The sequence below is a fragment of the Bacteriovorax sp. As-1 genome, from assembly GCF_058446905.1.
On record NZ_CP184341.1, the window covers coordinates 3528967 to 3584911 of the forward strand.

The following is a 55945-nucleotide window of genomic DNA, read 5'->3' on the forward strand; positions in this document are numbered from 1 at the left end:
GCTGTCTGTTGGGATTTGAGAATCATTTTCAATCATGGCCAGGAAATAAAGAGAGAATTTCCATTCGTTAAAGTCAATTTTTCTTAAAAGCTTCATGCCCAGGATGCGCGAGTAAAAATCCAGTGAAACTTCGGGATCGCGCACGCGAAGCATAGTGTGGTTAAAAACATATTTTTGAGTAACTGGATCGGGATTAGTGCAAAGGCCTTTGATATTTTCCATGTGAATTCCTTGATAGTGAGTCTGTTTTTTTCTCTCAACATCCTAGCACTTTCATAGAGGAATTTCACCGGATTTCTACTTTTCGCAGAGGACGTATCAGTGACCTATGGACTCATCGTTTTAGTGACCAACTCCCTTCTTTGTGCCCTAGTCACCAAGTCCTGGATGCTCTATGCGGGCACGTCACTTCTTCTCTTCACCAGCATCGTTATGCCTTCGCTTCAGTCAATGATCACTAAAGGTACGCCGTCTGAAGAGCAAGGTGAACTGCAAGGAACACTGGTGGCAATTACCAGCCTGACGTCTATTATTGGCCCATTGATGTATACGGGATTGTTATCTTTCTTCACGAAAAAAGACCATTAACCACTACCTGGCGCTCCTTATATTGCAGCAGCGGGATTAACCTTAGTGTGTCTCTTTTTAGTTTTAAAAGGCCGCCATAAAATCCGTGAGCAGTCGACTAAGTAGCTTAAAGACTTCCAGCGATTCTAAAGGCCAGGATAACTCCCATGGCAATAAGAACTATCCAACTTAACCCATAAGCCGCCATTCGAGGCATGATCTTATTATAAGTTAAATGAATAATAGAATGCACATAACGAAGGGCCACATAAATCCACGCCAGACATAGAAACAATCCATCTACTTGTTGCGTGATCAGCGAGAAGGCACACACCATATAAAAGAGTGTCGGCACTTCAAAAAGGTTGGTGAAATTGCGAGAAGCTTGAGTCATCTGTGTAGGTAGATCTTTTTCAGCATGGTTATAGGTTTTAAAATACCTGAAGTCGACCTGGCCGCTTTTAATCCCTTGAACACGGGTTAAAAACATCCGCACTAGCACCATTGCCGAAAGAAGTAATAAAGCAAAACACGGGTAGTAGATAAGATTTGGATTCATGGGAAAAGTATCTCTCTAAACAAGATAAACGCAAGATATTTTGGCATCTCTAAATGATCTTTTTTAGCTTCTAAGCTTATAATGGCTCGAATATACATCCCTTGTAAAAGAAATTTATTCTTGATCGATTTTTTCATTAAGATGATTTAATCCCGGTTTTAACCTGCGAGGTGACCTTGAAACTAAAACTGGAAAATGCTCTTGATCACTGTATAAGACTCTCTCAAAGCTCCTATGAAAGCATGCCTTGGGACAATAAGGCCTTCTACGCTAATTACATGGCCCAGACTTTTTACTACGTAAAACACTCTACTCGCATCCTGGCCTTGAGTGCGGGACGACTCAATTATGAAGAGCAACAAAAAATTCACCTGCGTTTTTTAAAGCACCTTGGTGAAGAGGCCAACCATGAAAAGCTTGCACTCAACGACTTAAATTTTCTAGGACACAAGCTGGAGGATTTTCCCGAACTCAACTCTACTCGTTTTTTTTATGAGCCCCAATATTATAAAATTGAACATCAGCACCCGCTCTCTCTCATGGGATACATTCTTTTTCTTGAAGTGCTCGCCCAAAAAGTTTGCCCTCCACTCTCGGCCAAACTAAGCAATCTCTACGGAAAAAAATCCGCAACTTTTCTTCTCGTTCACGGTGAAGAAGACCCGGGGCATGTTGAAGAGGCCAAAAAACTTCTCAGCGAATTTGATCCTGTCGCTTTAGAATTCATCATTATCAACCTGAAACAATCTGCTTATGCCTTTGACAATATGATGAGGGAGATCGCCGAAGCCACTCATGACAGTAGATTGACAAACGTGGCCTGATGCCACAAATTCGGAGTTAAAAATGAATAATGAGAATGTTGAAGTCGTCGACTTTGATAAGCTTGACGTATACTTGATTAAAGGCAATTTTGCTTACAATCCTCATCACCTACAGAAAATTCATCAAAAGAGTTTTCAATGTTGGAATGATGTCTGGAGTGACTATTACACTTCAGAGCACCCTAGCGGTCATCGCCTGAACTCTGATGAGTTTACAAGACAAGATGAGGTGCTCGCTCTTTTTTACAAAGGAGAATGTTTCGGGATTACATTTTTTAAAGAAGTCCACTGGGGTGACTTAAGTGCCCCGCTTGATTCTTATTTTGAACTCTGGCCCCAGGAGGCCATCGACAAACTCACTTCCAGAGGAAAGAAAATTTTGATCTGCAGCCAGTTTACCGTTGCTAAAAACTTTCGTGGAAAAACCACCGACATCCAATGGAAATATGTGCTCTTTGGCTTTATTATGAAGCGCCTTTTAGAAAGCAATGTGGATGGCATGACCGGGACAATGAGAGTTAAAAGAGGAATGGGACGAGTCTCTTTTGAAGCTGGGGCCGTGCCCTTGATGACCGATGTAATTTATAAAGACCATGAATCCGAATCGGTAGACCTCGTTGCTTTTTTTCACAAAGAAGTTGGTGAGAAGTATGCAACAAACCCCTACAGCGATAAATTCAACGCCTGTTGGGAGCGCTTAAACGGACGACTGTACTCTCAATTAAAAATTGCAGCATGATTTGATTCAATGGCCGGAAGAGCTACTGTAATTTTTGTCCCCGGGTGCTCTGAGGTGACAGAAGAAGCGGTAACTTTTCCGCCAAAGATCTCGGTGTAACTCTTAACCAATGGCATTCCCAGGCCCGACCCACGCTCGCCAGAGGTCCCCGGAAGGGTCAGCGTAATATCGTGGTCAAAAAGAGTTGAAAGCATCTTTTCGCTCATTCCAATTCCATAATCCTGAACATTAAAATAAACCTTTCCCTGATGTTCATGGGCGGTAATGATAACTTCAGAACCTGGATTCGAAAACTTAAGAGCATTAGAAACAATATTAGAAACTACCGAGTGAATAAAAGTCACACGGTCAACGTTGATCTGAATATGAGGCGGAACTTTATTAATGATATCCAGTCTAATATTTTTCTTGGCATAACGATCGGCAAAAAGATCTCTCACTTCATCAAGGCATTCCTGAATATCTACCGGTGAGAGTTTAATCTTCTTTGACTGAGATCTCTCCATATCTTTTACGTGCTGAGTGATATCAGAAATCGAATCAATATTTTTCATCATACGCGCGGCCACATGGGCAACTTCTGGAGAGCTAGAAATAATAAGCCTATTGTTTTGGAAAATCAGTGCCTGAAGAGCATTTGAAATATCGTGAACAACCACTCGTAAAAGTTTTTCTTTTTGCATTTTGGAAGCAAGTAACTCATCTGTTCGCTCCCTTACCAGCTGTTCAAGCCTTTGTGTTTTTTCACGGTTAATTTCCTGAATAGTGAAAACCGGAAGAATAATTGAGGCCGTAATATAAGTTAAAAACCCCGTACCAAAACCAATCAACTCAGTTCCTGGGGTCATGCGGTTAACAGCGTAATTTAAACAGCAAAACACTCCCGAAGTAAAAACCACTCCGGCCATAAACTTCTGAGTGAAGTTGGCCTCATTCTTTTTAGTGACAAAGGTTGCATAGATGGCCTCAACAAAAGGAAAAGAGGCCACTATCGCAATCGGCATCGCCAGCGTTGTAAATGGTAAATTAAGAGAGTTATTAAAAATCGCCAGAATCACCACTGCGCTTGAAGCGATAATATAGCGGGAAGGCTTAAGCTTCATATTATATGAGTGAAGTAAAAAATTAGAGATAATATAAATTGGTGCGATGTTGATAATGAAAACTAAACTCAGCGCTAGTTTCCCCTGTTGAACGGCCCCTTCAATGATGTAAACCAGAAGAACCAAAAGCCAGTAGACCGCCAGCTGACGAAATAATTTTTCCTTCATCTTCAATTGAAGAAAAAAATAGGTGGCGAGATTAATTAATACAAACGCCGCAAAAAATCCGAACAGAATAGCTATCTCTTTAGGCATGCTTAACATATACCTCAACTTTGCATTAAAGAATAGTCCATTGACCAGTTGAGCCAAAAGAATAGTATTAAGAGCTTGGGAGTTTTTTTTAGCAATTTCAAGACTTTAGATTTGACCCTTTATCAGGGCCTAAATTTTCGTAATACAAATTGAATATTTGAAGCCCACTCTCCACATAAGGCCGCTTACTTGAAGACCAAAGTCCAGAATGATCTGGAGGTTTTTGCGGTAGATATTTGCATGAGTGGAAAAAGACTTATACCAAAAGAGCTTAATCCAAGCATTTAATGAGTCTAATTTTTATCGAGAATATAAAGCGGGCGGTGTTTTTTACCATCTAAAAGCATCAATCTCTCTTTGATTGAATAAAATCTTTTAAAATCATCACTCAAAATATAAGCACTCATGAGCGCCTCATCAGTATGAGGTGACAATAACAGACGCTCTGCTTTTAACGTATCTTTTTTAAGAGAGGCAGAAAGAATATTCTTTATCGTCATTCCTCCGACTCCAGCAATAAGAAATGTCCCATTAATCTCTTCTTCTATCGACTCTCCAGAAAGAGTGTGCAAACTATAAGGAAATTCCTCATCAAATTCAGGTGATTGTTTAATCAGTTGATCCAGCCTGTGCATGATGTGCGGCACTTGATCGACAAAATGCACGTGAGAAAAACGCTTGGTATAAAGAGCACCGATTCCCACATAGCCGTGATCACAACAAACATCCCAGAAAGGTTGATGATCTAGGCCTTTCTCAATAAAAGTTTGCATTCTTAATGTTAATTTTGGACGGCCTAGTTTCAAATGAATTACCAGTTGAGTTCAATAAATGTGCTTTGAGCACTTTTGACCGGCACAATCACTGTGCGGTCTTTAAATCCAGGAGCACTAATAATCATCTCCACTCTTCCAACTGTCGATGTGGTCTTTTTAGAATCTATGTAGCCCGTATGATAAAGACGGAAATCCCCTTCATCGCTCCAGCGGCTGACTTTATTGTAAAGCTCAATATCTTTTCCAATCTTAAGTCCAGTCGAAAGCCCTTTAAAAGCAATCGACATTTTTTTGCGATCGATACTCTTTCCTTTTAAATTAATCTTTAAATCAATTGCAAAACTTGTCAGGTCGCGGACAAAGGCCGGCCCTCGCTGCAATTTAAAAAGATGCTCTACTAGCATTGGGTATGTCGGATGATCACAGTCTCTGTAGCTGATATTGGCGCAACGATCTGGGACCTTTGCAATCCCCGGATATTTCGAGTTTTGAGGAAAAGGCGAAGCATGAAATGCATTCACTACAATATTGTTTTCCGCTTCTACCATATGAGTTTCATTAAACTCGTTGGCCGAGACATAATCATTGTAAAATTCCGGGTCTTTGTAATAAATGAAATCTAACTTTGAAGAAGGAATCGGCACGGCCGTATCATCTTCGTAACGGTTTTTTCCCGTTACAAAAGGGGCCAGTAAATTAAGTCGTTCTGTCACTCCCGCAAAAACCAAAAAACGACCTTGAGTCGTAATCTCTCTGACCACTTCCTGATTTTTAGGGTCGATTAGAGTCTCACGCATTTGAGCGGTAAAATCAGAAGCAAGCTCCATATCTTTTAATTCTTCAACTCCAAATTTCTCCGAGAGTGGGATGCGCAGGTAAGAGAGAATCGGCATCATACGATTAGCAAAAATAGCAATCTTTGCTCCCCAATAAGGAGTCCCCATAGTTACAAATGCATCCAAGTGATATTTTAATTCCGGGTGATAATGACTCTCTCCCATAAAAGATTTAAGAAGAAAGTTAAGCCCGATTAATCCTCCCTGCGAGTGCATCACCAGAGAAAATTTATCCTCAGGATTCAGGCCTCCGGCATTTTTAAAAGACTCTGCAATATAATCGCTCAGCTCCCTAGAAAAGATGGCCACATCTTTAGTGGTACTTCCAGTCTGATAAGCAAAGTTGATAAATTGCCAATCCGTGTGTGGGTCAAATCCCTGCGATTCACTTTTTAAAGTTTCAGTCATCTTTCCAAAAGTCGAAGGACTTGCACCAATTCCATGGACTAAAAACACAAAGTGCTTTGGTGTCTGGGACCAGGCATATGAAGAAAGGAAAAATGAAAGACAGATGGTTGTAAGGATTTTTGATAGCACGACGGCCTCCCTTAGGAGCCTTAACGGCACTTCAACAATAATGTTAAATCAAAGAGTTTTAGTCGGTTATACAAGTATTAATCTGCATAAAATGTTGGCATAAATGATCTCTCTTTACGGTGGCAAACTTTGCAATATTATTAGACTAAGAATAAGCAAAATAGAATTTTTCTCTTAATCCCAATGGCCATTTTATAATGGAGTACCTATGGAAATACTTAATCGATACGCTCAGTACAGTATCCTTTTGGTTGATGACGATGAGGAGATCTGTGATTTAATCAAGGCCTATATAGGACGAATGGAATCCATAAAAAATATGATAGTTGTTCACGATGGTCAAAGTGCAGTGACCAAACTTAGAAACCAAAAATTTGATCTGATTCTTCTGGATATGTTTATGCCCAGAAAAACAGGTTACGACCTGTTGACCGAGTTTGAGGCCGATAAACTCAACATCAATAGCGTTGATAAAGTGATCGCGATGTCCGGTTCAATGGATAAAGACATCTTCACTATTGCCACTCATCATGGCGTAAGAAACTTTTTGATTAAGCCTTTTGACGAAGACATCTTTTTACAGAAAATTTCCAAGATCTTGCCTGTTAAAGCATCCTAGTCTTTGTTAGAATAAATCCATGCATGACTCTAATCAGAAGATAGAACGTATCCTCGCACGCACCTTTATGGTGCTCATCTCTGCTGTCTTATGTCTGACGAGTGCAGAAATCATCTATCGGACTTTTGTGCGTGAGAAGGTTTTAAAAGACGCCTGGATGCTAACCGACGACAACCATGTCCCTCGTCCCTATGTCATGGCCACAGGCCGACCTGGGTCTCCTATCTACGATGATGTTCATAATGAACTTGGATACCGCGGGCATTTGCCAGCGCTGCCAAAACCCTCTGATGAATTCAGGGTGATCGTTCTTGGAGGATCGACAGTTCATTTCAATAAAGTCGATATCCCCAGATACATTGAAGAGGCCGCTCATAAAGAATCTATCGGTAAAAGTCTTAAGGCCTACAATTTTGGAATTGCTTCATCAGTCAGCCAACAGGACTTAGTCAGGCTCGTCACTGATGTGATCGAGTATGATCCAGATCTCGTCATTCATTATGGCGGAGGCAATGATGTCTTTGCTGTCGTTGACCCAAGAGTGAATTACCCTCACCGCTTTTCTCTTTATGAGAAAAAAGTGTGGGAAGGACAAAGCGTAAGAGAGTACCCTTTTTTCCATAACATTCTTCTTGGCAGTCAGATTTACCGCGACCTTTTTACTGAAGACATAAAAAAAAGAGATTTCGCAGATAGTGGCTTTGCCAGTCCTCCTGCCAATCAAACCGAAGAGCTTCGCCTCTGGGCCTATACCCAAAATATGGAGATCATGAATCACATCTCCCAATCCTTCGGAATAAACTTTCTAAGCGTCGTGCAACCGATGGTTTACTTTAAAAAGAATGCTGGGAGTGAGTTAGAAAAAAGCTTTCTTCAAAATTCAGAACAAGTTAATGCTCAAGAGGAAAGACGTAAAAATATTCTTTTTACTTTCTCCCACAAAAAATTTCCCTACGTCGATTGCACTGGAATTTACGATGAATCCAAAGAAGAAGTTTTCCGGGACTACATTCATTTAGTAGACGGGAAGGACTCACTTCCCGGTCAGTGCATCTGGAAGGCCATCAAGGAGAAAAACCTGATGGCAAAAGTCCATAAAGAGAGACCTTTGAACTTACTGCCTTCTCACCTCTTTTTCACTGGTAATCAGGGCCAATAACCTTTTAGAAGTGTCTAAAGTTTTGACGGCCTTGTAGGAATTCCCCTGAGAGGTGTTCTCCAAACAAAAAATGTCATTAAATAGATCCTATAAACTATAAAAAAGGATTACCTATGAAGGCAACTCTCCTGGCATTTATGATGTCTTTAACTCTAAATTCAGCTTATGCCGCTGGTGATGACATTAACGTCCTTGTTTGTGGTGGTATTCCGGCCCGGATAGAATTTATCGTAAAAAATGAAAGCGCACTTCTTCGTTTTTATAATACTGAAACAGGCAAGCTCGTTGTTACAAGGCTCACAGAAGATGTTATTGAGTCAGGACACCTGACTGGTCAGTTTCGTGATGAGGTTTTTGAGTTCGCAGCAATGGAATATGGAGCGACGGCAAGTTTGATGTACAAAATTTCTACTGGAAATAAAAAAGCAAAAAAGATTAACAATACCTACATCCTTCTCGCCACAGATCTTGGTACTTATCTGTTAATGAGTGATAAAGATGGTCTTTCAACTCTTGGAAGTAAACAAGAGTGTAAAAGAGAACCAAGCGACCCAAGATACATTAGAAAAGAGCTAAGTTAATCTAGCCCAAAACTTGCACATTATCTTCATGAGGTTTATATCAAGGAGATAATAATGAAAAATAATCTACAAACCAGAAATTTTGCCCTGATTGCAGGAATGGTGATGATGGTGATGGGGCTAATTGCCTTTGTCCCTACATTAAATATAACAGAGGGTCTTCCTCTGATAAAAGTCAACACCAGCTACGGAATGTTCCTTGATGTATTCCCGCTTAATATTTTCAATAAAGTTGCCCTGATTCTCTTTGGGGTTGCCGGTATTGCCTGTTATTTCTCAAAAAGTAGCAGCACTCACTACTCGATTATTTATGCCAAAGTTGTTTTCTGGGTTATGGGTGCTCTCGCCATCCTGGGGATAATCCCCATGACTAATACCCTTTTTGGTTACTGGCCATTATTTGGCTTTGAAATCTTTGCCCATGGAATCTTTGCCATCGCCGGTGGTTATTACGGTTATGTCATTCACCGCGAAGACAGCTACCAACATCACCCACACAAAATCCATAGGGTATAAATCAATAACTTACCGGGCATTTTCTCTGCCCGGTAAAAAAAATTAATATTATCTTAATTTCAAAATCTCTACTTATGCCGAAAAGAATTGCATATGACTGAAATAAAAGATGAAAAGACAAGACTTAAGAGTCTCCATGAACTAGAAATCCTGGATACTGAAAAAGAAGAGTGTTACGACGATATCACTTTTCTTGCGGCATCAATTTGTAATGCTCCTATTTCCCTTATTAGTTTCGTCGATAATGACCGTCAGTGGTTCAAATCCAAGATCGGTCTTGAAGTGAACCAAACCCCCAGAGAGGTGGCCTTTTGCGATCATGCTATAAGGCAAGATAATCTTTTTCTTGTCGAAAACCCTCTACTTGATGAGAGGTTCAAAAATAATCCTTTAGTTACAGGTGGAATAAAAATCCGCTTCTATGCTGGTGTTCCATTAAAAGCAAAAAACGGCTGTAACTTAGGCACTCTTTGTATTATCGACACTCAACCAAAAAAGTTAAGTGATGATCAAAAGCAGGCCCTTTTAAGACTTGCCCGCCAATCAGAGCATCTCCTTAGCTTAAGGCTTGAAAGTAAACTTCTGCATAAGACTCAAGAGGAATTAAAAACTTCAGAAGAATGGGCCCACATATTTTTTAACGACTCCACCGACATGATGGGAATCGTACGAGTTGATCAAGAGAGAAGATGGCCTCTAGAAGCTGTCAATCCGGCCTTTTGCCAAAAGGTCAATATCGACGCTCAACAGATCATTGGAAGGCCGGTTGAAAAAATTATCTCGACTTCACTTATTCCGGTGACTTTTGAAAATTTTCTTAGAGTTATCGCTCAAAAAAGAAGCGTAAAATTTGAATCAACATCTCATTTAAATGGCGTGGAAGCTCATTATGAATCAGTTATTTCTCCCAAACTAAATAGCGATGGCGAAGTTTCTCACTTTTTAATCATGGCCCGTGATATTACAGAAAGAAAACGTAATGAAGCACTTATCTTCCAGCAAAACCTGACCATTGCTAAGAGTTCAAAATTCTCTGAACTCGGAGAGCTTGCCGGTAACATGGCCCATGAGATTAACAATCCGTTAACTGTCATTATGTCTCGATCGAGTAAATTAAAAAACCAAATCTTAGCAAATGAGTATAACCAACCTGCTTTTTTAAAGAGCATCACTCAGATCAATGAGACTGCCGAGAGAATTGCAAAAATCATCAAGGGTTTAAAAAATATTTCCCGCAATGCGGACTTAGACCCTATGAACCAGATTAGTCTGGCCAGTATTATAGAAGATGCACAATTTCTCTGTGAAGAAAGACTCAGAACTTCAGATATTAAGTTCAGTATCGAATGCCCTGAAAATTTATCACTTGAACTTGAGGCCCGAGGTCCTCAGCTAACTCAGGTTCTCATTAATCTTATCAATAATTCTGTTCATGCTATTTCATCGCTGGATGAAAAATGGATAAAAATGAATATCTCAGAATCCAAGGATAAGGAATATATCATCATCCGTACCTCAGACAGTGGATTTGGGATTTCATCTGATATTCAAATGAAGATTATGGAACCATTTTTCACAACTAAAGAATTTGGAAAAGGCACAGGGCTTGGGCTCTCTATTTCCCGCGGGATTATAGAAAGCCATCAAGGCAAGTTCTACTACGATCCATCATGTAAGAATACAACATTCACAATTGAGATTCCAAGAAAGCAAAAAAAAGATATTAAGCATTCAGCATAAAAAAAGGCCGGTTGCCCGGCCATTTTATTTTACCAGCTAACTTTTTTTAGCTCATCAACATTAAGACCGTTATCCGGGATGGCCACAAGACATTTTTGTTCAATGAGTTCAATATCTTTTTTAGTCAGTTCATAGGTCTGATTAAAATTTGGACGCGCTCTTTCATCCGGAGCTTTCCTTAAAAGACGTTTCTCACCCAGTAGTGTCTCACTTGAGACAATAGTCGCTGAACCAGATTCTTCAGTATGATACTCATTGACCGATGTCGTGCCAACTTGATGAAAATCACTGTGAGTCAACTTAACTTTCTCTCCTGCTTTAGGCAAAGTCATCTCGCGCATTTTAACCATTTTTACATTGCGATCTGTATCAGTTCTAAAGCGTTCATAAACTTCAACGATTCCACCTTTCTTAATTTGATTAAAATCCTGACAGATTAAGAGTTTTCCACTTGGCAGAATTTCTGAAACCGCATGAAAAGAATAAACATTAAAAGAGAGACCAAGTCCTAGTACTGCAAAAATCATTTTTTTAGACATCATATTTTTCTCCTTGAATCATTAAATAAAAGGTACGAGGTTACACCTCGTACCCCGCTGTTTCCCCCACCGCAGATGACGAGGAGTGCTCGCGGTGAGAAGGTTTAAGTTTTAAAATAAAAGCACCATATAAAGACGGAACAACGACTAAAGTTAGAAGTGTTGAAGAGATGATTCCTCCAATAACGACACTGGCCAGTGGTCTTTGCACTTCTGCTCCAACTCCACTTGAAAGCATCATTGGAAGAAATCCAAAAACGGCAACCATCGCAGTCATTAATACCGGGCGAAGCCTGACCATGGCACCAGTGCGCAGGATTTCAATTCCCACCAGACCTTCTTTTTTAAGCTGATTGAAAAAGTTCACCAGAACAACTCCGTTTAAAACAGCGATCCCTGACAGAGCGATAAAACCGACACCGGCAGAGATACTAAACGGCAATGAATTGGCAATAAGTCCAATCACTCCTCCAACGAGGGCCATAGGCACACAAGAGAAAACAAGAAAAGTTTCTTTCACATTTCCAAAGGCCGCATAAATCATCATGAGCACTAAACCCAGTGCTAATGGAGTCAGAACCAAAAGGCGCGATTTTGCCACTTGTAGGTTTTCAAAGTTTCCACCCCACTTGAAGAAATAACCTTCTGGAAGTTTAATTTTTTCGTCTACTAGAGCACGGGCCTCATGAACAAAACTCTCCGTGTCTCGTCCACGCAGGTTAACTAAAACGGCCGAACGGCGGTTGGAGTCTTCGCGAGTAATGCTCCCATACGTTTCCGCAAACTCCGTCCTTGCCACCTGGTTAAGTGGAACTGTCAGGGATTCAGAAATCCCCACCGGGATTTTTTTAATGACATCCAGGTCACTGCGCTCATCTTCAGCAAGTCTGACGATAATAGGAAATTTTTTATTGTCTTCGTAAATGACACCAACTTCTTTTCCACCTAAGGCAATCTCGATTGAATCAAGAACATCCCCAGTTGAAGCACCAATTGAGGCCAGGACATCATTGCGTGGATGCACGCGAAGAACCGGAGATGTCCCAGCTAAATCCTCTTCTACGTCACCTGCACCACGAACCTGCTCTACGATTTCCTTTGTCTCTTTAGCAAAGGCCATTAATTGTTTCATATCAGGCCCAAAGATTTTTACGGCAACATCGGCCCTCGTCCCTTCAAGAAGCTCGTTAAAGCGCATCTGGATAGGTTGAGAGGCCAGGTAATTTTGACCTGGAAGCTCATCTTGAAGCCTGGCGATGATTCGTTTAACAAGTGTTTCATAAGTCTGTTTTTTATTATCAACTAAAGGCCAGGTCTTAATGTCTTTTAAAATGATATAAGTATCAGAAACATTCACCCCCATAGGGTCTGTGGCCACTTCACTGGTTCCAATACGGGCAAACACATGATCCACTTCCGGGAACTCTTTAATAATCTCTTCGGCCTTCTCTTGAAACTTAATCGACTGGTCAAGGCCGATATTTACAGGTCTAATCATGTGAAAGGCAAATGAGCCCTCACTCAATTGAGGAAGAAACTCTGATCCTCTTGTCATAAATAATCCCACTCCAAGGGCCACGCTGAGAGCGCCAATGGCCATAATCTTTTTTGGATTATAAATAGAGAAATCCAGTACCGGTTGATAGATCTTTTTTAGAAGCTCCATAAACTTTGGTTCTTTTTCTTCCGCATCTCCACTTAGAATGATCGAAGCAAGAGCTGGGGCCATGGTAAAAGAAAAAATAAGGGCACAAAAAACAGCAATGGCAAAAGTTAAGGCCATTGGAAGAAACATTTTTCCTTCAATTCCTGTCAAACCAAACACCGGAATAAAAACCGCTACAACAACTAACTCTCCAAATCCAGCAGCAAGCCTGATTTCAACAGTCGCATCGTAGATGGCCTTCATCGTTTCTTCCCGGGTCAGTTTTCGGCCATACTTCTTTTTGAGTTCATGAATGTAGCGGACGCAGTTATCTAAAACAATAACTGTCCCATCGACGATAATCCCGAAATCCAGGGCCCCTAAACTCATCAAGTTTCCGGAAAGACCCAGAGGCTTCATAATTAAAAAAGTGGCAAGTAAAGTCAGAGGGATCGTCACTGCCGTAATGATAGCGGCCCTAACATTACCTAAAAGAACAAAAAGAACCACAATAACCAGGACGGCCCCAAACATCAGGTTGTGCTCAACCGTTCCCAGAGTGGCGTTAACTAAAACTGAGCGGTCATAAACCGTTGTCAGCTTCACCCCTTTAGGCAGGGCCTTTTTAATTTCTTCGATTTTGTCATCGACTCGCAAAGAAACTGTACGGCTGTTTTCTCCAATGAGCATCATAACCGTTCCTAAAACGGCCTCTTTTCCATTGTAAGTCGCACTTCCTGTTCTGATTTCCTTTCCTAAGCTCACGCGGGCAAAATCTTTAATGCGAATAACTTTTAATGACTCCAGTTTTTTTACCGGAACATTTAAAATCGCCGCTTCATCTTTTAAAAGACCGATCCCCTGGATAAGGAATTGCTCGGCCGTCTGCTCAACACTTCCTCCCCCCACGTTGCGGTTTACTTTTTCCAGGGCCCCAGTGATGTCATCGAAGTGAATATTGTAAGAGGCCATCTTTGCAGTATCGGGGATAATATGAAATTGTTTTTCAAATCCACCGCTGGTATTGATCTCGGCCACACCGGCAACACTTAAGAGTCTAGGCTTAATAGTCCACTCTTGAATGGACTTAAGTTCCATTAACTGCTTAAGCCTTCCTTCTTTAGTTAAATCTGCTTTTTCATAATCAATGACGTATTGATAAATCTCACCAAGCCCTGAAGAGATTGGCCCGATCTCTGGAGTGATATTAGCAGGCAAAGATGCAGTGATCCCCTGAAGCCTTTCAGAAACCAACTGTCTGGCACGGTAGATATCAACCTTGTCCTTAAAAACAATCGTTACCTGTGAAAGACCAAAACGAGTGATTGATCTGATTTGCTCAACATCGGCAATCCCTCTTAAAGAAGCTTCTACGGGTTGAGTGATCGTGCGCTCAATTTCTTCGGGGGCCAGTCCATCAACCGGAGTGTTAACCTGAACCTGGTTATTAGTAATATCGGGAACAGCATCAATAGGAAGTTTTTGAAAAGCAAAAACACCAGCAATAGCGACAATCAAAGTTAAGGCCAAGACGCTATAGCGGTTAAAAACCGAAAAATGAATAATTTTATTTAACATGGTTTATCCTTTAGTGTGAGTGAGAGTCACTGATCCCACCGCTTGCTGCAATTTCAGCAATGCGCAGGAAACCGACTCCTCCAACAACCACTCTATCGCCCGTCTTTAATTCAGCTGAACTGATTTTGAGGGTCTCTTTTTTGGTTTCTATTGTTTTAAAGTCCACGCGTTTATAGAGGCCTTCGCGCAAACGATAAACATTCACTTCACTTAGTCCTTTAAAAATTGCTTCGCGCGGGACTTCGAGCGTTGTGTCCTTTACTTCGAGAGTTTGAATCCCGAATTTTTTTGTGCTCTTTTCATTGAGCTTAAAACCATCAGCGCTGGCCTCTTCATTATGTTCGCCATGTTCGTCGCCGTGATCATCGTGCTCATCTTTATGAGCTGTTTTGTGATCTTCTTTACGATCTTGTTTATGATCTTCTTTATGATTTTCTTTATGCCCATGCCCTTCACCACCCCAAAGGCCTAGTGAAGACAGAAGCAAACTAAAAAAGAGAACTGTTTTCATAGAAACCTCTCAACTTTAAATCGCTCTCAAAAATTTGATTGCGGGCGTGGATTAAAGACTCTAGCGAGTCCACGTAATTGCGGTATGATTCCAGATAAACGAGAGGTGAAATGAGTCCTTGATCAAAACTCTTCTTCATCTTTAAGATCTCACCTTCTTCTTTGTCTTGACCTAATTCTTCAAGCAGATTGAGATTGCGGGCAATGCGCTCTTCTAAGATGCGTTTTTGTGCTGAAAGCTCTTTTTGAGCTATCTTCTTTTCAATCTGGGCCAGCTCTCCGGCAACCTCACCAAAAGACGCCTCTGCATTTCCTCCAAATTGAGGAAAGTCCATGCTTACTGCAATCCCAAAACGAGTCTCTGCACCCCCGTCAGTTTTCTCTCTGGCCAATGTCGGTCCAATTTTAAAATTAGAAAAACGGGACTTTCTATCGTAATCAACCTGGGCCTTTTGGAAATCGACTTTATAAGCAAGCTCACTCTCTTTTAATGATCCGGTCGAATGAGCTTTCGCACGTCTCTGAGTTTCTTTTAGCAAGGCCCGAATCGTTTCATTTTTAAGTTCACAATCTTGTTTGTTCCAGCGGCCAAGAAAAAGAGCATCTGATGAAATCTCATCTTCTAAGATGTTGCGCTTTAGAAGCATCGATTTTTTCATCAGTCGTAAAGAAGTTAAGGCAATCTCTTCATCACGGCTGCGAAGGCTTCGTCTCTCGTAATTTTTAAGTGATGAATCAAGCGCGCTTAGGATGCTATCGATACGCTTAAGAAAATAGGCGTTTTGCGAGCGTCTAAAAAGAGCACTTGCTCCTTCAACTAACCGCTCTCCTTGGGAATTTTTAAACTCAAGTTCTTTTAGCTCACCTTCAGCATCAGTGCTCTTTTTTAGCGCTGAGTATTTGCGGTAATCATCCAGGTTAAAAAGAACTTCGGCCGTCACTTCATTTTTGCTGAAATCGCTCTTGTTGCCTTCAAACCCAAGCCCCACTTCTGGTCTTGGTTTATAGATTGATCGCTCTTTCCAGTTACGGATATAAAGAGCACTTTTCTCTTTAAATTCTCTCTCTTCTGCTGTGTCCTTTAAAGATACGACAAGACCTTCGACATCCGTGATGCCGCAAGAGTTTGCGTAGACTTCAAAGGAAAGCAGTAATGCCAGTAGGCATGCTGTTTTCCACATAGTGAATCCTTTATGTCTTATAAATTAAATGTCTAAACAGGATAAAAAAGAGGACTAGACAGTAGGTGGCTTTTCAAAAGTCAGAGTTATTTTTGGATAAAATGAAGGAATATAAATAAGGGCAATTGGTCTGATAATAAAGTGCGAAGAAAGAGTTTTTACTTCAAGCTTTTGTACAAATAATTTGTGGCATGAAAGTGAGCAAATACAATGATGCTCTCCCTGCTGATCTTTTTGATTTTGAGTATTTTTGACGGGCCCTTCTTTAGAGATAGTCGTCTCTGAATGCTCTTCGCTGCAGTCTATCTCATTAGGGAAACAGAGGCTCATGCTCATTAAAATAAGCGCAAAGGCCAGAAGACATTTTCCCAAAAGTGATTTCATATTTAATAAGTATAACTATAAAGATAGCGGAATGACTACTTTTTTTGTATACGACGCACTTTTTAGATTTGTGACAATTGCCTCTCGTAGACCCATTTCATCTGGATTAAAAAGTCACCTTAAAAAATATTGATCTCGACAAATTCCTCGAGGTTTCTCCTAAAAAATCCTAAGGGGCCTGAAGTTTAGGTTTTAAAACCTGGTAAGCGACCAGCGAAAGAAGTCCACATCCCAGAATCGTTCCGGTCATGGGAAGTGAAGTCCCGTTGTGAAAATGACTAACCATAAAAGAAGACACAGAGGCTAGCCCCCATTGCATACATCCAAATAAGGCAGAAGCCGTCCCCGCTCTATGTCCCTGGCCCGCCAGTGCTCCGGCCATGCCATTAGGTGTGACGAAGTTAAGAGTTGCAATAAAGATGAAAATGGAAATAAGAAGTACTGAAGCAAGAGAGCTAACCATCGGCCCTAAAAAAACAACCAATGAAGCGCTGGCCGCGATAGCAATTGTGTATTTTAAAACTTCATCAATTGAATAACGTTTTAAAAGAACTCGATTAATTTGTGAAGCAATCACTAATCCCATCGCGTTTAAACCAAAGATCCATCCGTAATAAATTTTAGGAATGCCGTAGAGCTCGATAAAAACAAAAGGTGAGCCAGCAATATAAGCAAACATTCCCGCTCTGATGGCCGTCACTGGAATGAGGTAACCGACAAACATGCGGTCTTTTAAAAGTTGGCCGTAAGATCTTAGCGTCGATGCGATATTTAATTTATGCAGACGTTTAAAGTGTGTTTCTGGGAGTAAGGCCATGATGGCCGCCAGACAAAAAAGATTTGAAAAAGCAAGAAGACCAAAGATCGCTCTCCAGCCAAAATAATTATTGATATATCCACCAATCGTTGGTGCTAAAATCGGTGCTAGCCCCATTACTAAGGCCATTGAAGACATAAAGTCTGCCACTTTTCTTGAGTCAAAGAGATCGCTTAAAATGGCCCTGGTGATAACCATCCCTGCACATCCACCTAAAGCTTGCAGGACACGCATAAGAATAAAAATTTCGATATTCGGAGCGAACATGCAACCAATCGTTGCAAAAAAATAGAGAATCATCCCACCTAAGAGTGGAAGCTTTCTCCCATAACGATCAGACAGTGGCCCATAAAAAAGCTGCCCCAATGCCATCCCGACAAAAAAAGATGACATGGAAAGTTCCACTTGATCAAACGATGTATGAAATTCTCTTTGAATATCTCCAAAGGCCGGAAGGTACATGTCGATTGAGAGCGGATCAAACGCCGTCAAAGCGCCAAGCAAAACAACAAAACCTTTGGAGTCAGTAAATGATTTAGATTTTAAAAGTGATTCTGAGTTCATACCTAAGACTATCTGAACTCAAGGGTTCTTTCCATTTCAAATCATAAATACTTATCATAAGAGTTTTAAATAGCTGATTCGTTCATAATTTGTTTAGGCGTATTTCATAGGTAATGAATTTTTTTGAATAAACCTTGAAAAGGCTTCCTTGCGATTGTCCTGAGCAAACTTCACTGCATCCAAAATATCGTCTAAAGTCATCGGTTTCTCAATAATTTTGACAGGAAATTTCTTGATTACCTCATCCAATAACAAGGCCTTCATATTGGCCGTGATAAAAATAATCTGAGATTTAATACTGTGCTGTTTACACCATTCTATTAACTGTGTCCCATTCATTTTCGGCATCTTATAATCCGTCATAATAAGATCGAACTTTTTTCTCTCTAAACAAGTCAGTGCGTCTTCCCCGTCCTTAGCAATCGTCACTTCGTGTCCTTCTTCCACTAAAATTTCAAAGATTGTCTCCCTAATTCCTTCATCATCTTCAGCTAATAATATCTTAAAAATTGGACCCATTGCATGCCTCCTCATTGCGCTTCTGATTTACAATTTTAATGCCAAACTATTTACTTCAGTTATTTTCAAATGTTTGCTCAGTTTCAGATGCTTAGTGCTGGAAATTTTCCCCGTATCTTCTCCCAACATTCCCTCCGAATCCCTGAACGTCACCAGGTTCTCTGCAGGTATCTCATTAAAGCTTCCATTGTAAGTGGGCACAGATTCCTTTAATATGGGCCTATTCACACAAGGACATCTTTCACCATGAAAAAAACAAATCATGTTTTCCTCATTCTTATGCTCGGCTCTCTGACAGCACTAGGTCCATTTACAATTGATATGTATCTTTCGGCCTTCCCGCAAATGGCACATTTTTTTCAAACAAGTGTGGCTCAAGTCTCGATGACACTTTCAAGTTACTTCGTGGGCCTTGCCTCTGGACAATTAGTCTACGGTGTATTGATGGATCGCTTTGGGAGAAAAAAACCACTCTATGCTGGTCTTATCTTCTATATCGTGGCCTCTATTGCCTGCGCTCTTTCTCCTAATATTGAAATCCTGATCTTCTTTAGATTCCTGCAGGGATTAGGTGCTTGTGCAGCCAGTGTCGCAGCCTTTGCGATGGTAAGAGATTTATTTACGCCACAAGAAAGTACAAAAGTTCTCTCTCTCTTAATTCTTATTTTAGGTGTCTCACCTTTATTAGCTCCAACGATTGGAGGATTCCTGGCCGTGCATTTTAGCTGGTCAGTGATATTCTATGTGTTGACAGGAATTGCTTTAACTATTCTTTTAGTGATCTCCCGCTTTCTGCCAGAGTCTCACCATGGAGATAAGGCCCACGTTTTAAAACCAATGCCGATTATTAGAAATTATCTTTCTATTATTAAAGAGCCACAGTTTTATGCTTTCGCTCTTTCTGGTGCAACGGCATTTGCAGGTCTCTTTGCTTACCTAGCTTCATCTCCAACGATCTTTATGGAAATTTTTAAAGTGACTGAAGCGGCCTACGGATGGATCTTTGCCATTATTGCAATGGGGATTGTTGGCATGAGCCAGTTTAACGTTCCTCTAGTTAAAAGATTTAAAAGCGAGAAAATCTTAATTGGTGCTTTCCTTGCACTCTTAAGCGTCAGCCTGGTTTTCTGCTTCTGTGCTTATCACGGCTACTACAATCTCTACTCGGTGATCTTAACACTCTTTTTATTCCTTGCTTGTATTGGTCTCTCCAACCCAAACTCAGCTGCTCTGGCCATGGCCCCGTTTGGAAAGAAGGCCGGAAGTGCCGCTGCCCTGATGGGATTTTTACAGATGGTCTTAGGGGCCCTCGCCTCATTAGGGGTGAGTTTATTAAAAGCTCAGACTCTTCTGCCAATTTCTATTTTATTCGTCGTCGTCTCATCACTGGCCCTTATTATCTTGGCCCTTGGGATGAGACAGATTGAAAATAAAATTGAAGTTTCTGGCGAACATGACATGGGGCCGGCACACTAAATTGCTGCAATAAAAGGTGCTGTTTGACCTTTTTAAACAGTGACTAACTGGCCCAAAGCTTTCTTCACTTAAACAGTATTTCATTCTCTTGATGCGTGCCTATGTCATAAATTTCTTGGCCTCTCCCTTACTCTCTGGCGAGTACTTTATTCAAAAGATCTCGAGGGCGGATAAAATGAACCGGTTATCAAGGCCAGTCTACTGTGCTGTCTGCTTCAAAGCAGTTTTGTTTTCGATGATACGTCTAAAACTTTTAACTAAGAAAACCAGCCAGAAGAAGTTTTTAACCTCGAAAAATAATTTAAAACTTGAGAGCAGGGTAAACTCCCTGCTCTCTTTTAGACAGAGGCCTTTACGACACTCTGAAAATGGAAGTGAACTCTCTCTTTTTCAGTTGAAAGCCATAGTTCATCGTGATCAATGTTGATGTCAAAGTTCATCGTTCTTTCTGGCAGCTCCTCAATATCAAATCCATCGGCCACAGAAAGATGAGTGATGTTTAAATGATCAAATCTTCTGATATGAGGTTCAATGGACTCAAACCATGATTGGGCCTGATTGCCATGATAAGTAAAAAGAGACACTTTTTTGGCCTTTGAGCACGCTTGCCTGATGCGCTTTTCTTCCAAGAGCCCCAACTCAATCCAGTGATCAATAGACCCATCATAATTGATCTTCCATAAATCTGGTTCTTCATCTGTTGATAAGCCTTTAGTGAGCTCAAGGCCATCTTGGCAAAGAAGCGCAAAGGCCATTAGTCGATAAATCATTCTGGTATTTGTTTCTGAAGGATGTTTGGCAATTGTTAAATTGTAATCTTCATAGTGATGAATGTTAAGATTCGCGACAGAGAGTCTGACTTTGTAGATTGTTGCTTTTAAGGCCATGGCATACTTTAGCCTAGAGAAGCTCATAAAGGAAGGAATACTTATTAGTGTTTCAGCAGGGTTAAAAATTTTAGAAATGATCAATTCCTGGCACTAATATTCTTTTTCGATATCGTAAACTTTAGAAATATTGATATCCTGACTCAGTTTGATACTTCTTTGATTTAAAATCTTATCCACACACTCCTTTGTCTGCCCTTCTTCTTCTGCTCCCAGGATATGAAGGTTGGTGTGCGTGCCATTCTTTAGGGCCCTATACTCTACTGTAAAAGAATTTTTGCGATAGCCGCTCACTTTACCAATGGCCGTTTTTCCGCCATCGCCGGAATTAAATTTGTAATAACAAGCGATGATGTTAGTTGTCTGAGAAGAGAGAAAATTATTTAAGGCCTGCATTCCCGAAGACTCTGCAGACTCCAGGTTAAAGCATGATGACTGATCCCCAAGCTCGCAGCCTTTTTTATAATAAGAAAGCGATCTTAAGGAATCAGTAGATTTCAAAAGATAGCCAAGCTTCGCACAAGAAAGGCCATTTTTTTGAGCACATTCTTTTTCAAGCATTGCGACGGTATCAGTTGCTTGGGATTTTTCTTTTTTAATTTCGCTTGCACACGAGCTTAATAATAAGGTCGCTATAAGAATGCTTATCTTCTTCATTTAAAAGTCCTCTTTGTAGTTCTTTTCGGGACCTTGCTTAAAAAAATTAAGCCGATATATGCGTAAGGCACCTTAAAAGCCGATCATTCCCATCAGAAAGAAAGACTCATAAAAATTTTTGAGCTTGCTGAAAATGGACTCATCTATGAAAATAAGTTTACAAGACTTATAGAGTTTTTTAGAGAAGAAGGTATCTTGAATTCTAATGATTTTAGTTCAGCTGCAAATGACCTAGAGCACATGATGCTTGTTGGGAAATTTTTAAAATCCCAACACAACATCAAGCAATACATTCTTATTCCAAATAACGGAACTTGATTAACGGGTACGTTTAAAAAAGTCTACCAGGTTATCAGCTAAAGCATCTTCAAACACTGAAGCAGCATGGGTACAAGATGTTAAAAGACTCACTTTCTGTTCAAACTCAATAATCGTCTTCACATTCGTTGTTTTGTCATTGACCGTGTAATCAACGTCAATAGTCCACTCGCCGCCTTCTCTTGAATTCGACACCAGGTCCATAGACTTGATCATGACTTCAATAGGTGTTCCGGTCTCTGATAGCTTTTTAGCAGCGATCAATTCTTGCTCGAACACTTCTCTGATAAAGGTCCCAACAGTGTTTCCACGTGGCATACTAAAAGTCGTCGTTCCACAACTCATTAGTTCGCTGGTTAATTTTTTTGAAACTTCGGGGTTTCCCCCTTTAATGGTTAGAATCTGATACATGCCAGAGCTCTTAGCAATCTCCATAGAAGACTTTAAAGACGGCTTATGGGGCTTTAGGCCCATTTCTGCACAACCAACCAAACTCAGGCACAGAAGACATAGAAGAAGCTTAAAAGTATTCATATTTGTCCTTTGGTTAATGGAAAAACTCAGATGATTTTTACATTTTTCTAAAGGCCAAACAACAATAAAATGTCCTTATTTTTAGTACTAATCAAAAATGGTCAACATCTTATTCAGGAATAATCTCCCAATCGAGCTCGAAGATAACCTTGTCGTATTCCATAAACTCACTGATGTGACCTTCCCCCGATAATCACCTCCAAAACCTAAATAAATCACCCTGTGTTATTATTAACAAAATGGAAAAATGCAACAGCTAACTTTTTTAGTAATGCCAACATAATGTCTCAATGAAATATTTTTCACTGAGACATCAAATCTATTTATTGTTCTAATGTACAAGCAAGATCTGCAAGCTTCACGCGCTCACCCAGTCCCCACCAAAATAATTTTGCATCCAATGTCTTCACATCAATATCTAGTTCGTACTCAAGAGAAAGATCTAAGTAAAAAAAGTATCCAACTTCACTTTTCCCAACAAGCTCTGTTTCATATTTCATCGCCGGGCCATGCTGATCATGTGAACCAATATCAAGATCTTCAACACGAAGACTCCATGAACGGCTTTTTTCAACGAATGTAAGTTGAGAGTTGCTCTTTAAGTTCAGTTCTTCGTTCTGCGTTTTAGTTAGATGAGTGACTCCGCATTCAAAAGCGCGGAAGCCATCAGCAAAGACAGATGATGAGAATAAGAAAGCTGCGATTAGTGCTAGATTTTTCATATGAATCCCCTTGTTTGTGGTCTTGCTATCAAAGGGGATCTTAAAAGTAAATTTGCTTTATCGGCTAGTGAACGAATTGAGGATTTTGTGAAATTTATAAATGTCTGAAACTAGTAAAATATGTCTGACCCTTGTCGCTTACTCTGCTTTAAGTGAATATTCACACGTGAATGATCAATTGGAAAGAATTACAAAAAATTCAAAATCCGTCAGATTCTAGGCGCGCCCGAGCGAACACGAGGGAGCGTACTCCCAGTACGTGACTGAGTGAGAGACGAGAAAGCAACGACGAAGATGATGGATTTTCAATTTTTTGGAGGAGACGGGCGGATTTGAACCGCCGGCTTTACGGTTTTGCAAACCGTTCCATTGGACCACTCTGGCACGTCTCCAAGGAATTAAAAAGATAAGGGGCATTCTGCTAGAACGCCCCTTATATGTCAATGATTTTTAAAGAAAAAACTATGCTTCGCGGATAACGTACTTATCTTTGCCTTCATCCACCATCTCTTTAAGTTCCTTACCAACTTTGAAGAATGGTACTTTCTTAGGTGGAACTTTTACGATTTTCCCGGTCTTAGGGTTACGTCCTTCGTACGCTTTATAGTTTCTGTTAGCAAATGACCCGAAGCCTCTGATTTCGATTCTCTCGTCTTCATAAAGCGCCTTAATCATGCTGTCGAATGTGATATTGATGATTGTCTCAGCTTGCTTGTGAGTAAGGTTAGCTTGTTTTTCAAGAGCTGCAATCAAATCTGCCTTAGTCATGGCCTGTCTCCTTAGAGTAATTAAATGCTATGTGATCTCTATCGGTTAGATCAAAAAGAAACTTTAGTTAGCCTCTAAATTAAGGCATCTTCCAATATCTCACTGCCAGCTATAAACAGGCTAACCTATTAGAATCATAGAATCAATCCTTAGTTTTCGTTTTTATTAAGGCAAACGCCCACCCGGGCCTAAAATGGAGGTAATGAAAAGCATTAAAGTTTGAAACGCAGAAGTCGATTAACTAACTAGGAATTTGGAGAACTTTAATATCCGCTTATGAAAAAGATAAAATTGCCTGCACACTTTTTATCTGTCCTGATCATGTCCGCAACTCTTGTGGTTGTGAGTTCATGTATTGGCGATCAGTCTGTGGCAAAAAGAAAAGGATATGTAAAAGACTTCTCTACTACAACTGGCAACGGTGGTTGCGAATCAAGTTACCTCATCTACTCCAAACCTTACGACACCTGTACTTCTGCATGTTCTGATGGCTACCACCTGGCGAGTCTTACTGAACTCTCTGAAGTAAAAAAAGAACTGGTGGACTCTGAAGGTTATACGATTGATGGTGTAAGCGCGACTGACATCCTGGCAAGAATCAACAACTCTGCAAACATTTGTGTGGCCGACGTCATTAAGGACGAACGACCAACAGAGGCCATTGATATCAAGAGTGACTTTTGTTCATGTATTAGTGGAAAATCGGATATCGTCAACAACTGCGAAAGCTTTTGTGCGGCCAAGACGCCTACAGATCAGCCGATGTTATATGTAAATACAATAATGGGAACAGACATTGCTCTGAACACAAAAATTGGGAACCTTCACAATTGGTGTACTGTTCAGTTAACAGAAGATCAAACAACTCCAGGCTGTTCATTGATGGCCACAGATGGAACAAATACCGTTAGTCTTCAAATGAACACAACTGCTGGATCAAACTCTTTTAGTGCCAACGTTTCAACTCTGACTAAAAATAAAACCTGGCTTCTATGGGTTCAAGAAACAAGAGCTGGTTCAAATGCCAAATCTAAAGAGTTCCAAATTCGAAGAATCAACCAGCCAACTGATTCAACAACTGGTGTTCTAAAAGTTACACCAATCAACCAATACACTTGTATGACTTATGGTGGAAAGGTCGATAACTCTGGTAATATTATCAGAACGACATTTGCCCGTATCTTCTATTATTTTGCGGCCAATGAAACTCCAGCACCAATTCCTCCTGCAGGGGGAACAAACCAGTCTCAAGTAGTCTGTCACGATGAACAGCTTCACGGTGTAACCGACTCTGCAGAGTGGGATCGTCTGGAGTTGATTCCTGGTGCTTACTCAATGTGGGATAAGGCCGACACTCGTTTTGTGGCGAAGGCCGAAAACAACAACAAACTAACAATCAATAAAACATTAGAAGAGCGCCTGTTAAGTGATTACAACATCACTGCAACAATTGATCTCTTCAGACTTCTAAGCTATCCAAACCGTCCGACGACGACATCTACTTCAAGTGCCAATATCCCACTTGGATACATTATGGTGCCATTCTCTGATGCGACAACTGGAAAGACTTATTGTCCGACTGCTACGCAGTTTAATGGAACTCAGCCGCTTTTAAATCTTCTGGGTGAGTTTATGGACGATACTGAAGGTCTATACCTGGCAGAAAAAGAAGCTGAGACTATTCAGGATGGATCGACTTACAAAACGCTATACGGAACAATGTTTGTCCGCGAGACGACTTTAAAGAGTTACGGTTTCTACATTGAAAACGGGATCAAGATTAAAGCAGACGCGGCGGCAATGCATACGAAGACTATTTATTTCTACTGGCCAACGAGCACGACAGCTGATCCTCTGACTCAAGGGGGAAGAAAACTCTTTACTGTGCGCACTCCAAGTACACTAAACGGTAACGTTCCAACAGGGCAAGCGACAACCGAGGCGACGACTGATAAGCGTATTGGTTGTGTGCCTAAATCTTAAATTCTAAAGAAATGTTTTTTTGAAGACCTTCGCCGCCGGCGTGAGCTCCTTTGCGTAGAAGTAGTAAACCACTCCTATTCTCAGGGCCATCATAAGAGTCACACGGATTAAGAAATAAAAAGCGGCCTTAATAAAAGACCTGCCCTCTCGGTGCATGATTCGCTTTAAGATAAAACCAAAAATAATAGTAAAGAGCATCACGCTTACAAACTGGATAAGACGCTCTTTATTTTCGACAATCTTAACCACAGACGGGATACTCTCCTTGTCTTTGATTAATCGAACGGCATAAAGGGTAATATTGGGAAATTGATCCATGTAAGGGCGAACAGGAGACTCTTTTGTTCCTTCATCCAGGCGCTTTAAAAGCTCAGCCTCAGAAAGCTTTTGAAGCGGCTCTAGCGCCACTCTGACAGACTCAGCATAGGAAGCGTTGGCCTTCAGAAGCTCCTCTTCTTTTTTGGCCTGGTGCTGACGAGCTCTTTGGATCGATTCCTCTTTGGCCTTTTCAAGAATAGAGCTCGGGCGAATTTCTTCAATGTCGGCCTCTTTAACTTCCGTTGTGGCCGCCTCTTGCTGGATATTGTGGATCTTGCCAGAGTCTTCCAAAACCTTTTCAGAATCGGTGTTATAGCGCTTTAAAAGCTTCTCCAGGTCTTGAGTGTCGTGCTCCTCTATTTCCTGGGTCTCTGCTGTGGAGTTTGAATCTTGTGTTTTGGGGTCTTGAGAAAAAGACAGGTCTCCCCATGAGAGGAGGCCTGTCACTATAAGAAGATAAAATAGATTAAGCTGTAGCTTTTTGTGCATTTCCACTTTTCGATTTTCTTGTCAGTTCATCAATAAACAGAGTCGTTGAAGCGGCAACATAAACTGAAGAGTATGTACCGAAGATGATACCAATTGACATCGCAAGGAAGAAATCTCTAAGGGCCGCACCACCGAAGAAGTACATCGAAGCCGCCACTAGAAGAGTCGCTACCGAAGTAAGGATCGTTCTTGAAAGCGTGTCGTTTACCGCGTCGTTAATGTGCGTTCTTAAACTCTTAGTCTGGTCACCATGGTCTTCGTGCTCACGGATACGGTCGTAAACGATAACGGTATCGTTAACTGAGTAACCGATGATTGATAGAAGGGCCGCTACCGTGTGTAGAGAGAACTCTGAGCCCACGAATGATAGAACCCCGGCAACAATGATAATATCATGAAGAAGTGAAACCATGACCCCTGGGGCATAACGGAAGTCGAAACGAATCGCCATGTATACCATGATCGATAAAATCGCCCAGAACATCGCTTTAACCGCAGACATACGAAGCTCAGCTCCGGCCTTTGGACCAACGATATCTACTTTTCTGATCTCTGCCGTGTTGTCAGCAAAAGATGTGTGAAGAGCTTGAGTCAGTCTTTCTGTTGTTGCGTTTAGTGAAGCTTCATCAGCAGAAACCTTAATAAGGATTTCGTTGTCCTGAGGCTGGCCGATAGTCTGAACGCTCGCCTCATGAAAGCCTGACTTTGTCAGAGCATCACGAACTGTGTCCAGGTGAACTTCTTTAGCAAACTTTGTCTGAACCTCAGCACCACCTCTGAAGTCGACACCATAATCCATCTTATAAAAAATCCCATAAAGAGAAATCAAAGTGATAATCAGAGAAAACGTCATAACGTATTTACGTTTCCCCATGAAATCAATCGTCGTACCGTGTTTAATTAACTCGATCATATAGAATTACTCCAAACTTTAAATTAAATACTCAGTTCTTTAGCGTCCGATTTTTCCATATATAGTTCATATAGGATTTTCGAAACGTAGTACGCTGTATATACCGTAACCGCGATACCGATTAGAAGCGTGATCGCGAAACCTCTGATTGGACCTGTACCAAAGTTCAGTAGACAGAAACCTGCTGCTGCTTGAGTGATGTGGGCATCAAGAATCGTCCAAAGGGCCGAGTTGTATCCCATATCGAAAGCTTTGTAGCTGCTGATTCCTTTTCTGACTTCATCCCTGATCTTCTCAAAGATAATAATGTTGGAGTCGACGGCCATCCCTACTGTCAGCGCGATACCTGCAATCCCTGGAAGGGTAAGTGTAGCATCAATCGCAACCAAGATAGCTACGGTGAAAAGAACGTTTAATAAAAGAGTCACGATCGCAATCACACCTGAGAACTTGTAATAAACAAGGGCAAATAAGAATACGAGACCACAACCGATGAAAGAAGCAATTTTTGCTTTTTCAATTGAGTCGTTACCAAGGTTTGGACCAACTGTTCTTTGCTCAAGGAAATCAAGCTGAACAGGAAGAGCACCAGCTCTTAGTACAAGAGCAAGGTCGCGGGCTTCAGTCATTGTCTTATTGAAGTTTGCTCCACCACCTAAAGTGATCTGAGCGTGTCCACCAGCAATTTTCCCCTGGATCATTGGAGCTGAGTAAACGTTACCGTCAAGAACAACGGCCATTCTGCGGCCAACGTTTGCGCCAGTTGTTTCTTCAAAGCGCTTAGCACCTTGAGTTTTAAATTCCATAGAAACGTATGGCTGATTTTTTTGTGGGTCGATTTGAACGCGGGCATCTGCCAGGTCATCCCCAGTAATTCTTGGAGTCGCTTCAATCACGTAAGGAATGTTAAGAGACTCATCGTGAGTTGGAGATTTTTCAAAAGCAAGCTCATGCCCTTCCGGAATGTCTTTTACCAGGAATTCGTTCATCTTTTTGATGTATTCAGAGAAACGCTCACCTTTTTTATAAACGATACCAGCAGCTTTTGCTTTTTCCATCCACGCCTGAAGAGTTTGCGGAGGAATCGTGTCGTTTACGATTTTGAACTCAAGCTTAGCAGTTTTACCGATAAGTTCTTTTGCTCTTTCGATATCGCGAACACCTGGAAGCTGAACAACGATTCTATCTTCACCTTGTGCGATGATTTCTGGTTCTGTAACCCCGAATTCATCGATACGGTTTCTGATAACTTCGATTGATTTTCCTACTGACTGCTGCTCAATTTGAGTCTTAACCGCGTGGGCCATAGCAATCTCTAGCTTGTCGCCTTCTTCTTTTGTGATTCTGATTGTGTTGCCGAAAATCGCTTTGATTTTTTTCTTAGCGTTTTCCATGTCAGAAGCTTTATTAAGAGCAATGACCTGTTTTGGGTCAATTGGGTCTGTGGCATCAAGAGCACCGATAGTCATACCGATCTCTTCATCTTTTAGAAGTGATTCAATCTTTCTGGCACTTGTCTGGATTTCATCGCGATAAACTTTTTTAAAGTCGATCCCTAGAACCATGTACAGACCACCTTGAAGGTCTAGACCTAGATTGATTTTTGATTTGACCGGATAAGATCCATTTTCATCAAACTTCATCACTGTTGGTAGTAATACGATTACCGCTGCGGCAATAAGAACGAGTAGTACACTGAAGCGTACCCACCAGTTGGTCTTCATCAAAAAACTCCCTTTTAATAGACAAAAGTAACTATACTTTCTGGATGTACCAGAAAGTATAGTTGATATATTTATGAAATTGCAAGAACGGTTTTACGACTCTTTTGTAGATTCAGATGAGTCAGTTTTGGCTTCAGGTGATTCGACTTTTTGAGCAACAACTTCTACGTCTGCCTTTTTCCCCTGCTCAGCTGGGGTATGAGGCTTGTTGATCTCGTTCATCATTTCGTCGCGTGCCTTTTGAAATTCACGCACTGCTTGACCAAGACCTTTTGCTAGTTCTGGGATCTTTTTCGGCCCTAGAAACAGGATCGCGATCACAAAAATTAATAATAATTCACCAGCACCTAATCCAAACATATAAACTCCGTGGTTTTATTTTTTAGCAGACTCAGTAAGAGTTTTGTAAAGACCGCCAATCTGGTTCTTTAAAACTTTGAATCGCACACCTTCAGAAACTTCTACAGTCACTACTGTATCAGTAATTCCATAAACTGTCCCAATAAGGCCAGATTTGGTATAGATCTCATCCCCTTTTGCTAGTTTTTCTAGCAAGGCCTGCTCTTCTTCATATTTTTTCTTCTGTGGTCTGATCATAAAGAAATAGAAAATAACAAAGACAACAACTAGCGGAAGAAACTGCATAATTGGGTTTTGCGCTGGAGCGGCACCTGCAGCTTGTGCAAAAGCATTGGTTGACGAAAGTGCTACGATAGCTAAAAGTGATTTTAACATTTTGATTCCTTATTATGTAGCTGAACTCTTAAAGCAGAATTCAGTGTATTAATTGTCATAAAGTAGTAAAAACATTACACTGGAATGTTTTTTCAGCTCCACATGTTTGATGTGTAAGAGTTATAAAACTTCGAGTAAAACTCGTCAAACTTATCTGCCTTAATCGCTTCTCTTGCATCACGAGTCATTTGCAGATAGAAAAATAAATTGTGATACGTAATCATGTTGCCCGCGAGATATTCTCCCACTGTAAACAAGTGACGAATATACGAACGGCTGTATTTGCGACAAACCTTACAGTTGCACTCTGGATCTGGCGGAAGAAGATCTTCTTTAAAGCGTTCTTTTTTAATATTTAAAGGCCCGCCCTTTGTGAGGAACTGCCCGTTTCTGGCATTTCTCGTAGGAAGAACGCAGTCGAACATATCAATCCCTGAGCGGATTCCGTTTAAGATGTCTAGCGGCTTTCCAACGCCCATTAAGTAGCGTGGCTTATCTTCTGGCATCGTGTGCACAAAATTATCTAAGAAACTGACCATCTCTTCATTTTTTTCGCCGACAGAAAGTCCACCCAAAGCAAAACCTTCGAAGTCCATTTCTTTTAATCTTTCCATACATTCAGTTCGCAGATCATGATGTAATCCCCCCTGAATGATCCCAAAAAGATTTTGGTGATCCTTAAGTTGGTAATCGCGACAGCGTTTTGCCCATCTAAGAGTGAGCTCCATGCTTTCTCTTAAACGATCCTTTGTCGCTGGAAGTGCTGGGCACTCGTCAAAGTTCATCACGATGTCAGAGCCTAGCGCTCTTTGAATCTCCATTGATTTTTCTGGAGAGATTAAATGTCTTGAGCCATCTAAGTGCGATTGAAAAGTCACTCCTTCTTCTGTGACTTTGTTCATCGATGAAAGAGAAAAAACTTGATAGCCACCAGAGTCAGTTAAAATCGCGCGGTCCCATTTCATAAATCCGTGAAGGCCTCCGCCAACTTTTTCAATCAGCTCATGACCTGGGCGAAGATAGAGATGATACGTGTTCCCCAGAATGATCTGAGCGTTCATCTCTTCAAGTTCTTCCTGCCACATTGTCTTAACAGAAGCTCGAGTCCCTACCGGCATAAAAATCGGCGTTTCGATTTCTCCGTGAGCAGTTGTAATCACACCTGCACGGGCCTTTTTTGATTGAGCGATTTTTTTAAATATCTTTTTTTCAGTTGTCATAATTACCTTAAAATCAACATGGCATCGCCGTAAGAAAAGAAGCGGTATTTTTCTTTTACTGCGAGTTCGTAAAGCTCCATCGTCTTTGGTCTACCGATAAGAGCTGAGACTAACATAAGAAGTGTAGATTCGGGGAGGTGAAAATTGGTGATAAGGCCACTGACGCTCTTCACATCTACGCCCGGATGCAAAAAGATCTGGGTTTTATAGTGTTCGTTGGGAGAAATCTCCTTTCCGTAACTCGACTCCAGGACTCGTAAACTGGTCGTCCCGACCGCAAAAACGTTTTTCGCGTTTCTAATTTTCGATAAATTTTCTTCATCAACAAAATACTCTTCCGAATGCATGACGTGGTCTTTTAAGTGGGCCACTGTCACCGGTTTAAAAGTCCCAAGGCCTACGTGAAGAGTAACAAATGCGCGCTCGATATTGGATTCTTTTAATTTTTCTAACAGGTCATTAGTGAAATGCAATCCTGCTGTAGGGGCCGCTACAGATCCTGTGTGTTTTGAATATACTGTTTGATAATTTTTTTTATCTTCCTCATCACTTTCTCCTTTTCTGATGTAAGGAGGAATAGGAATAAGAGCGTGGGCTTCAAGATAATCCAGAAGATTTTTAAATCCTGTTGGCAGACTTACCTTTACACCAAAAGTTCCATCGGAAAAAATGTCGGCCACAGACACTTTCATGTCCGCTGCAAAAGTGTATTCATCTCCGATATTCTTTTTTGATCTGGTTTTAATCAGCGCCGGGTAACTTCCGTTTTGATTAGTCTCATGTGAAAGGAAAAAAAGCTCGGCCTTGCCGCCGCTTTTTTTATTTCCCAAAAGTCTCGATGGAAAAACTTTGGACTGATTAAACACAATCAGTGAATCGGCCGGAAGGTAGTTGGGAAGATTATAAAAATAATCATGAGTAACCGTGTCTGTCTTTTGATTGTAGACCATAAGACGCGATTGGTGGCGGTTGACACCATCAACTGGTCTTTGGGCGATCAACTCAGGAGGTAGATCGTAGTGATACGATGATAAAAGCAGGTCTTTTTCGCTGCTCTGGTCTTGTGGATAACTCATGAATAATTAATTAGCATGAATGATTTCCATTGGCCCTTTTAAAAAATCCAAATGTGTGAAAAAATAATTGTATGTTAAAGAAAAGACTCTTTTTAACATTCATTTTCTCATTCGGGGCCATCGCTTCAGAAGCGCCATACCCGGATTTTGAGGCCGAACTCCGCGCCCTGGAGACCAATCAGCTAAAAGTTGAAGAGCTCCAAATGAGAAACGTTGATGCCGTGACGGGCGTTCTAAGCGAGGGCGACCTGATTAGCGACGACGTCTCTACTGGACTGGCCGGAATTCAAAAAGAGACCCTAAAACCTGTTTTAGAGGCCAAAAAAGCTCCTGAGACATCTGTTAAACCTCGCCGAATCAGAGCGAGATAATGTAACTAATCCTAACGGCCGACTGTCTAAACTTTAGACAGTCGTTATTTCTTATTTATTACGTAAACTCTTACTTTGCCGATAAAGTACCATCACTATGGGAATCAAAACTGCCACACGTCTATTTTTTCTTTCCACTATGCTGCTTGTTTCAAGCTGTGTAGAAAACCCTATCAAAATTGACCGCAGGCCAGTTGAATCCGATGCAAAGACCGACGACGGAACTTCTGGTGGCACTACCACTAATGGAGTCGATTCATCTTTAGTTTTTGCCGGAATCACTTCACTTACTCACACCGATTCAACAGTGACTTTAAACTGGACGGCGCATGCCGATGCTATCGCCTATGATGTTTACGACATCGTAGCAGGTCTGCCGGTATAAAATCAGGCGAGATCGTTCACTTGTTTTCTGATTCTTCATGCACAGATGAAGTCGCAACAGGCACGGCCACTTCATCAAGCATAGATTTGGTCTCAAGTAATCTTCCCTTAGGTCTTGCAACCTTTGCAGTTCAAATTGAAAACTCACTGGGGAACTTATCAACTTGCTCAACAGCGACAGCGACTTTCACCAGAACATGCCCGCAGACCTTTGGTGATTTTCTACAAGTCCCTGCAGACAACGCCGTTGGTGTTTCTGCGGATTTTTGTGTTATGAAATACGAAGCGCGTTTTTATAACATCAAACCTTTTTCAGGAAGCGCCGGTGCAGCCTGGAATTATATTTCTCAAGTCAATGCTCGCAAGGCCTGTGCCGCTCTTGGAAGTGGTTACGGTCTAATATCTAATCCTGAGTGGCAAGCTATTGCCAGAAACATTGAAGACCAAAATAGCAACTGTCTTTATAATACAGGTGCCAATACTTGCGTCGGAGCAGGAAGTTTTGTTCACAAGAGAACTCACAGACTCTCTACTGGTGAAGACATCTGGGATATTTCAGGAAACGTTGAAGAATGGGTTGACTGGAGTGTGACTTGTAATGGGACAAGTTGTGATAAGGCCTATAAGTTTGGAGACACAGTCGATTACTGGCGAGATTATTCTGAACTCGACACCAAAATCAGCTCAAGCGATGTCATCAATATCAACACGGCCTTCTCGGCCCACTCAACTTATAATTATGGAAACAATGTTGGTTCCTACAACCCCGGCTCATTAACAGACAGAGAAGCCGTCATGAGAGGCGGTGCCTGGTACAATGGTGGTGTGGGTGGGATTTTCAATTTAAGTTTTTACGACCCATCACTGGCCTATGAGCAGTTTGGGTTCCGCTGTACTTATAACCCTTAGGCTAAACCTTAAGCTTTCTTTTTTTGCATCAACTGCTGAGCTTGAAACATCAGCTCGATAGCTTTTTCAAAAATCGCATCAAAGATTTTTTTCACTTCAAGAAACATCGGGTACGACGTCACCTGAGATAAAAACATCTGCATAATGCTCTCTAGGATGGGAATTAATTGATCGAGACCAGTCTTCTTTAAGATCAGGTCTAAAATGCTGTTAGCTGCTTCCACGTCAACTCCATTGTTGCTGACAACGTATAGTGGATTAGAACTTTTTTTACTGTTGTCTGACATTGGCCCACTCCTCGATTCTTTCGGCAATTCCCGTGAACTTCTCGCGAAGCTCAGTGAACTCCTGCCCCTTAAAATCAAAAACGGATTTTCTTCCTGATAATGATTTTACAAGACCTGCTTTATTTAAAAAAGGAGAGAAGACTTTCCCCTCACCGATCTCATGATCCACGGTTTCAATAATTTTTGTCAAATCATCATTCTCTTGTTTTCTTCTTAGATCAACTAAATTAGGCACATGAAGGACGATATCCGGAGATTTAACGATTCCCATATCAGAGATGTCGGACAATACCTGATAAAAATGCTCCAAACCTTTTTGTGAAAAATCGTCTGCTTTAAATGGAATGATGACCCCATCGCTGGCACAAAGGGCGTTGATCACTAAAAGCCCAAGTGTCGGCGGGCAATCAATCACGATATAGTCATAACGGTCTTTAAGTGTGTTGATCTCTAAAAATTTTCTCAGGATCAACTGTCTTGGGGCATTGATCCCTGCCACCGTTAAATCAAACCCAGAAAGCTCCTGGCCTCCAGGAATCAAATCCACAACCGCATTGCCTTTAGAGTAATGAAGAATTTCCGAAAGCATCGCCGGAACGTGAATCATCTTTAGTTCTTTAATCGAGTTGATTAAAAGATGGTGAAGGTTGTAATTATTTTTCGCTTCAAATAAAAGAGTGAGATTGGCCTGCGGATCAAGATCGATCGCCAGGACTTTCTTCCCTTTTTGTGCCAGAGCAAAAGCAGTGTTAAAGGCCATGGTCGTTTTTCCAACGCCACCTTTTTGATTGATGAAACTAATAATTTTTCCCATCTCTTCCCTCTTTTAAACTCTGTCTCTGAACATAAAAAACGCCGCCATCACCAGGCAAAGGCTGGCGTAGAGGAAGTTTTTTGTCAGAGGAACTTTCATGTATAAAACCGCAAAAAGTCCAAAGACAGTCATCGTAATAACTTCTTGGGCGACTTTAAGCTGAGCGATGTTCATGTGCTGAATTCCGATCCTGTTGGCCGGAACCTGGAAGCAGTACTCAAAGAAAGCAATTCCCCATGAGATGAGAACAACCATCCAGAGCTTTGAGTGTTGGTTGTGTTTTAAATGCCCGTACCAGGCAAATGTCATAAAGAGGTTTGAGATAACCAGAAGGCCTAAGCTTCGAAACATTAAAAACGTCCTTGTGTTTTAACAAGGATAGTTTAGCGAAGAAAAAATGGGGAGACAATGCCTAATAAGGGTATGTGTGTTTAGCGTCCGAAGCATATCCACTTACTGGGATAATACAGCGCATACCGATGTCTGGGCGTTTATCGGCCTCAGGGACAAGCTCTGAAGTAAATCGTCCAGAAAGATTTCCTGAACGGTAGCTACCACCTACAGCGAATGAACCAACATGTGTAGCCCCGAGATTAACAGCAGCTCCATTAATGATGATACCATCTTCGTGAAGTTTATTGGTTGTGATTCCTGAAGAAGGACCAATGTTCAAGATCCACGGTAAGGCCGCTGAGTCTTCATAGGCCGTCATACTGTCAATGTCACCATTGATTGGAAGGGCCAATGGGAATGAGAATTTTGTCGCTCCAAAAAGTTGATCAGAGAATGTCCATTGAGTTAACCATGCATCTGTTCCTGCAGTCGTTCCACTTCCGTCAGCATCGTTATATGGTCCAGATTTTAAATCCAAGGCATACGGAGTTCCAGCCCCATCAAAGTTATAAGCTTCGTATGATGAACCAGTGACCGGAGTACAAACATAAGGAGAAGAACAATCCATCTGATCTTTTGTCCATTCAGCTACGTTTCCGTATAAATCCTGAATCCCAAAACGAGACACACAAGCTTCAGTTCCTTTACTGCTTGCCCACGCAATTGACCCAGTATAAAGCGACTTGATTCCAGATGAAGCTGTGCCTGGAAGTGAGTAGATAAAACTTGTCGACGGAATGGCCGAATCAGTGTAGGCCGTCTCCAATCCACTTGCAGCACTACCGTTACAGCGAGATGTTACGTTTAGAGAGAACCCTTGTTCCATTTCTGTAATTTCAGGATCGGTGATATTTAGTTTATGAGAAGCATACCCCATATAATCTTTTTTATCTGGAAGTGAGACAGCTCCAAAAGTCATTCCTGGAACGATTACATTTGCCGCATTCTTAACTGTTGGCACAGTAGGAGCCGTTCTTGCTGAACAAATAACTGCTGCTTTTGCTTGAGTCACATTAACCAAAGGAGCATTTAAAGCTGAATTTAAAATATTAGCGATGCTGGCCACTGCTGTTGCTTCAACTGTTTCCCATGTTGTACCGCCAGCACTGCGGTAACATGTCCCTGTTCCGCGGTCATAATAAAGTCCATTGGCCGCAACCTCATGCCCTACTGCTGCTGCATTGTAAGTAGGAGCTCCAATACCAACACATCCATTAGCTGTACAGGCCGGCGCAGCTGCGTACGGACATCCTAGTTCTTGAGTATCAACAAGCAAGTCTCTTCCGTAATCATAATAACCTGATGACGTACCTGGCCCAATATAAGGACAACGGAAATTATTAGATGTATCCACATAGTTAGGACTAGTTGATGTTGTAATGTTCATTCCATTACAAATTTCTTGGTTTACAATCCAACGGTGAACAAAAGTATAATTAGATGGTGCTGCCATTACACGCACTTCAGAAAATATTTCTGGCGTATATGTCGGAAAGTTTCTTCTATTTTCGACCGGACGAACAACATAGAAATACACTTTACCCGCAACCGCAGTTGTATCAGTAAAAGTTCTTACACTTGGATCAGCAATAGTAAAAACTGATGTCGAACTCGTATTTTTGAGGTGTCCACCTTTGAAATTAAAATCTGCACCGTGTTCACGGCGATAAACGTTCCACCCTGCAATCTGAACTCCGCTTTCAGGGCCCGAACCAACAACTGTAAACGGCTTCCATGCTAAAGTAACTTTAGATGGCTGATACAATGTTGTATCCCAAACAAGATTCGTTCCACTGTAAACACTCTGACGGCATGTTTTATCTTCTATTGTGTAATAAAACTGATTTGCCGCTGTTGGTGTTGGTGCTGGGTCAGCTGCAAGATCTTTAATAAATGGGGCTGCATTTTTAGCAGTAATTTTCGCTCCAATGGAGTGAGCTGCTGCAGTTGTCGCATTAGCACCGCGAACTAAACCTGTAAATGATGTCGAAGTCTTCGCAGTGTAAGTCATCTGCTCTGTATCAACTGTAATAGTTCCAGCTTCCGGGAATCCAGCAGTAGAGACAACATTTAAAACCGTTCCCGATGAAGTAATTGCAACATCTACGGTTGTCACTGCAATCGCCTTTGTTATCGGGCAAGATGTGTTATGGTCTACCCAAGTAAACTCAGTGGCCCCAGTGCTTCTATAACAACGAAGATTAGTTTCATCCCAGTAAATTGTATTCTTAGCACTTGGAACAATAGATCCATTCGGGCTTGCTGACCCTTTACAATCTTTAAGTACGTTGCTTGAACTACAATTATTTTTATCAGTCGTCACATTGTATTCACAAGAAATATCCGTAGCCGCGACAGGTGCACCTGATTTATTTGTTTTTAAACCGACAGATGAAATATTGTTCCAGCCACCATGAAGAGCTGCAATCGGGTGAACAATAAAGGCGAAGCTTTTCGTCACAGCGCTTGTTCCATCACTAATTGTTACACTAATGTTCGCATTTCCAGAAACCCCATCAACAGGATCTAGTTTTAGATAAATTTTATGTAAACTAGCATCATCAGCTGCTGACGCTTCAAGCATAGAGCCAATGGCACGAGACTCACCAGCATCTTCAACACCGTTATCATTTAAATCATAAAAAATGCTAATAGAAGAAACTGGCAGAACGCTGGCATTGTCTGTTGTAATAGCAGAAACGCTCATCGGCTGCAGGTCTTCATCTGTAGTAGCACCGTCATCCTCATCAACAAGAAATCCTTCAGTTTGAACGTCTCCACCTTCATTTGTCTGAATTGAAGTAAAGAATGAGCGGAAGACTGGAGGGTCATCAACAGAATTAACCGTTAAAACAAATGTGCCTGTCGTTGTATCGATACTTGGAGCTGTTGCTCCACCATTATCTTGAACAGTTACAGTAATAGTCGACGAACCCGACTTATCAGTTGCCGGGATATAAGAGATTTTATAATTCGTCATCGCTGGATCTAGTGCCCAGCTTGTTGCAGATGACTTATAACATTTATTGTTTGATGTATTGAGATAGTATTTGTTAGCTGCTGAAGGCGTACCTGTTGGTGCAGCGGTACCGTATGAAGTTGAATCTGTAACATCAATATTACAGTTTGCCGGATAGGCCGTTAACGATGGATATAGTTTCCAATTCGAAGTTCCTGTTCCAGTTGCAATGTAACAACGAAGATTTGTGATATCGAAATAAAGCGCTCCAACTCCACTTGGTATAACACTTCCTACAGGTGTCGCTGTCCCTGGCCTATAGTTTAAACATGCCACGTTTGGAATCAAAGTTGGAGCTGAACTCAATAGAGACACTGTCGTTAACTGTGATGCTTCATATGAGCTACCGCTTGGTCTTACATAAATATTTTTGTAACTAACCGATGCCCCTGCTAAGTCTTCATCAATACTCATGGCCGAAAGAGGAGTCACAACTGTATCAGATGGACTATTGGGCGCAAGTGCAGCGTTACTTAATAATGGAGCATCGTTAACTCCCGTGATCGAGAGCTTAACTCCCTGGGCATTAACTGATGAAGCTCCCAGAGAATCTGCCACTGAGTAATAAAGACATACATCACCATAGAAATCTAAATCTGCATCAACAGTAATTGTCGCAGTACATGTTCCATCGACCGCACAAGTTGCAACAGCTGGCGCTGGAACGTTGGCATGGACTTTAGAATTTGGAGAAATAAAAGGCATGTCTGCAGTCGTCATTGCTGGACATGTCGTCGAAGCTAAAAGAGTTTCGTTAACTACCGCACTTATTGTCATTTGAGATGCATAACTGTCTACATCTTTAAATGATACGATGATCGAGTGTCCAACTGTCTCTTCATTAAAAATTTCTGTATGTGAATATGGTGATCCTAAATAATCTCTGGCAACCATCGGAAGATCATTCGTCGAAGTCACATTAACCTGAATCGTTCCCGTATTTGTAGAACTAGAAATCCCGTTGCTTACTCTATAAGTGATAGTGTCAAAAGCATCTACACCACCAGTTAAATAAACGGCCCCTGATGTTGGTGTCGCATTATTACTAGCTGATCCACCACTTGCCACCACCAATTTATTGGCCTGTGGATGATTGTTGATTAGCTCAACAACTTTTAGAGTTGAAGTGATTCCAAGGTTTATATAAACAGTAATAGCGTCCCCATTAACTCTTACAAAGCTATCTTGATATGAGGAAACTAAACCAAATGCTTGAGATCTACTAAAAGGTGAATTGCTATCTTGTAGGTCAACATACTCAATAGAGATTTTATTATTTGCATAAGAGCCATTCGCTACGGCCGTAAATACTGCAGGATTAGCTCCCGCATTCGGGATTGAAACAGTAGCGGCCGCTGGACTTGACGTCGTATACGCATCTCCATTTGTTGGTGTATATGTACAAGTCGTATCATATTTGCCAGTTGTTGAACCTGTCTGGTTCATACAGTTTGTCACTGTCCCTTTTGAGGCCGAAACAAAAGTATATTGAAAATTTGCAGATGCTGTTGAATTGATGTCCCCAGCAGCAGGAATCGTAAAATTAATACCTGTTGCAGTTGATGTATTACTTTCAGCTCCTGTCACGTTAAGCGACTTAGCCACCGGTTGTAAGTGAGTGCTCGCCGTCGACATAGGTGTAATCGTCAAAGAAACGGCCTTAGTCGCACTCTCCCCATCCACATCAGTAATCGTGTATGAGAAACCAGCACTGCCCGACTTATGAAGTTTTGGTGAAATTGTTGTTGTGCAAACGCCAGCAGAACACTCACAACGGTTGTTAACCTGAGTCTTAAAAGGAGCGAACTCCTGAAGCATTGTTTGCCCTAAAGTATAAAAGTTCTGAACATTGGCTTCACCAGGATGGTTAGTTGCTAGAGTCAGAAGGTTTGTAGCGTATGACAAGAAAACAGTCATGGCACTATCGATACTCGCTTGAGAGAAGCTAGTTCTCATGATCGTTAAAGCATCCAGCATATTAGTTCTATAAGTAGCGGCAGTTGCTGTATCTGGAACAGGAATGCTGTTAGCTAAATTATAGAAGGCCGAATAAACATCGGCAGCTTTATTTGTTAGGCCATTATTTAAAAGAAGCGGCGAAATCGCTTCCACATTTGATGAGATCGCAGACACCTTACAAGAGATGGCCTGGTCTTTATTGGCATCTGTATAGGTCAAGATGATTGTTTTTGGAGTTTCCTCGGCCAGAGTGTCGGAAGACTTCGTTCCTACAGGCTTATATCTTTGCTCCTCAATACTATAACAACTTCTCGTCACCGTACTAAACGCTTCGTTCTCTCCACACACAGCTTTTTTCTCCGTGGCCTTAGGCACACAGGCAGACACCACAAGCATTAATGTGGCGAGCTTTAAAGTGTTGATCAAACTCTTATTCAGTAGCATCTAGTCGTAACTCCTCAACTACTTATCGAAAAATATGATGTGACCTTTACTATTTTATCTCCTACATCCATTGTCAGGTACCTTTCTTTCCCATTGGAGAACTCCCTATAAAAACCGAGTGTTCTGCAAGGTCTTTGCTAAGGGGTGGAAAAAAAAGTGTGTCTTTTTATTGGCGGGCCTCATGGTAAAATATAAGTATGAAAAAACACTCTACCTTACTGTTTCTGTTTGGAATTCTCATTTTTTCTCCCGTAAATAATTCTTACGCCAAAGAAGAACTGACCGTTATTCAAACAGTCTCTAAAGACCGCAGGTCATTTGTGGTGGCCAAAGGGATTAAAGATGGAGTCATTAAAGGACAGGAAATCATTTTTGCTAACGATAACGTCAGCGTGGTCTGCAAGGCCGCTGAAGTTAACCGCGATTTTTCTCTTTGGGTGCCTGTAGATCGCACGGTCACAATTCCTTTTAACAGAGAAGATATCGTCAGCTCCAACTCTACTGTCTACGGAAACGTGGCGCTGGAAATCGCTGCTGATCCAGGCCTTACACCCGACATTAACTACAATGAAGTTTACAAAAAATTCAGAGCACAAAATAACTGGGCGATTAAGGCCAGCTACAACAAAGGTCTTACTCAGTCTTCGTCTTCTGTTGCCGATGAAAAAAATTCGAGCCGCTCGGGCTACAACGTAACTTTGGAATACAACTACCGCTTCCTGCCTGAATTTGAAATGAGTTTTGGCGCAAGAATGGATAATGAAGTCTACAGAATCGAGAACCCGGAACTGGATATTCCTACAAAAAGAATCATGGGAACCGTGGCAGCAACTTATCATTTTGTAACCTTCTCTGATAACAAAAATAATTTTTATCTTACTGTGGCCGCGGGCCTTGGTAAGTCCGAAACCACTGTCGATGACGACAAAAGCTCAGGACGTGTCACTCTTTTACCAGAGGCCCGCTTGGGATACATGATGCCTTTTTCAAAAAATCTTGCCATGGTCTTTGAAGGATCTGTTGAATCGTTAAGCTCTACAGAAACCTTCTCAAATGGCACGGAACAAACCACGAACATCCTAAATTTCAGGGCCACTATTGGCCTTAGATTTTAGACTTCTTCAAACCTAGGGTCTTTGTTTCCTGGAAGTGCATAAGACTCTCCAGAAACTTTTTTCATAAACCCTACACTCGCTTTAACTTCAGGTCTCTTAATTGCCCTGACGTTATCCTTGTGAACTTCCTTTTGTGTTTCTTCCCCCTGTACACCTTTAACTGTCACCACCAGAGTATCAACCACCGATCTTAGGGAATTGGCCTGGTAAAAAAGAGACTCAGCGGCAGCCGCTGCCTGGGCCGATTGACCTCAAGTATGATGATCGTCTTCCTGAAATTCGCTTCGTCACTTCTTAACTTTAACTTAAGACATAGATCAACAATCGGAATGATTAATCCGCGCACATTTATTATTCCGCTTAAATGATTTGGATTGAGAGGAACACTCGTAATATTCTTTTCTGCAATCACTTCTTTGATTTTTAAGATTGATACTGCATAAGAATTATTTTCTAAACGAAATGAAATGTATTTCATAATTCCCCCCTCGAGAAAGAGTTTAGTGAGGGAATGTTAAAAGATTATGGAGCTTTTAATTCTATGAAGTTAATTGAATTTTTAGAGTGCATTTCATTTAGTAAACAACAAATAAAAAAGGCCTCTTTCGAGGCCTTCATCATTACTTAATTAAACCAATTTCTCTCAGACGCTGAGTTAAAAAATCTCCAGCAGTGATATCTGCATCTGGAGTTCTTCCACCTGCACCTGCACACGATGGAATACATTTTAACATTGCATTCGAGTGCGGGTGAACGAAGAATGGCATAGAGAATCTTGCAGACCCGTCATCTGATGGGTTGATTACTCTGTGAGTTGTCGAAGGAAGAACGTTGTTTGTAATTCTCGACATCATATCCCCTGTATCAACAACGATTTCACCCGGGCGAGACTCTACGTCTAACCATGTTCCATCGCGCTCAAGAAGTTGAAGTCCTGAATCAGTCGCTCCAACCAGCATTGTGATAAGGTTGATATCTTCGTGAGCTGCCGCTCTGATTGAATTCTTTGTGTCCTGACCTTTTGTGGGTGGGTAGTGAATCATACGAACGATTGAGTTTCCGTCGTGGATCATGTTTGAGAAATAATCACTTGGAACATCAAGACCTTTTCCGATTGCTTCCAGAAGAGTGACCGATGTTGTATCCATAGCTTCGTAAAGCTCGATGAAAGTCTTTTTTAGCTCTGCTACTTCTGTCGGCCAGACATTCTCAGGGTAAACACCTTTGTATGCACTTGTTGCAGCTAACTCGCGTCCAACGTGCCAGAACTCTTTTAGGTCCGGGTTCTTGTTGTCTTTAGCGTGTTCTGTTTTAAAAGGAGTGTATCCGCGTTGCCCGCCGTTATTTCCTTTGTATTTAATTTTTGTTTCAAGTGGAAGATCAAAGAATTCTTTTACCAGCTCGTAAGCACGGTCAATTTTCTTTTGCTCAACTGTGTGATCTTTTAAGATAATGAACCCGTAATCTTTAAGACCGCCGAAGATATCATCGACAAACTTAATTTTGTCCGCCTGAGTTCCATGAACGTAACTTAAAAGACTAAGCTCTGGTACTTTTCTCTTTGTCATAAATCCCTCTCAAAATTCGTTTCTTGCACTATAGCAAAGCCTCTCGTTTTCTCCTCATAGAAAAGCCATAGCTACTGTATCTGATTTTTAGATATATCAGGATTTGGTTAAGGGTGCTTAACTATTGAAAATATTATAGTTTTTGGGAGCCTAAAAGGTCAAAAACATGAGAACTATCGGACTATTTAAAGATGGCCGAGCCCACTCGAACGTAATCCGCCCCTTCTTTGAGCGCCATTCGATAATCCTGGCTCATTCCCATAGAGAGCTTTAAATCTGTAAGCCCTAGCTCTTTTTGGGCCAGGTCGCGGGCGTGCTTTAAATCGCGAAAGCACTTTAAAGCGGCCGCTTCGAAGTCTACTGCGCGCACAGATCCCATAGTCATAAGTCCATGAACAACCAGTTTTGGATTGCCGTGCTTTTTTAATAGCAGCATACTCTCAAGCATTTCTTCAACAGTTTCAAATCCTGATTTCTCATCTTCATGAGAAGTATTGAGCTGGAAAAAAAGTTTTAATTCTTCACCATTAAACTCTCCTTCTCTCTTAATGATTTCTTCTACGAGTTTTTTTGAGCTCACAGAATGAATGCTGTAGAGATGAGGAATTTTTAAGAGCTCTTTAACTTTGTTGGATTGAAGGTTTCCGATAAAATGCCAGCGGACATTATTCATGCCTTTGGCCTCAAAGGCCGCTGCTTTTTCTACTAAGTCCTGCACGCGGTTTTCACCAAAATCCATTTGTCCCAGTTCGTATGCCATTGCCACATCATCAATCGGTGAATATTTTGAAACAGCGACAAGGGTTTTTGAACCAAGCTCCGCCTTAAATGAGCGGAGCCTTTGGTCTAAATTAGTTTTGATCATTTTTCTTTTTGAATTTAAACTTCGCTTCAACTTCAACGTCGTAGCGGTCTAAAATATCTGTGGCAATTTTTGAAGCGTCGACTTTAGATAAGTAAGTTCGAATCTCTTCTCTAATTCCATTGGTGAAATCCTCTTTAGCTCCTTTAGCATTTTGAACCAGGCCCGAGAGAATTTCTTTTGGCAGTGGAAGATCTTCTAAAATCTTCTTCACTGACTCTTCCGTCATGAATGCAGCACCAACTCCTACTGAAACCACTTTTTTAATGATTCCTTCGATTGGCGATCCTTTGTTATCTTTCTCACTCATAACCACTCCTTCTCTTAGACAGATTTTGCGCGTTTAAAAAATGACTGCATCATTACCGGAAGGTTCTTCTCAGTAAGAGCTGAAAGGATAGCATTTGGAGCAAACATTTTGAAATCAACTTCCAGGCTGTAAGTCACTTCAGTTTTTCCATTGCCCAAATCTTTTAGAGTCCAGTTACCGTCGTTCTTTTTGAACAGGTCACCTGATTCTAAAACCCATGAAACTTTAGTCGGGCGAGATTGTGTTGTCGCCAGAGTGTATTTGAAACTCTTGATTAAGTTTACAGAGTACTCAACTTTAGCGCTTGTTTCATTTTGGCTTAAAACTTTTGTAGAGCTTACGCCATCAACGAAATCAGGGTATTTTGCGTAATCAACGATTACGTCGTAAAGCTTGTTGATGTCTACGTCTACAATTTCCGTTCTAGATGCTGTTGCCATAACATTTTCTCCGTAAAATATTAGTCAGGTTAAATTTTAGTATCTTGGTTTTGTATCAAAGTGGTGTTCAGCTTCAATATGTCTAACTGTTCCTGAGCTCGATCTCATTACGATTGAATGAGTGATCGCTCCCCACGACTTGAATTTTACACCCTCAAGGAAGTTTCCTGTTGTTACTCCAGTAGCAACGAACATGACATTTCCACGAGCAAGGTCATCTAGTTTGAAAACTTTATTTAAATCAGTAATTCCCATTTTTTTAGCACGGCTTTTTTCTTCGTCATTTCTCCACTGAAGAATTCCCTGGAAGTCTCCGCCCATACATCTCATCGCTGCTGCCGCAAGAACACCTTCTGGAGCTCCACCGATACCAAATAAAATATCCACACCAGAGTTTGGATCACAACATGCAATTGCTGCAGAAACGTCACCGTCACCAATTAACTGGATACGAGCTCCAGCTTCTCTGATTTCCTGAATAAGCTCTTTATGTCTTGGGCGATCAAGAACGATTGCTGTTAAGTCAGCAATTCGACATTTTTTGGCCTCAGCTAATCTTCTTAAGTTTTCTTTTGCTGATTCATTGATGTCGATAAGCCCGCGGCCTTCGCGCCCACAAGCAATTTTTTTCATGTATGTATCTGGTGCGTGCAGGAAGTTTCCTTTTTCTGCAATCGCCATTACTGAGATTGAGTTGTATCCACCAGTCGCACAAACTGTCGTTCCTTCAAGTGGATCAAGAGCGATTTCAAGTTCAGCTCCTTTTCCTGTTCCTACTTTTTCACCGATATAAAGCATTGGAGCTTCATCACGCTCACCTTCACCGATAACAACAGTTGCATCACACTCAACTGAATCAAGCATTGCTCTCATCGCATCGACTGCGGCCTGATCTGCGGCCTTTTCATCCCCACGACCCATTAGACGGGCAGAAGCAATTGCGGCCATTTCTGTTACACGAACAAATTCCAAAGCAAGGTTACGATTCATTGATAGAACTCCGATTTTTAATAAAAATGGTAAATGCCCTTTGATTATAAAAGGGATATGGAGGTTAGGAAAGAAAAAGTCACCTATTTAATTAAGTGGAGTTGAACGCCAAAACTCATTGTAAGAAATTTGGCGTTCTTTGAATTTCAAAAGAAGTCCAAACAGTCCACTGGACTGTTTGGTTTGGCGTTATCCGCCTAGTTTGTAGATTAAGAATTCTTTAGCGTCTGTTGGCAGATGATCGTCAGAGATTTTTCTCACAACGCCTAAGGCCATTTCGATTTTTTCGGCCACAACAGAGTCGTCGATCTGGAAAACAAACTCATCTTCCAGTGACAGTGGAGTGTCCAGGTCTCTTTGAGTCATAACTCGACCTGTTTTTAGGCCCACACCTTCTTCCCATTCAATGAAATGCTCCATCATAAGAATTTGAAAGCGCGAAATCCCGGCACTTGCGTGCTCCCAGACATAAAGATCAAGAACACCATCGGCCTTTAACCAGAACATCAGGTTGTTTGGCAGGTCGATAGACATGTCGGTTTTATGAAGTGGTTTAATATGCGAAACAATGTTGTCGAAAGATAAAAATGAGCGCATTTTTTCTTCAAAACTGATGCTCGAATCAAACGCTAGTCCCAATGAAGCTTCGCGCACCCATTGAATTCTCGCCTTGATAGAAACATTGATTCCTCTCCAGTGCAGCTCACCTTCGATTTTTGAGCCCACTTTATAATCATGAGTTCCGTCTTTGAAAGATAGTTGCATCCCTGTAAGTGAAATATCTTTAACTTCAAACACCATTTTAGCGCCCGAAGCTTCTTTAAAAATCATAAAACCAAAGGGAAAACGAGGAAAAACTCTTTTTTCCAGTTCCTGGTAATCGGTTTTAATTAAACTTAAGTGTCTTTCCAATTTTTTCTCCTAGTAAGCTTCACTACTCTTAGGTTAAAATAGAGTTACATTTATTATAAGAAGGAAAAAAATGAGTAACGAGTGGGAAATAGATAACCTTCCAAATCGCTTAACTATGTTCAGGGTGATTCTGATCCCTATTATTGTTTTCTCTATGTTTTCCGTGCTGGTCAACTACGAGTGGGCACGTCAGCATACAAAACTTCTCAACTATGTTGCCGCCTGGACGTTCGTCGCAGCTTCAATCACAGATTTCCTTGATGGCTTTATCGCCAGAAGAAAAAATATCGTGACTGTTTTTGGCTCTTTTTTAGACCCAATTGCTGATAAATTTCTGGTGATCTCTGCACTGATCATGCTTTTAGCGATGAACCGAGTGAATGTTTTAGTTGTTCTCATTCTCGTTCTGCGCGAGATGTACATCACCGCCCTTCGCCTCCTGGCCATTGAAAAAGGATTAAGTGTTCCAGTTGGTGCTTTAGGTAAATGGAAAACCGCTACACAAATGGTGGGTGTTCCCCTGCTTATGGCCTACGATGTTCCCTGGGGAATCGATATGCCGTTAATCGGGACGATTCTTATTTATTTAGCTTCAATATTTTCACTTTACTCGGCCGTTGAATACTCTTTAGGCCTGGTAGGTAAAATTCAAAAAATTAGAAAAGAAAAAAAACGCAAAAAAAACACAGAGGATGCGAGTGAACCAACTACTTAATGGAAAAACTATTCTTGTTACTGTTAGTGGACCAGATGGTCCCGGGATCACTGCGCGCTTAATGAGAATCATCAGCCAGTACAATGTCGATGTTCTGGACATGGGACAGGCCGTAACTCACGGACTTCTTTCTTTAAGTTTCGTATTAGGCTTTAACGTAAACGAAAACAACCACAGCGGTAACGTGCTTAAGGATCTTCTCTTTGATGCCAACCTGATAGGACTTTCTCTTTCTTACAAAGTCGTTGATAAACAAGTCGTGACTCCGGAAATGGAAGGCGAAAAATTTATCGTAACGTGCGTCTCTCCACAAAAAGTGACAGCGAGTTTTGTTGCTGATCTGGCCCAAATCCTCGCCAACTATAAAATCAACATCGAACGCATTGATAAAGTAAGCCCGAAGGAATTCTCTTCAATGGAGATTTCAACTTCAATACCAAAAACTCTCGATAGCAAGGCCCTAAAAGCTGAGCTGATGCAAGTTTCTACTAATCACAAAATCGATGTCGCTTTCCTAAAAGACAACGTCTTTAGAAGAAACAAGCGCATGATCGTATTCGATATGGACTCGACGCTGATTCAAGCAGAAGTTATCGATGAGCTGGCAGAACTTTGTGGTGTGGGAGCTGAAGTCAAAGAGATCACTCACCGAGCAATGAATGGTGAAATCGATTTCGATGAGTCTCTGCGTCTTCGTGTTTCAAAACTAAAAGGTCTTGAAGTCTCTCGTATGCAGGAAGTACTAGAAAATCTTCCACTTACTCCGGGAGTTGAAGAGTTTATTAAAACGATTAAAATCCTTGGATATAAAGTCGCTCTTATCTCTGGTGGATTTACTTTTTTTGCCGACGCTTTAAAGAAAAAGCTTGGACTAGATTACTCTTTTGCCAATGAACTTGAAGCAAAAGATGGCGTGCTTACTGGAAACGTAACAGGCACAATCGTCAACGCTAACCAAAAAGCAATTTTGGTAAAACTAATCGCTCAACAAGAAAATATTTCACTAGAACAAGTCGTCGCGATTGGAGATGGAGCAAACGATCTTCCGATGCTTGCGACTGCCGGACTGGGGATTGCTTTCCACGCTAAAGACGTGGTGAGAAAAGAAGCTCAACAACATTTGAGCCATGGGCCAATGACTTCGATTTTATACTTCCTGGGTATTCCGGGACCAAACAGCAATTAAGTAAAAGAGAAAATATGTTAAGAGAACTATTACAAAGCAAAATTCATAAAGCGACAGTGACAGAAGCCGACCTTTCTTATATCGGCTCTATAACCATCGACCAGGATCTTCTGGACCGCATTGACTTATGGCCAGGACAGAAGGTCACAGTGGTAAGCAACACTTCAGGAAACCGCTTGGAAACCTACGTTATCTCTGGACCGCGTGGCTCGGGAATGGTTTGCATCAATGGTGCGGCTGCTCTCTTAATAAAAAAAGGTGAAGAAGTTATTATTTTCAGCTACGCTTTAAGTGACAGGGCCATTACCCCAAAATGTATTTTAGTTGATGCTCACAACAAGTATATTCAGGATTTGTAATTGATGTTTGAATCGCGAAGCTCTCAGCGTTTAGTTTTAAAATGCGATGAAAATGAATCCCGCTTTCCGATTGAGGTTTTAAACCTCTGGGACTTAACTGAGCTGGAGATTATCGGCGGAAATTTCACTTACTTCCCGGAAGATATCGGCATCTTAAAAAAACTAAAAAAACTCAGCCTGACTTCCACTCAGATTGCCACAATCCCCAAAGAAGTTTTCGAACTTCCTGCTCTTCAGTACTTAAGTCTGAAAAATAATCGTTTATCACAACTTCCTGAACTCGAAAGCAGGTCCCATTTAAAAGAGCTTATTTTAGGAAGAAACAGCTTAAATGCAAAGTCTTTAGAAAACTTCTTTAACGAAATTCCTAATCTTCATTACCTGGATTTGGGGAACAATCGGATCGAAGAGATCCCTTACAGCCTTTATCGATTGCAAAAACTTAGGCGCTTAAATTTAGAAAACAATAAACTAAACGAGCTGCCACTCAAGCTTAAAGAATTAAAAAACCTGCACCACCTTTCAGTGGAAAACAATCCCTTCCCGATCAAAGAAAAAGAAAGCATCGAGCGAAATTTCAAAATTACTTTTTAACTTAGATTAGATTTAGATTTTAATTCTGGCGTTGGCCTTTCTTAAACGGTCTAAGAGCGTATGGAGTAGCGCCGTAAACCATTTTGGAAGCCCGTTAAGAGTCGCTTCCAGCTTTTCATGAGGCACAATAACCAGAACACATTCTGTGACGGCCTTAACCGATGCAGAACGTGGATGTTTATCTAAAAAGGACATCTCACCAACCAGCTCTCCTGAAATGATCGAGCCGATCTGGTGTTCTTTATCGCCTTTTCTTTTAAAGACGGAAAGAGTTCCAGACTGAAGATAATACATTTCTAAACTCTCTTCACCTTCGCGCAGAAGATAGTCGCCAGGATTTAGTCTGATGGACTCTTTAGACATAATTGCATCCTTATTTTTGAGCACCTAAAATTCTTAAAACTTTTTCCTGGAACTGATTTTCATCAAAAGGCTTAACCATGAAGTTCTTCACTCCACCTTGGAAGATTTTAGCAATCAGATCTTTTTCCAAGGTTCCTGAGACCACCAAAATATTGTCCTTAATATTGATGCTGTTAGCATCGAATTCACCGATCAGGTCATAACCTGTTTTTTTCGGCATGCTGATATCCAGACAAATCAAAGCAAACTTTTGATTGCGCAGTTTTTGAGTCGCTGTAATTCCATCATGAGCAAACACGATATTTTTAAAACATCCCATGTGCTCGCAATACTCTCTTAGGATTTCACAGATTGCTTTATCGTCATCGCAGATTAAAACATCTCTTTGCATTTTCTTTTCAAGAGGAGCATTCATACTTTTCTCACCTGATCTTAAATGTTGTCCTTCACTTTTTGTCTTAACGCTTCGTACTCTTTTGGCAACTTTTCATTTCTAAAGATGCTGTTAAGAAGACTTGCAAGTCTGATTCCGGCCTGACGTAAACGAAGCTCCATTGTAGGCTTCATTCTAAAGTGGTACTCGTAAGTTAAATTCTCACTTCCACCAGTGTCATAAACTAATCCTCTTAGATCCTGTGACTCTTTGGCCCAGTCTAAGAATGTCCCTTTGCTGAAGTCTTTTTTCTCATCGCTTGTGAAATGATTTAAATAAGTCGAGTATTCTGTGTAAGAGAGTTGTTCAAAATCCACAATGCTCTCATCCCAGATGGCATGCAAGTTTGTCTCACCTTTAAACCATCTCAGGCGCACAGTGTTTCCTCCGCGGTCTTCAGCAATACCCACATGAAGCGGCTGGTGAAGATCTCCCATCATGTGCACCATGAATTTAAGAGCGAAGGCCTTATCTTCTTTTGATTTTTTTGGGTCTCTTAGAGTTTCTTCCATGCGGAAGAGTCCCTCGATCACATCGCCATCTTTAGAGCGCTTTTGATCGAAATAAGTTTTCCCTGTAGGAATGCTGGCGTAGTGCCATGGGGCCGTGTAATCGAAAGCTTTATTTGACCTGATCTCATCGGAAAAAGTCGCTACTCGAGAAAGATCATCAACACCTAAGAGACCTTTTACACCTTTTTGAGCATCTGTGTTTAAGTTTCTCTGGGCGATTTCAGCGACAATTCTATGTCCTGTTTTTCCCCATGAGAAGGCCTTGGGTGAAATGGATAACACTGCACAAACTAATAATACTTTTTTAAATGTCACACTTTGCTCCAAATAAACATTTCTTTTTAACAGTCTTGGCAACCGAAGCCGGAACGAATTTTTCCCAGCCCTCTGTCCCATCCTGGATCATTTTTAACACTCTTCTCGACCAGATTGAAATCACTTCAGGATTGTAGTCCTCAATGTCCTCAATCAAATGATTTTCTTTTAAATACATTAAAAGAAACGTCATATCGTCACTAACCTGGATGGACTCAATAGTCTGGATCTCACTATTTTCTTCATCACGTGCAGGATAAATATAAAGCCTTGTGTTTGGCTCTAATAATCTCCCGATTGATCCGACTAGGCCCAAACCACATCGGTTGCCATCGTATTTGCTCTTATTTAAGATTTCTTCAAGATTGTATGAGGCCATCACAAATCCGATTTTTTTCTTAGCGTATTTTGTAAAAAACATATTCAGGTCGCTGTAGGACTCAGAATTAGAAATCAAAACCTTCTGCCCCAAAGCAGAGAGCAGGTCAACTCGGGCCAGGAAGTCTTCGTTATCCACAGTGCCGCGGTCAAGTAAAAGCGACATACTGATTTCTGGAATGACGATAATGTTTTCCTGCTCACTTTTATCCAGTGAGGCCTTAAATTTTCGAAGCCCACACTCCAGCATATCTAAACTTAAATTAGTTGGCGGTCTGTAACCTCCACGCACAACCAGCACGTTCTTTTTATATAAGACCTCAGAGGCCTGAAGGACGTTTCCATTTTCATCAAAAATAACTGATTCACATAATTTACTTTTTACCAGTTCAAGACACAGCAGCCTGCTGTCAATCCCATGAAAAGCAGCGCCCTTAGCGCTAATCATGTCGATTTTAATTCTCGACGTTGTCAGCCCATCCATCAGGCTGGCGATAAACTCTTCACTGTTTTGAGCTAAGTAGTAAGCGGCATAGATTAAGTTTACACCGATATAACCCAGGGCCTCTTGCTGCTGAATATTTTCAGCATCGAGCATACTAACGTGCATGATCACTTGAGAAGGCTCTGCTTTTGGCTCATGTTGGAATTTCACTCCAATCCAGCCATGGTTCTCACCCGTTCCCTTAAATGATTTTGCCGACACTGTATTGGCAAAAGCAAAGTAAGTGGTCTCTGTTGTTCTCACATTTTCTAAGCGCGACACTAGCGTTTCATATTCAGTGTCGAGCATTTTCTGTAATCGCTCTTCACAAACATAACGGCCGGTTTTTTCTCTGCCATAAATGGCATCACTCATGGTCATGTCATAAGCAGAAATACTTTTAGCAATCGTTCCTGCCGCACCACCTGCGCGGAAGAAATGGCGGGCCACTTCCTGACCAGCACCGATCTCGGCGAAGGTTCCGTAAATTTTGCTATTGAGATTGATCTCTAGAGCTTTTTGTCTCTGCCCCAGTCCCATGGTTACCTCTTAAAAAAATGAAATTGTTTCTCTCTAATGATAGCTATAATATAGTCAGAAGAAAACACTCGGCGAGAAATTACCAATCAGTGTGAAGAGGATTTTATGAGTAAATTAAAGGCCCATTTATTTGTTTGCACCAGCTGTACATATAACCGTCCCGATGGCACAGAAAGCTCTCCCGAAGAGGCCGTGGCCATGAGAAAAAACCTCAAAAGCCGCGCCCGCGAGTGCTTTTCCAAGAGCGAAGTACGCGTATCCGCCTCAAATTGCCTGGGTGAATGCGAATCTGGGATCGCCAGCGTGCTTTACCCTAAAGGTGAATGGAATCTGAGACTTCGCCCGGAGGATGAAGATGCGCTGTTTGCCAAATTAACCGAGGAAGCTGCTCGACTAAAGTAGTTTAAAAAGAACCCGATAAGAAGAATACCGGTCATATGTTTTGACCCCATCTTTGGGAGATTTTTATGAGCTTTATGGACGCAACAGTTTTTGTTTTAGCTACAAGCTTAGTGATGATGGTGTTTGTTTCTAGAACAAATATTGATAAATCCCGTGTGCGCGTACGAGTTAAAGCAAACAGAAAATAGTTTTTAAACTAGTGCCAGTGCTTTTTTCTTAAGCTCTTTTCTATCGACTTTGCCGTTAGGTAAAAGCGGAAATTCCTTCATACAGTAAACGTGCTGCGGGTGTTTGTATCTTGAAAGTAATGGGTTTAAATACTCGCGCAGGACTTCAGAAGATAAATTTTCTCCATCAGTCTTTAAAAACGCAAAACCCACTTCACCCCATTTTTCATTGGGAACTGAGACCACGACTGCTTCAGAAATTTTTGGATGAGTTGTGATTTGTTTTTCTACTTCACCTGGATAAACGTTCTCGCCACCAGAGATATACATGTCTTTAATTCTTCCAACAACGTAGAAAAACCCATCGCTATCAAAACGAACCAGGTCCCCCGTGTGGAAAAAATTATTTTTATATGTTTCTTCAAACGCCTTCGGGTTTTTATAATATCCGGCACAGACATGTGGTCCAGCAAGAAGTAGCTCTCCCGGCTCGTTAACCGCGACGTCTTTTCCTTCTTTATTGATCACGCGAACACGCGAGTGTGGCATTGGCCTTCCGATTGACCCGGCTTTTTTAATGGCGTCTTTTTCATCCAGAAGAAAACAGTTTGGCCCAACTTCAGTAAGACCAAATCCCTGCTTAAACATCAACCCTTTCTTTTGGTACTCCTCAATCATCGGGATCGAGCAAGCAGCTCCACCTGAGACAAAAAAGCGGATCGAAGAAAAATCGCATTCGTTAAAACGCGGTTTTTCAAGAAGCATTTGAAACATCGTCGGCACACCAAAGTACACCGAGACTTTTTCTTTTTCGATGCAGTTAAAAACGTTTTCCGGATTAAAGGCCTGGGCCAGAATCGCCGTTCCACCTAAGTATAAAAGTGGAAGAAGTAAAACGTTGTATCCACCTGTGTGGAAAAATGGAGTTTCAACTAAGGTGATGTCATCAGGAGTCAGCCCCCATCCCTTACACGTTTCAATCTGATTGGTTAAAAGCATATTCCCGTGAAACATAACTCCTTTAGGAACACCAGTTGATCCCGATGTATAAAGCATCAGAATGGTGTCATCAAGAGTCGATTTGTTTTCCGGGTAAGACGAATACTCGTTTAGATTGACTTGTTTTGTATCAAGATAAGGCACATCAACGTTAAGGACTTTTTCTCCCACGCCTACATAAAGTTTTGGGCCTAACGCCTTGACCACATTTTCAATTTCCGGATTTGAAAGACGGAAATTTAGGGGAACAAAAAAAGCTCCGATCTTCGAGCACGCAAGCATAAGAGTCACGTGAAGAAGACAGTTCGTCGTATTTAAAAAAGCAATAGGATCATCCTTAGAAACGCCTTGATGAGAAAGCACAGCGGCCCACTGGTCCACTTCGCGGTTTAACTCAGCATATGTCAGGCGACGATTTGTTTCCTGGTCAATGATGGCCACTTTATCGTCGTAGACGTGCGCGTTTTTTTCTAAGAAATCAATCCAATGACTCATACTATTTTCTCAATCCAAGGAAGAATTAGACTATCCATAATGGCCGGTCTTTCAATCAGACCAGCGTGCCCACCTTGGGCCATTTTAAATTCCGCGTTTTTTGATTTTGCCTGCATCTTTTCATGCAGAAACGGCGGAGTCAGGAGATCTTCTTTTCCCGCCACAAAAAGGATCGGGCAAGTGATCTCAGAGATATCAATATCTGTCTGCATGGCCCCCAAAATAAGATTGGAGACGACATGACTTTCGATAGTTCCTGCGCGCTCACGGTAGCTTAAAAACAGCTCGCTCTTTTCATTAAAAATATCTTCGCCCCATATCCATGGGGTAGCGATATCAAAACGATGAAGCGGTCCACCTGTTTCGTGGGCCTTAAGCCAACTACCAAGTTTTGCTTTAATCATCGGTGTCGGGATATCGAAGGTATCACAAGCAACCACACCCACAACATCAGTTGGGTATCGTCTTGCGTACTCCATTGCGATACGAGCGCCGTTACTTAAACCAATGAGTAAAATTTTACCAAGCCGTTTGTCTTCCAATAGACCGCGCAGGTCCATTACATGATCTTCTAAATGATAGATTGAATCCGGCTTGGGAGATTTCCCCTGCCCTCTGCAATCGTATCTTAGATACTGAAACTTTTCGCGCAAATAGAAGCACGCTCCATCAAACGATGTCGTGTCAGCAAAAAGACCATTGACCAAAACTAATGTTGGATCAGAGTCTTTTTGTTTTTTTCCTTCTAAAAGTGAGTAAAGTTCTAGCCTAATATTGTACCACCATCAACGTTTAGGCATGTTCCAGTGATGTATGAAGCATCGTCACTTGCTAAGAAAGCGTAAGCAGCAGCGATAT

Annotated in this window: 64 protein-coding genes and 1 tRNA gene (2 of these 65 running past the window's edge); 21 read left to right on the forward strand and 44 right to left on the reverse strand. The window is 41.3% G+C overall.

From position 1 onward, the window contains the following. A protein-coding gene (gloA, locus tag ACN20O_RS17845) for a lactoylglutathione lyase (protein WP_491635731.1) crosses the window boundary here: on the reverse strand, positions 1–222 show its start. It extends 282 nt beyond the left edge of the window; the window shows 222 of its 504 coding nt (coding positions 1–222); it begins with the start codon at positions 220–222; its stop codon lies beyond the left edge, outside the window. 99 nt (positions 223–321) lie between these two features. Here gloA and ACN20O_RS17850 point away from each other — a divergent pair, with 99 nt between their 5' ends. After that, positions 322–588 carry a hypothetical protein gene (locus tag ACN20O_RS17850; RefSeq protein ID WP_491635733.1) on the forward strand — a complete coding sequence of 89 codons (267 nt, stop codon included), beginning with the start codon at positions 322–324 and terminating at the stop codon, positions 586–588. A 106-nt stretch (positions 589–694) separates the two neighbouring features. Here ACN20O_RS17850 and ACN20O_RS17855 read toward each other — a convergent pair whose 3' ends face one another. Next, positions 695–1126: an MAPEG family protein gene (locus tag ACN20O_RS17855; protein ID WP_491635735.1), complete on the reverse strand. Its 432-nt coding sequence runs from the start codon at positions 1124–1126 to the stop codon at positions 695–697. A gap of 176 nt (positions 1127–1302) precedes the next feature. Between ACN20O_RS17855 and ACN20O_RS17860 the strand changes: the two genes are divergently transcribed. Beyond that, entirely contained in the window at positions 1303–1950 is a 648-nt protein-coding gene (locus ACN20O_RS17860) for an iron-containing redox enzyme family protein (RefSeq protein WP_491635736.1), read from the forward strand. A gap of 22 nt (positions 1951–1972) precedes the next feature. Further along, the gene (locus ACN20O_RS17865) at positions 1973–2689 is read left to right on the forward strand and encodes a hypothetical protein (RefSeq protein ID WP_491635737.1); all 717 of its coding nucleotides are present in this window, start codon (positions 1973–1975) and stop codon (positions 2687–2689) included. Here ACN20O_RS17865 and ACN20O_RS17870 read toward each other — a convergent pair. The 3 genes from ACN20O_RS17870 to ACN20O_RS17880 all read right to left on the reverse strand — a co-directional run bounded on the left by ACN20O_RS17870 (position 2668) and on the right by ACN20O_RS17880 (position 6196). After that, positions 2668–3960 carry a sensor histidine kinase gene (locus tag ACN20O_RS17870; RefSeq protein ID WP_491635739.1) on the reverse strand — a complete coding sequence of 431 codons (1293 nt, stop codon included), beginning with the start codon at positions 3958–3960 and terminating at the stop codon, positions 2668–2670. The genes ACN20O_RS17865 and ACN20O_RS17870 overlap by 22 nt on opposite strands. Positions 3961–4340: 380 nt before the next feature. Further along, entirely contained in the window at positions 4341–4820 is a 480-nt protein-coding gene (locus ACN20O_RS17875) for an SAM-dependent methyltransferase (RefSeq protein WP_491635741.1), read from the reverse strand. A gap of 38 nt (positions 4821–4858) precedes the next feature. Next, complete coding sequence (locus tag ACN20O_RS17880) at positions 4859–6196, reverse strand: esterase/lipase family protein (RefSeq protein WP_491635743.1); 1338 nt, start codon at positions 6194–6196, stop codon at positions 4859–4861. Between the two features lie 208 nt (positions 6197–6404). Here ACN20O_RS17880 and ACN20O_RS17885 point away from each other — a divergent pair, with 208 nt between their 5' ends. The 5 genes from ACN20O_RS17885 (at position 6405) to ACN20O_RS17905 (ending at position 10811) form a co-directional block, all read left to right on the forward strand. After that, positions 6405–6815 (forward strand): response regulator, encoded by a 411-nt coding sequence (locus ACN20O_RS17885; protein ID WP_491635745.1) that lies wholly within the window; start codon positions 6405–6407, stop codon positions 6813–6815. Positions 6816–6834: 19 nt separating this feature from the next. Further along, positions 6835–7974 (forward strand): SGNH/GDSL hydrolase family protein, encoded by a 1140-nt coding sequence (locus ACN20O_RS17890; RefSeq protein WP_491635747.1) that lies wholly within the window; start codon positions 6835–6837, stop codon positions 7972–7974. Between the two features lie 113 nt (positions 7975–8087). Continuing rightward, entirely contained in the window at positions 8088–8555 is a 468-nt protein-coding gene (locus tag ACN20O_RS17895) for a hypothetical protein (protein ID WP_491635749.1), read from the forward strand. 54 nt (positions 8556–8609) lie between these two features. Next, positions 8610–9071: a DUF4383 domain-containing protein gene (locus ACN20O_RS17900; protein ID WP_491635751.1), complete on the forward strand. Its 462-nt coding sequence runs from the start codon at positions 8610–8612 to the stop codon at positions 9069–9071. Positions 9072–9164: 93 nt separating this feature from the next. Then, entirely contained in the window at positions 9165–10811 is a 1647-nt protein-coding gene (locus ACN20O_RS17905) for a GAF domain-containing sensor histidine kinase (RefSeq protein WP_491635753.1), read from the forward strand. Between the two features lie 29 nt (positions 10812–10840). Here the strand turns inward: ACN20O_RS17905 and ACN20O_RS17910 are convergent, their stop codons facing one another. The 7 genes from ACN20O_RS17910 to ACN20O_RS17940 all read right to left on the reverse strand — a co-directional run bounded on the left by ACN20O_RS17910 (position 10841) and on the right by ACN20O_RS17940 (position 18548). Then, entirely contained in the window at positions 10841–11353 is a 513-nt protein-coding gene (locus ACN20O_RS17910) for a hypothetical protein (protein ID WP_491635755.1), read from the reverse strand. A 37-nt stretch (positions 11354–11390) separates the two neighbouring features. Next, positions 11391–14573 (reverse strand): efflux RND transporter permease subunit, encoded by a 3183-nt coding sequence (locus ACN20O_RS17915; RefSeq protein ID WP_491635757.1) that lies wholly within the window; start codon positions 14571–14573, stop codon positions 11391–11393. A 10-nt stretch (positions 14574–14583) separates the two neighbouring features. Then, positions 14584–15084, reverse strand: a complete 501-nt coding sequence (locus tag ACN20O_RS17920) for a hypothetical protein (RefSeq protein WP_491635760.1) — start codon at positions 15082–15084, stop codon at positions 14584–14586. Beyond that, a complete protein-coding gene (locus tag ACN20O_RS17925; protein ID WP_491635762.1) occupies positions 15062–16264 on the reverse strand; it encodes a hypothetical protein in 1203 nt (400 codons plus the stop codon). The genes ACN20O_RS17920 and ACN20O_RS17925 overlap by 23 nt, the downstream gene beginning before the upstream one ends. Before the next feature lie 54 nt (positions 16265–16318). Further along, the gene (locus tag ACN20O_RS17930) at positions 16319–16648 is read right to left on the reverse strand and encodes a hypothetical protein (protein ID WP_491635764.1); all 330 of its coding nucleotides are present in this window, start codon (positions 16646–16648) and stop codon (positions 16319–16321) included. A 169-nt stretch (positions 16649–16817) separates the two neighbouring features. Then, the gene (locus ACN20O_RS17935; protein ID WP_491635766.1) at positions 16818–18029 is read right to left on the reverse strand and encodes a multidrug effflux MFS transporter; all 1212 of its coding nucleotides are present in this window, start codon (positions 18027–18029) and stop codon (positions 16818–16820) included. Between the two features lie 93 nt (positions 18030–18122). Continuing rightward, on the reverse strand, positions 18123–18548 hold the full coding sequence (locus ACN20O_RS17940) for a response regulator (protein WP_491635768.1): 426 nt from the start codon (positions 18546–18548) through the stop codon (positions 18123–18125). A gap of 246 nt (positions 18549–18794) precedes the next feature. On the opposite strand from ACN20O_RS17940, the gene ACN20O_RS17945 reads away from it, so the two are divergent. Continuing rightward, complete coding sequence (locus ACN20O_RS17945) at positions 18795–20024, forward strand: multidrug effflux MFS transporter (RefSeq protein WP_491635770.1); 1230 nt, start codon at positions 18795–18797, stop codon at positions 20022–20024. A 338-nt stretch (positions 20025–20362) separates the two neighbouring features. Here ACN20O_RS17945 and ACN20O_RS17950 read toward each other — a convergent pair whose 3' ends face one another. Continuing rightward, the gene (locus ACN20O_RS17950) at positions 20363–20938 is read right to left on the reverse strand and encodes a YaeQ family protein (RefSeq protein WP_491635772.1); all 576 of its coding nucleotides are present in this window, start codon (positions 20936–20938) and stop codon (positions 20363–20365) included. 66 nt (positions 20939–21004) lie between these two features. Then, positions 21005–21568 carry a hypothetical protein gene (locus ACN20O_RS17955; RefSeq protein ID WP_491635774.1) on the reverse strand — a complete coding sequence of 188 codons (564 nt, stop codon included), beginning with the start codon at positions 21566–21568 and terminating at the stop codon, positions 21005–21007. Between the two features lie 195 nt (positions 21569–21763). Between ACN20O_RS17955 and ACN20O_RS17960 the strand changes: the two genes are divergently transcribed. Continuing rightward, positions 21764–21886, forward strand: coding sequence for a hypothetical protein (locus tag ACN20O_RS17960; protein ID WP_491635776.1), 123 nt, complete (start codon positions 21764–21766; stop codon positions 21884–21886). Here the strand turns inward: ACN20O_RS17960 and ACN20O_RS17965 are convergent, their stop codons facing one another. The 4 genes from ACN20O_RS17965 to ACN20O_RS17980 all read right to left on the reverse strand — a co-directional run bounded on the left by ACN20O_RS17965 (position 21887) and on the right by ACN20O_RS17980 (position 23910). Further along, the gene (locus ACN20O_RS17965) at positions 21887–22420 is read right to left on the reverse strand and encodes a hypothetical protein (RefSeq protein ID WP_491635778.1); all 534 of its coding nucleotides are present in this window, start codon (positions 22418–22420) and stop codon (positions 21887–21889) included. Positions 22421–22743: 323 nt separating this feature from the next. Then, positions 22744–23142, reverse strand: a complete 399-nt coding sequence (locus ACN20O_RS17970) for a hypothetical protein (RefSeq protein ID WP_491635780.1) — start codon at positions 23140–23142, stop codon at positions 22744–22746. A 314-nt stretch (positions 23143–23456) separates the two neighbouring features. Beyond that, a tRNA-Cys gene (locus ACN20O_RS17975) sits at positions 23457–23534 on the reverse strand. Between the two features lie 70 nt (positions 23535–23604). Beyond that, positions 23605–23910, reverse strand: a complete 306-nt coding sequence (locus ACN20O_RS17980; protein ID WP_102243728.1) for an HU family DNA-binding protein — start codon at positions 23908–23910, stop codon at positions 23605–23607. Between the two features lie 276 nt (positions 23911–24186). Between ACN20O_RS17980 and ACN20O_RS17985 the strand changes: the two genes are divergently transcribed. Further along, a complete protein-coding gene (locus ACN20O_RS17985; RefSeq protein WP_491635782.1) occupies positions 24187–25893 on the forward strand; it encodes a hypothetical protein in 1707 nt (568 codons plus the stop codon). Between the two features lie 3 nt (positions 25894–25896). Here ACN20O_RS17985 and ACN20O_RS17990 read toward each other — a convergent pair whose 3' ends face one another. From ACN20O_RS17990 to queA, 7 genes are all read right to left on the reverse strand, one after another. Further along, entirely contained in the window at positions 25897–26706 is an 810-nt protein-coding gene (locus tag ACN20O_RS17990; protein ID WP_491635784.1) for a hypothetical protein, read from the reverse strand. Further along, entirely contained in the window at positions 26678–27613 is a 936-nt protein-coding gene (secF, locus tag ACN20O_RS17995) for a protein translocase subunit SecF (RefSeq protein WP_491635787.1), read from the reverse strand. The genes ACN20O_RS17990 and secF overlap by 29 nt, the downstream gene beginning before the upstream one ends. 23 nt (positions 27614–27636) lie before the next feature. Beyond that, positions 27637–29337 (reverse strand): protein translocase subunit SecD, encoded by a 1701-nt coding sequence (gene secD / locus ACN20O_RS18000; protein ID WP_491635789.1) that lies wholly within the window; start codon positions 29335–29337, stop codon positions 27637–27639. A 93-nt stretch (positions 29338–29430) separates the two neighbouring features. Then, positions 29431–29697, reverse strand: a complete 267-nt coding sequence (gene tatA / locus ACN20O_RS18005) for a twin-arginine translocase TatA/TatE family subunit (protein ID WP_102243733.1) — start codon at positions 29695–29697, stop codon at positions 29431–29433. 15 nt (positions 29698–29712) lie between these two features. Continuing rightward, positions 29713–30072, reverse strand: coding sequence for a preprotein translocase subunit YajC (gene yajC, locus ACN20O_RS18010; protein ID WP_142409429.1), 360 nt, complete (start codon positions 30070–30072; stop codon positions 29713–29715). A gap of 92 nt (positions 30073–30164) precedes the next feature. Beyond that, positions 30165–31292: a tRNA guanosine(34) transglycosylase Tgt gene (tgt, locus tag ACN20O_RS18015; protein WP_491635792.1), complete on the reverse strand. Its 1128-nt coding sequence runs from the start codon at positions 31290–31292 to the stop codon at positions 30165–30167. A gap of 2 nt (positions 31293–31294) precedes the next feature. Beyond that, positions 31295–32368, reverse strand: a complete 1074-nt coding sequence (gene queA, locus ACN20O_RS18020; protein ID WP_491635794.1) for a tRNA preQ1(34) S-adenosylmethionine ribosyltransferase-isomerase QueA — start codon at positions 32366–32368, stop codon at positions 31295–31297. Positions 32369–32439: 71 nt separating this feature from the next. Here queA and ACN20O_RS18025 point away from each other — a divergent pair, with 71 nt between their 5' ends. The 3 genes from ACN20O_RS18025 (at position 32440) to ACN20O_RS18035 (ending at position 34032) form a co-directional block, all read left to right on the forward strand. Next, on the forward strand, positions 32440–32739 hold the full coding sequence (locus tag ACN20O_RS18025) for a hypothetical protein (RefSeq protein ID WP_491635796.1): 300 nt from the start codon (positions 32440–32442) through the stop codon (positions 32737–32739). 97 nt (positions 32740–32836) lie between these two features. After that, a complete protein-coding gene (locus ACN20O_RS18030; protein ID WP_491635798.1) occupies positions 32837–33124 on the forward strand; it encodes a hypothetical protein in 288 nt (95 codons plus the stop codon). Positions 33125–33144: 20 nt separating this feature from the next. Further along, complete coding sequence (locus ACN20O_RS18035; protein WP_491635800.1) at positions 33145–34032, forward strand: hypothetical protein; 888 nt, start codon at positions 33145–33147, stop codon at positions 34030–34032. A gap of 8 nt (positions 34033–34040) precedes the next feature. Here the strand turns inward: ACN20O_RS18035 and ACN20O_RS18040 are convergent, their stop codons facing one another. The 4 genes from ACN20O_RS18040 to ACN20O_RS18055 form a co-directional block, all read right to left on the reverse strand. Continuing rightward, positions 34041–34319: a hypothetical protein gene (locus ACN20O_RS18040; protein ID WP_491635802.1), complete on the reverse strand. Its 279-nt coding sequence runs from the start codon at positions 34317–34319 to the stop codon at positions 34041–34043. Further along, positions 34303–35133, reverse strand: a complete 831-nt coding sequence (locus tag ACN20O_RS18045; protein ID WP_491635804.1) for a ParA family protein — start codon at positions 35131–35133, stop codon at positions 34303–34305. Before ACN20O_RS18045 ends, ACN20O_RS18040 begins: the two co-directional genes overlap by 17 nt. Before the next feature lie 12 nt (positions 35134–35145). Further along, the gene (locus tag ACN20O_RS18050; protein ID WP_491635807.1) at positions 35146–35484 is read right to left on the reverse strand and encodes a DMT family protein; all 339 of its coding nucleotides are present in this window, start codon (positions 35482–35484) and stop codon (positions 35146–35148) included. A 61-nt stretch (positions 35485–35545) separates the two neighbouring features. Continuing rightward, positions 35546–40948 (reverse strand): hypothetical protein, encoded by a 5403-nt coding sequence (locus ACN20O_RS18055; RefSeq protein ID WP_491635809.1) that lies wholly within the window; start codon positions 40946–40948, stop codon positions 35546–35548. A 197-nt stretch (positions 40949–41145) separates the two neighbouring features. Between ACN20O_RS18055 and ACN20O_RS18060 the strand changes: the two genes are divergently transcribed. Beyond that, complete coding sequence (locus tag ACN20O_RS18060; RefSeq protein WP_491635811.1) at positions 41146–42063, forward strand: hypothetical protein; 918 nt, start codon at positions 41146–41148, stop codon at positions 42061–42063. Here ACN20O_RS18060 and ACN20O_RS18065 read toward each other — a convergent pair. From ACN20O_RS18065 to ACN20O_RS18100, 8 genes are all read right to left on the reverse strand, one after another. Then, the gene (locus ACN20O_RS18065) at positions 42060–42248 is read right to left on the reverse strand and encodes a hypothetical protein (protein ID WP_491635813.1); all 189 of its coding nucleotides are present in this window, start codon (positions 42246–42248) and stop codon (positions 42060–42062) included. The genes ACN20O_RS18060 and ACN20O_RS18065 overlap by 4 nt on opposite strands. A 5-nt stretch (positions 42249–42253) precedes the next feature. Further along, the gene (locus ACN20O_RS18070; protein WP_491635815.1) at positions 42254–42541 is read right to left on the reverse strand and encodes a chemotaxis protein CheW; all 288 of its coding nucleotides are present in this window, start codon (positions 42539–42541) and stop codon (positions 42254–42256) included. A gap of 142 nt (positions 42542–42683) precedes the next feature. Further along, positions 42684–43631 carry an isopenicillin N synthase family dioxygenase gene (locus ACN20O_RS18075; protein WP_491635817.1) on the reverse strand — a complete coding sequence of 316 codons (948 nt, stop codon included), beginning with the start codon at positions 43629–43631 and terminating at the stop codon, positions 42684–42686. A gap of 181 nt (positions 43632–43812) precedes the next feature. Then, entirely contained in the window at positions 43813–44496 is a 684-nt protein-coding gene (locus ACN20O_RS18080; RefSeq protein ID WP_491635819.1) for a YggS family pyridoxal phosphate-dependent enzyme, read from the reverse strand. Further along, entirely contained in the window at positions 44483–44803 is a 321-nt protein-coding gene (locus ACN20O_RS18085) for a hypothetical protein (RefSeq protein WP_491635821.1), read from the reverse strand. The genes ACN20O_RS18080 and ACN20O_RS18085 overlap by 14 nt, the downstream gene beginning before the upstream one ends. A 14-nt stretch (positions 44804–44817) precedes the next feature. After that, complete coding sequence (locus ACN20O_RS18090) at positions 44818–45243, reverse strand: type II toxin-antitoxin system RatA family toxin (RefSeq protein ID WP_491635823.1); 426 nt, start codon at positions 45241–45243, stop codon at positions 44818–44820. A 36-nt stretch (positions 45244–45279) separates the two neighbouring features. Next, positions 45280–46233 carry a class II fructose-bisphosphatase gene (glpX, locus tag ACN20O_RS18095; RefSeq protein ID WP_491635825.1) on the reverse strand — a complete coding sequence of 318 codons (954 nt, stop codon included), beginning with the start codon at positions 46231–46233 and terminating at the stop codon, positions 45280–45282. Between the two features lie 189 nt (positions 46234–46422). Beyond that, complete coding sequence (locus tag ACN20O_RS18100) at positions 46423–47145, reverse strand: PilZ domain-containing protein (protein ID WP_102243756.1); 723 nt, start codon at positions 47143–47145, stop codon at positions 46423–46425. 70 nt (positions 47146–47215) lie between these two features. Here ACN20O_RS18100 and pgsA point away from each other — a divergent pair, with 70 nt between their 5' ends. The 4 genes from pgsA to ACN20O_RS18120 are packed head-to-tail and all read left to right on the forward strand — an operon-like array spanning position 47216 to position 49999. Next, complete coding sequence (gene pgsA, locus ACN20O_RS18105; protein WP_491635827.1) at positions 47216–47860, forward strand: CDP-diacylglycerol--glycerol-3-phosphate 3-phosphatidyltransferase; 645 nt, start codon at positions 47216–47218, stop codon at positions 47858–47860. After that, the gene (serB, locus tag ACN20O_RS18110) at positions 47844–49046 is read left to right on the forward strand and encodes a phosphoserine phosphatase SerB (RefSeq protein ID WP_491635829.1); all 1203 of its coding nucleotides are present in this window, start codon (positions 47844–47846) and stop codon (positions 49044–49046) included. Before pgsA ends, serB begins: the two co-directional genes overlap by 17 nt. 14 nt (positions 49047–49060) lie before the next feature. Then, positions 49061–49405 carry an aspartate 1-decarboxylase gene (gene panD / locus ACN20O_RS18115; RefSeq protein WP_102243759.1) on the forward strand — a complete coding sequence of 115 codons (345 nt, stop codon included), beginning with the start codon at positions 49061–49063 and terminating at the stop codon, positions 49403–49405. Between the two features lie 3 nt (positions 49406–49408). Next, positions 49409–49999, forward strand: coding sequence for a leucine-rich repeat domain-containing protein (locus ACN20O_RS18120; RefSeq protein ID WP_491639303.1), 591 nt, complete (start codon positions 49409–49411; stop codon positions 49997–49999). Positions 50000–50011: 12 nt separating this feature from the next. On the opposite strand, the gene ACN20O_RS18125 is transcribed toward ACN20O_RS18120, so the two are convergent. The 4 genes from ACN20O_RS18125 to ACN20O_RS18140 are packed head-to-tail and all read right to left on the reverse strand — an operon-like array spanning position 50012 to position 53024. Continuing rightward, positions 50012–50362: a Crp/Fnr family transcriptional regulator gene (locus ACN20O_RS18125; RefSeq protein ID WP_491635832.1), complete on the reverse strand. Its 351-nt coding sequence runs from the start codon at positions 50360–50362 to the stop codon at positions 50012–50014. Positions 50363–50372: 10 nt separating this feature from the next. Beyond that, positions 50373–50777: a response regulator gene (locus ACN20O_RS18130; RefSeq protein WP_491635834.1), complete on the reverse strand. Its 405-nt coding sequence runs from the start codon at positions 50775–50777 to the stop codon at positions 50373–50375. A gap of 17 nt (positions 50778–50794) precedes the next feature. Then, complete coding sequence (locus tag ACN20O_RS18135) at positions 50795–51622, reverse strand: S1/P1 nuclease (protein WP_491635836.1); 828 nt, start codon at positions 51620–51622, stop codon at positions 50795–50797. Continuing rightward, a complete protein-coding gene (locus tag ACN20O_RS18140; protein WP_491635838.1) occupies positions 51612–53024 on the reverse strand; it encodes a TonB-dependent receptor in 1413 nt (470 codons plus the stop codon). The genes ACN20O_RS18135 and ACN20O_RS18140 overlap by 11 nt, the downstream gene beginning before the upstream one ends. A gap of 105 nt (positions 53025–53129) precedes the next feature. Here ACN20O_RS18140 and ACN20O_RS18145 point away from each other — a divergent pair, with 105 nt between their 5' ends. Beyond that, positions 53130–53426 carry a DUF1636 family protein gene (locus ACN20O_RS18145; protein ID WP_491635840.1) on the forward strand — a complete coding sequence of 99 codons (297 nt, stop codon included), beginning with the start codon at positions 53130–53132 and terminating at the stop codon, positions 53424–53426. 65 nt (positions 53427–53491) lie between these two features. Beyond that, positions 53492–53614 carry a hypothetical protein gene (locus tag ACN20O_RS18150; protein ID WP_491635842.1) on the forward strand — a complete coding sequence of 41 codons (123 nt, stop codon included), beginning with the start codon at positions 53492–53494 and terminating at the stop codon, positions 53612–53614. Between the two features lie 3 nt (positions 53615–53617). Here the strand turns inward: ACN20O_RS18150 and ACN20O_RS18155 are convergent, their stop codons facing one another. The 3 genes in view from ACN20O_RS18155 to ACN20O_RS18165 are tightly spaced (at most 56 nt apart) and all read right to left on the reverse strand, a layout consistent with a single transcriptional unit that may run on beyond the window. After that, complete coding sequence (locus tag ACN20O_RS18155) at positions 53618–55087, reverse strand: class I adenylate-forming enzyme family protein (RefSeq protein ID WP_491635844.1); 1470 nt, start codon at positions 55085–55087, stop codon at positions 53618–53620. Further along, a complete protein-coding gene (locus tag ACN20O_RS18160; RefSeq protein WP_491635846.1) occupies positions 55084–55794 on the reverse strand; it encodes an alpha/beta fold hydrolase in 711 nt (236 codons plus the stop codon). The genes ACN20O_RS18155 and ACN20O_RS18160 overlap by 4 nt, the downstream gene beginning before the upstream one ends. Positions 55795–55850: 56 nt before the next feature. After that, a protein-coding gene (locus ACN20O_RS18165; protein WP_491635848.1) for an SDR family oxidoreductase crosses the window boundary here: on the reverse strand, positions 55851–55945 show its final stretch. The gene runs 637 nt beyond the window's last position; only the last 95 of its 732 coding nucleotides appear in the window; the start codon falls outside the window, past its right edge; its stop codon occupies positions 55851–55853.

Coding starts and splice junctions, on each gene's coding strand:
- ACN20O_RS17855 (WP_491635735.1), bottom strand. CDS start 1,126: ATGAATCCAAATCTTATCTACTACCCGTGTTTTGCTTTATTACTTCTT.
- ACN20O_RS17865 (WP_491635737.1), top strand. CDS start 1,973: ATGAATAATGAGAATGTTGAAGTCGTCGACTTTGATAAGCTTGACGTA.
- ACN20O_RS17870 (WP_491635739.1), bottom strand. CDS start 3,960: ATGAAGGAAAAATTATTTCGTCAGCTGGCGGTCTACTGGCTTTTGGTT.
- ACN20O_RS17875 (WP_491635741.1), bottom strand. CDS start 4,820: ATGCAAACTTTTATTGAGAAAGGCCTAGATCATCAACCTTTCTGGGAT.
- ACN20O_RS17885 (WP_491635745.1), top strand. CDS start 6,405: ATGGAAATACTTAATCGATACGCTCAGTACAGTATCCTTTTGGTTGAT.
- ACN20O_RS17890 (WP_491635747.1), top strand. CDS start 6,835: ATGCATGACTCTAATCAGAAGATAGAACGTATCCTCGCACGCACCTTT.
- ACN20O_RS17895 (WP_491635749.1), top strand. CDS start 8,088: ATGAAGGCAACTCTCCTGGCATTTATGATGTCTTTAACTCTAAATTCA.
- ACN20O_RS17900 (WP_491635751.1), top strand. CDS start 8,610: ATGAAAAATAATCTACAAACCAGAAATTTTGCCCTGATTGCAGGAATG.
- ACN20O_RS17905 (WP_491635753.1), top strand. CDS start 9,165: ATGACTGAAATAAAAGATGAAAAGACAAGACTTAAGAGTCTCCATGAA.
- ACN20O_RS17910 (WP_491635755.1), bottom strand. CDS start 11,353: ATGATGTCTAAAAAAATGATTTTTGCAGTACTAGGACTTGGTCTCTCT.
- ACN20O_RS17915 (WP_491635757.1), bottom strand. CDS start 14,573: ATGTTAAATAAAATTATTCATTTTTCGGTTTTTAACCGCTATAGCGTC.
- ACN20O_RS17920 (WP_491635760.1), bottom strand. CDS start 15,084: ATGAAAACAGTTCTCTTTTTTAGTTTGCTTCTGTCTTCACTAGGCCTT.
- ACN20O_RS17925 (WP_491635762.1), bottom strand. CDS start 16,264: ATGTGGAAAACAGCATGCCTACTGGCATTACTGCTTTCCTTTGAAGTC.
- ACN20O_RS17930 (WP_491635764.1), bottom strand. CDS start 16,648: ATGAAATCACTTTTGGGAAAATGTCTTCTGGCCTTTGCGCTTATTTTA.
- ACN20O_RS17935 (WP_491635766.1), bottom strand. CDS start 18,029: ATGAACTCAGAATCACTTTTAAAATCTAAATCATTTACTGACTCCAAA.
- ACN20O_RS17940 (WP_491635768.1), bottom strand. CDS start 18,548: ATGGGTCCAATTTTTAAGATATTATTAGCTGAAGATGATGAAGGAATT.
- ACN20O_RS17945 (WP_491635770.1), top strand. CDS start 18,795: ATGAAAAAAACAAATCATGTTTTCCTCATTCTTATGCTCGGCTCTCTG.
- ACN20O_RS17950 (WP_491635772.1), bottom strand. CDS start 20,938: ATGAGCTTCTCTAGGCTAAAGTATGCCATGGCCTTAAAAGCAACAATC.
- ACN20O_RS17955 (WP_491635774.1), bottom strand. CDS start 21,568: ATGAAGAAGATAAGCATTCTTATAGCGACCTTATTATTAAGCTCGTGT.
- ACN20O_RS17965 (WP_491635778.1), bottom strand. CDS start 22,420: ATGAATACTTTTAAGCTTCTTCTATGTCTTCTGTGCCTGAGTTTGGTT.
- ACN20O_RS17970 (WP_491635780.1), bottom strand. CDS start 23,142: ATGAAAAATCTAGCACTAATCGCAGCTTTCTTATTCTCATCATCTGTC.
- ACN20O_RS17980 (WP_102243728.1), bottom strand. CDS start 23,910: ATGACTAAGGCAGATTTGATTGCAGCTCTTGAAAAACAAGCTAACCTT.
- ACN20O_RS17985 (WP_491635782.1), top strand. CDS start 24,187: ATGAAAAAGATAAAATTGCCTGCACACTTTTTATCTGTCCTGATCATG.
- secF (WP_491635787.1), bottom strand. CDS start 27,613: ATGATCGAGTTAATTAAACACGGTACGACGATTGATTTCATGGGGAAA.
- secD (WP_491635789.1), bottom strand. CDS start 29,337: ATGAAGACCAACTGGTGGGTACGCTTCAGTGTACTACTCGTTCTTATT.
- tatA (WP_102243733.1), bottom strand. CDS start 29,697: ATGTTTGGATTAGGTGCTGGTGAATTATTATTAATTTTTGTGATCGCG.
- yajC (WP_142409429.1), bottom strand. CDS start 30,072: ATGTTAAAATCACTTTTAGCTATCGTAGCACTTTCGTCAACCAATGCT.
- tgt (WP_491635792.1), bottom strand. CDS start 31,292: ATGACAACTGAAAAAAAGATATTTAAAAAAATCGCTCAATCAAAAAAG.
- queA (WP_491635794.1), bottom strand. CDS start 32,368: ATGAGTTATCCACAAGACCAGAGCAGCGAAAAAGACCTGCTTTTATCA.
- ACN20O_RS18025 (WP_491635796.1), top strand. CDS start 32,440: ATGTTAAAGAAAAGACTCTTTTTAACATTCATTTTCTCATTCGGGGCC.
- ACN20O_RS18030 (WP_491635798.1), top strand. CDS start 32,837: ATGGGAATCAAAACTGCCACACGTCTATTTTTTCTTTCCACTATGCTG.
- ACN20O_RS18040 (WP_491635802.1), bottom strand. CDS start 34,319: ATGTCAGACAACAGTAAAAAAAGTTCTAATCCACTATACGTTGTCAGC.
- ACN20O_RS18045 (WP_491635804.1), bottom strand. CDS start 35,133: ATGGGAAAAATTATTAGTTTCATCAATCAAAAAGGTGGCGTTGGAAAA.
- ACN20O_RS18050 (WP_491635807.1), bottom strand. CDS start 35,484: ATGTTTCGAAGCTTAGGCCTTCTGGTTATCTCAAACCTCTTTATGACA.
- ACN20O_RS18055 (WP_491635809.1), bottom strand. CDS start 40,948: ATGCTACTGAATAAGAGTTTGATCAACACTTTAAAGCTCGCCACATTA.
- ACN20O_RS18060 (WP_491635811.1), top strand. CDS start 41,146: ATGAAAAAACACTCTACCTTACTGTTTCTGTTTGGAATTCTCATTTTT.
- ACN20O_RS18070 (WP_491635815.1), bottom strand. CDS start 42,541: ATGAAATACATTTCATTTCGTTTAGAAAATAATTCTTATGCAGTATCA.
- ACN20O_RS18075 (WP_491635817.1), bottom strand. CDS start 43,631: ATGACAAAGAGAAAAGTACCAGAGCTTAGTCTTTTAAGTTACGTTCAT.
- ACN20O_RS18080 (WP_491635819.1), bottom strand. CDS start 44,496: ATGATCAAAACTAATTTAGACCAAAGGCTCCGCTCATTTAAGGCGGAG.
- ACN20O_RS18085 (WP_491635821.1), bottom strand. CDS start 44,803: ATGAGTGAGAAAGATAACAAAGGATCGCCAATCGAAGGAATCATTAAA.
- ACN20O_RS18090 (WP_491635823.1), bottom strand. CDS start 45,243: ATGGCAACAGCATCTAGAACGGAAATTGTAGACGTAGACATCAACAAG.
- glpX (WP_491635825.1), bottom strand. CDS start 46,233: ATGAATCGTAACCTTGCTTTGGAATTTGTTCGTGTAACAGAAATGGCC.
- pgsA (WP_491635827.1), top strand. CDS start 47,216: ATGAGTAACGAGTGGGAAATAGATAACCTTCCAAATCGCTTAACTATG.
- panD (WP_102243759.1), top strand. CDS start 49,061: ATGTTAAGAGAACTATTACAAAGCAAAATTCATAAAGCGACAGTGACA.
- ACN20O_RS18120 (WP_491639303.1), top strand. CDS start 49,409: ATGTTTGAATCGCGAAGCTCTCAGCGTTTAGTTTTAAAATGCGATGAA.
- ACN20O_RS18125 (WP_491635832.1), bottom strand. CDS start 50,362: ATGTCTAAAGAGTCCATCAGACTAAATCCTGGCGACTATCTTCTGCGC.
- ACN20O_RS18130 (WP_491635834.1), bottom strand. CDS start 50,777: ATGAATGCTCCTCTTGAAAAGAAAATGCAAAGAGATGTTTTAATCTGC.
- ACN20O_RS18140 (WP_491635838.1), bottom strand. CDS start 53,024: ATGGGACTGGGGCAGAGACAAAAAGCTCTAGAGATCAATCTCAATAGC.
- ACN20O_RS18145 (WP_491635840.1), top strand. CDS start 53,130: ATGAGTAAATTAAAGGCCCATTTATTTGTTTGCACCAGCTGTACATAT.
- ACN20O_RS18150 (WP_491635842.1), top strand. CDS start 53,492: ATGAGCTTTATGGACGCAACAGTTTTTGTTTTAGCTACAAGCTTAGTG.
- ACN20O_RS18155 (WP_491635844.1), bottom strand. CDS start 55,087: ATGAGTCATTGGATTGATTTCTTAGAAAAAAACGCGCACGTCTACGAC.